This is a genomic window from Cupriavidus sp. CPT47-8839-RL05A, from assembly GCF_058792255.1.
Window position 1 is genome coordinate 55,778 of sequence record NZ_JBYTEG010000025.1, and the last position, 56,698, is coordinate 112,475.

The window sequence follows — 56,698 nt, forward strand, 5'->3', positions numbered from 1 at the left end:
TGCGGTCCATCGCCGCCAGGCTCTGCTCGGCCAGCGCCAGCAGTTCGCGGCCGCGCTCGGTCGGCACCATGCCGTTTTTGCCCCGCACCAAAATGGCATCGCCGGTGATCTCCCGCAGGCGCTTCAGGGTATTGCTGATGGCGGGCTGGGACTGGCCCAGGCGCACGGCCGTGCGGGTCACGCTCTGCTCGGTCAGCAGGGTGTGAAGCACCCGCAGCAAATATGTATCGAGATGGTCGCGTCCGTGCATGGCGATGGCGGCCCTCCGGCGGGGGCCAGATGGGTGGCGTGGGGGATGGGAACGGCGCATAGTGTATGACAGGCGCCCCGCAAACGGTCAAATCACCTCCTCCAGGGGGGGCGCCTTGCGGTGCGGCGGGGCACCAATCGGGCCGCCCGCTGATGGGGCATATCACCTGGGCCGAATATTGCATGAAAGGCCAGGGTGCTATGTTTCCGCCATCACCAAGAGAGAGAAGACCATGGAGACGCAAACCATCCGCTTTTTCCACCGCGGCCAGGTCAAGGAAGTATCCGACGCCCCCATCACCCGCACCGTGCTGCAGTACCTGCGTGAAGACGCGCGCTGCACCGGCACCAAGGAAGGCTGCGCCGAAGGCGACTGCGGCGCCTGCACCGTCGTGGTCGGCGAGCTGCAAGACGGCGGCGATGTCGAATTCAAGGCGGTCAACGCCTGCATCCAGTTCCTGCCCACGCTCGACGGCAAGGCCCTGATCACGGTCGAGGACCTGCGTCAGGCCGACGGCAACCTGCACCCGGTGCAGGAAGCCATGGTCGAGTGCCACGGCTCGCAGTGCGGCTTCTGCACTCCCGGCTTCGTGATGTCGCTGTGGGCGCTGTACCAGCAGCACACCCCGGGCGGCGAAGCGCCCTCGCGCCAGACCATCTGCGACGCGCTGACCGGCAACCTGTGCCGCTGCACCGGCTACCGCCCGATCATCGACGCCGGCGAGCGCATGATGGCCCTGCCCGCCCCGACGGCGGACAAGCTCAACCCGAAGCAGATCGCCGACACCCTGCGCAACCTCAAGCGCGGCGAGACCTTCCGCTACCGCGCCCAGGGCCAGGAGTTCTTTGCCCCGCGCAGCGCGGCCGAGTTCGGCGCGATCAAGGCGGCACAGCCCGATATCCGCATCCTGGCCGGCAGCACCGACGTGGGCCTGTGGGTCACCAAGCAGTTCCGCGAGCTGGGCAACCTGCTCTACGTGGGCCAGGTGGAAGACCTGAGCCACATTGAGGAACGCGACGGCATGGTCGAGATCGGCGCCGCCGTGACGCTGGAAAAGGCCTACGCCGCACTCAACGCCGCACACCCCGAGCTGGAAGAGATGTGGAAGCGCTTTGCCTCGCTGCCGATCCGCAATGCCGGCACGCTGGGCGGCAATATCGCCAACGGTTCGCCGATCGGCGACTCGATGCCGGCGCTGATCGCGCTGGGCACGGAAGTGGTGCTGCAGCATGGCGAGACGCGCCGCACGCTGCCGCTGGAAGACCTGTACCTGGCCTACCAGAAGACCGCGATGCAGCCGGGCGAATTCGTCGCCGCGCTGCGCGTGCCGGTGGCCGGCCCGCAGCACTTCCGCACCTACAAGCTGTCCAAACGCTTTGATGAGGATATTTCCGCCGTGTGTGCCGCATTCGGCATCACCGTGCAGGACGGCATCGTCACGCAGGCCCGCATCGCCTTCGGCGGCATGGCCGCCACGCCCAAGCGCGCCGCCGCCACCGAAGCGGCCCTGACCGGCCAGCCGTGGAATGAAGCCACCGCCCGCGCCGGCATGGCCGCGCTGGCGCAGGACTACACGCCGCTGTCCGACATGCGCGCGACCGCGTCGTACCGCAGCCGCGGTGCCGCCAACCTGCTGTACCGCTTCTGGCTGGAGACCCGCGCCGAAGCGCTGCCCGCGGCAGCCGTCAACGTCCGCGCCATCGGCGCCGGCGCCACTGAAACCGCCACGGCCTGAGCCAGAGAAAAAGGAAAGCATCGGCATGAACAAGCAAACCGAACCCTTCCTGCTCGACGCCACCGCCGAACAGGTCTCGCAGGTCGGCATCTCGCGTCCGCATGAATCCGCCCACCTGCACGTGGCCGGCACCGCCACCTACACGGACGACATCCCCGAGCTGGCCGGCACGCTGCACGCCGCGCTCGGCATGAGCACCCGCGCGCACGCCCGCATCAAGTCGATCTCGCTCGACAAGGTGCGCGCCGCGCCCGGCGTGGTCGACGTGCTGACGGTGGACGACATCCCCGGCACCAACGACTGCGGCCCGATCATCCACGACGACCCGATCCTGGCGCGCGACGTGGTCCAGTTCGTCGGCCAGCCGGTCTTTATCGTGGTGGCGACCTCGCATGACGCCGCGCGCCGCGCCGCCCGCCTGGGCACGATCGACTACGAAGACCTGCCCCCGGTGCTGTCGCCGCAAGCCGCGCACGAGGCCGGCAGCTATGTGCTGCCGCCGATGCACCTGACGCGCGGCGAGCCCGCCGCGCGCATTGCCGGCGCGGCCCACCAGGACAGCGGCAGGATCCACCTGGGCGGCCAGGAGCAGTTCTACCTGGAAGGCCAGATCTCGTACGCCGCGCCGCGCGAGAACGACGGCATGCAAGTGTGGTGCTCGACCCAGCACCCGACCGAGATGCAGCACGCGGTGTGCCATATGCTCGGCTGGCAGGCGCACCAGGTGCTGGTCGAATGCCGCCGCATGGGCGGCGGCTTCGGCGGCAAGGAATCGCAGTCGGCGCTGTTCGCCTGCTGCGCCGCGCTGGCTGCCTGGAAGCTGATGTGCCCGGTCAAGCTGCGCCCGGACCGCGACGACGACATGATGATCACCGGCAAGCGCCATGACTTCGTGTTCGACTACACCGTGGGCCACGACGACGAAGGCCACATCGAGGGCGTCAAGGTCGAGATGGTGTCGCGCGCCGGCTTCTCGGCCGACCTGTCGGGCCCGGTGATGACCCGCGCCATCTGCCACTTCGACAATGCCTACTGGCTGCCGAACGTGCAGATCGACGGCTACTGCGGCAAGACCAACACGCAGAGCAATACCGCCTTCCGCGGCTTCGGCGGCCCGCAGGGCGCGTTCGCGGTCGAATACATCCTGGACAATGTCGCCCGCACGGTCGGCAAGGATTCGCTGGACGTGCGCCGCGCCAACTTCTATGGCAAGACCGAGAACAACGTCACGCCTTACGGCCAGACCGTGGAAGACAACGTCATCCACGAGCTGATCGACGAACTGGTGGCCAGCAGCGAATACCGCGCCCGCCGCGAGGCCACACGCGCGTTCAACGCCACCAGCCCGGTGCTGAAGAAGGGCATCGCCATCACCCCGGTGAAGTTCGGCATCTCGTTCAACGTGGCCCACTTCAACCAGGCCGGCGCGCTGGTGCACGTCTACAACGACGGTTCAGTGCTGGTGAACCACGGCGGCACCGAAATGGGCCAGGGCCTGAACACCAAGGTGGCGATGGTGGTGGCGCATGAACTGGGCATCCGCATGGAACGCGTGCGCGTGACCGCGACCGATACCAGCAAGGTGGCCAATACCTCGGCCACTGCCGCTTCCACCGGCGCCGACCTGAACGGCAAGGCCGCGCAGGATGCCGCCCGCCAGATCCGCGAGCGCCTGGCCGTGTTTGCCGCGCGCAAGGCCGGCGTGGAGCCGTCCGAGGTGCGCTTCAACGATGACCTGGTCAGCGCCGGCGAACTGCGCGTGTCGTTCGGCGAGCTGGCGCGCGAAGCCTACGTGGCGCGCGTGCAGCTGTGGTCCGACGGCTTCTACACCACGCCCAAGCTGCACTGGGACCAGAGCAGGCTGCAGGGCCGCCCGTTCTACTACTTCGCCTACGGTGCCGCGTGCTCCGAGGTGCTGGTCGACACGCTCACCGGCGAATGGAAGCTGCTGCGCGCCGACGCGCTGCACGACGCCGGCCGCTCGCTGAACCCGGCGATCGACATCGGCCAGGTCGAAGGCGCCTTTATCCAGGGCATGGGCTGGCTGACCACCGAGGAACTGTGGTGGAACAAGGACGGCAAGCTGATGACGCACGCCCCGTCCACGTACAAGATCCCCACGGTCAACGACTGCCCGGAGGCATTCAACGTGCGCCTGTTCCAGAACCGCAACGTCGAGGACAGCATCCACCGCTCCAAGGCCGTGGGCGAGCCGCCGCTGCTGCTGCCGTTCTCGGTGTTCTTCGCGATCCGCGACGCCGTGGCTGCCGTTGGCGACTACCGCATCAACCCGCCGCTGAAGGCCCCGGCCACCAGCGAAGCGATTTTGGACGCCGTCGACGCCGTGCGCGCAGCCGCGGAGCAGCCAGCCTGAGCTGGCGGAACGATCGCAGGAAGCGCGCGCCTGCGGGCGCCCCCGGACTTTCCCCCCTTGGCCGCGTTGACGGGCAAGGGGCCGGTGGCAGAAGCAGGCGCGCGCCACTCTTGCGATGACACAGCGCAGGCAGCACCACAGCATCAAGCAGCAACCAGGCAACACCGACAAGGCCCCCGACATGCAGGACGCACCGCTCAAACCCTTCCGCTTCGCCGACGCCGCCCGCATGGTGCACGCCGGCGTGCCGGTGGCGATGGTCACCATCGTCGAAGTCAAGGGCTCGGCCCCGCGCGAGGCCGGCATCCGCATGCTGGTCAGCGCCGACGACCTGGTCGGCACCATCGGTGGCGGCCACCTGGAGTGGCGCGGCATGGATATCGCACGCGAGATGCTGGTGCGCGGTGAACAACGCCGGATCGAGCGCATTCCGCTCGGGCCGGCGCTGGGCCAGTGCTGCGGCGGCGTGGTGCAGCTGGCGTTCGAGGTACTGGGCAAAAGCGACCTGCACTGGCTTGACGCGGTCGAACGCAATTTCACCGCCGGCAAGGCAGTGCAGCGGCAGGTGCCGGCCAGCGGCGCGATCACCCATGGCGACAGCCATGCCGTGATCCCCGGCGTAACGCTGCACGCCGACGGCAGCTGGACCGATACGCTGGTGCCCGACACCATGCACGTGGTGCTGTTTGGCGCGGGCCATGTCGGCCATGCACTGGTCAAGGTGCTGGCCACGCTGCCGTGCCGCGTGCACTGGGTCGACGAGCGCGACACGCTGTTCCCCGGCGGGCTGCCCGACAATGTCGAGGCCGAGGCCAGCGACACGCCCGAAGCGGTAGTGGCCCAGGCGCCCGCGGGCAGCTACTTCCTGGTCATGACGCACAGCCATGCGCTGGACCAGACCCTGTGCGAGGAAATCCTCAAGCGCACCGATTTCGCCTACTTCGGGCTGATCGGCTCCAAGACCAAGCGCGCGCGCTTTGAACACCGCATGGCCGAGCACGGCATCGACCCGGCCCGGTTTGCGGAAATGACATGCCCCATGGGGGTTCCCGGGATTACCGACAAGGCTCCGGCTATGATTGCGGTAGCCATCGTCGCCCAGCTGCTCCAGGTCCGCGAACAGCGCCTTGCCGCGCTGCGTCTGGGCCGCCCGGAGGCGGTGCATCCCTGAACCCGTGCCGCCGGCCCCGCCGGCAGGCACAGAAATGCCCAGAAACGAGGCCCCCATGACCATCGATGCCGCGCTCGCGGAACAGATCCGCCGCACTCCCAAGGCCGAACTGCATGTGCATATCGAAGGCACGCTTGAGCCGGAACTGATCTTCCGGCTGGCGCAGCGCAACCAGGTGGCGCTGCCCTATCCCAGCGTCGAGGCGCTGCGCGCCGCCTACGCCTTCACCGACCTGCAGTCGTTCCTGGACATCTACTACGCCGGCGCCAGCGTGCTGCTGACCGAGGAAGATTTCTTCGACATGACCATGGACTACGTCAAGCGCGCCGTCGCCGACAACGTCCGCCACGCCGAGATCTTTTTCGATCCGCAGACCCATACCGCGCGCGGCGTGCCGATCGGCGTGGTGATCGACGGCATCGCCGATGCCCTGGCCCAGGCGCGCACCGAATATGACTTCTCCAGCAGCCTGATCCTGTGCTTCCTGCGCCATCTGCCGGAGGAAGACGCCTTCGCCACGCTGGAAGCGGCGCTGCCCTACCGCGACCGCTTTGTCGGCGTGGGCCTGGATTCGTCCGAGCAAGGCAACCCGCCCGAGAAGTTCGCGCGCGTGTTCGCCAGGGCGCGCGAGCTGGGCCTGCACCTGGTGGCCCACGCGGGCGAGGAAGGTCCGGCGCAATACGTCACCGACGCCCTCGACATCCTCAAGGCGCAGCGTATCGACCACGGCGTGCGCGCCATCGACGATCCGGCACTGGTGGAACGCCTGGCGCGCGAGCGCGTGGCGCTGACCGTGTGCCCGCTGTCCAACGTCAAGCTCAAGGTCTACCCGGACCTGCGCGACCACCCGCTCAAGCGCATGCTCGATGCCGGCGTGGTGATCACGCTGCATTCGGACGATCCGGCCTACTTCGGCGGCTATATGAACGCCAACTGGGAAGCCACCTTCGAGGCGCTGCCGCTGGACGCGGCCGATGCCCACAAGCTTGCCCGCAACAGCTTTGAAGCGGCCTTCCTGCCTGCCATGCAGAAGGCCGAATTCCTGGCGGAAGTCGACCACTTCTGGTCGAGCCCGCCCAAGTCCCCGCCCGCAACGGCCCCAGCGGCCTGAGCGCGGCGCATGCCAATAGCCCGGCCCGCTGCTTGAACCATGCCGTTCCGCGCGGGCCGGCCACAAGAGACAAACCATGACGACCAACCCCAAGACTGACTCCCTCACCCGTGCCATTCGCGGCCGCGTGCTGCATTTCCTGCGCGATCCGCAATTCCATGAGGATGCGTATCAGTATTGGGACGACGGGGTGCTGATCGTCACCAACGGGCGCATCGCCGCCGCCGGCGACCATACGCAGCTGGCTGCGCGCATTCCGGCTGATGCCGAGATCGTCGACCACCGCGGCAAGCTGATCGTGCCCGGCTTTATCGACACCCACGTGCACTACCCGCAGACCGACATGATCGCGTCGCCGTCGCCGGGCCTGCTGCACTGGCTCGACACCTACACCTTCCCCGAAGAGCGCCGCTTTGCCGACCCCGACTACGCGCGCGGCGTGGCCGGCTTCTTCACCGAGGAACTGCTGCGCAACGGCACCACCAGCGCGGTGGTCTGGAGCACGGTGCACAAGGCCTCGGCCGAGGCTCTCTTTGCCGAAAGCGAGGCGCGCAACCTGCGCATGGTCACGGGCAAGGTGATGATGGACCGCAACTGCCCGGAATTCCTACGCGATACGGCCGAGACCGGCGCCCGGGACTCCGCCGACCTGCTCTCGCGCTGGCATAACAAGGGGCGCCTGGCCTACGCCATCACGCCGCGCTTTGCCCCGACCTCGACCGAGGCGCAGCTGGCCGCCTGCGGCGAGCTGGCGCGCGCCTATCCGGACGCCTTTATCCAGACCCACGTGGCCGAGAACCGCGACGAGGTCAAATGGGTGGCCGAGCTGTTCCCGGACGCGCGCAGCTACCTGGACGTGTACGACCGCTACGGCCTGCTGCGCCCGGGCGCGATGTATGGCCACGCCATCTACCTGGACCAGGACGACCGCCGGCGCCTGGCCGACAGCGGCGCCGCGGTGGCGCATTGCCCCACCTCCAACCTGTTCCTGGGCAGCGGCTTCTATGACTTCCACCAGTCCGACGCCAACCGCCTGAACGTGACGCTGGCCACCGACGTCGGCGGCGGCACCTCGTTCTCGATGTTCCGCACCATGAACGCGGCGCACAAGGTGGCGCGCATGGGCGGCTACTACCTGACCGCGCTGCGCATGTTCTACCTGGCCACCCGCGCCGCGGCCGAGGCGCTGGGCTGGACCGACCGCGTCGGCAGCTTCAGCGTTGGCTGCGAGGCCGACTTCATCGTGCTGGACCCCAAGGCCACGCCGCTGATCGCGCGCCGCAGCAACCGCTCGGAAACGCTGGAAGAAGAGCTGTTCGCCTTTGCCATGCTGGGCGACGACCGCGTCATCGACAGCGTCTATGTGATGGGCGAGGCCGCCCACGTGCCAGCCGCCTGATCCGTCACCTGGCCAGCAGCCGCCCGCCCCCATGCGGCGGGCGCGCTTTTACCGCTTCGCCCCCGCCTCCGGCTTGACGACCGTCAAGGCCGCCTTCGACAAAGCCTTCTAACCTTGCGGTTCCGCCGCGGCCGTCTGCGTGCCGTGCGCCCATACCCATCCGACCGCAATCAGAAGGTTCCGCATGACCGCTTCCCAATCCGCCGCTCACGCCCCTGAGCGCGCCAGTGGCCCGCATGGCGTGCCCCATGCCGCGCGCAAGGGCGCGCCCAACCACGCCCCGCTGCCGGAGCCGATCGCGCCGGACGCCCCGCTGCCCTCGCGCAAGATCATCCGCGGCTGGTTGATCCCGCTGGGCCAGCGCAGCACGCCGCGCGCACTGCTGTTGTTCGCCTTCGACTACTTGCTGTTCGGCGCCGTGTTGGCCGGCGTGGTGCTGGCGCAGCACTGGGCCGCCAAGCTGGCGCTGGGCGTGCTGGCCGGGCTGATCATCGCGCGCCTGTTTATCATCGGCCACGATGCCTGCCACCAGAGCCTGACCCCGCGCCGCGGCCTGAACAAGTGGCTGGGACGGCTCACCTTCCTGCCCTCGCTGACGCCGTACAGCCTGTGGGAAGTCGGCCACAACGTGGTGCACCATGGCTATACCAACCTGAAGGGCTTCGACTTCGTCTGGGCGCCCTACTCACTGGAAGAATTCAACGCGCTGCCGCGCTGGCGCCGCGTGATGGAGCGCATCTACCGCACCGGCTTCGGCCCGGGCCTGTATTACCTGGTGGAAATCTGGTGGTGCAAGATGTTCTTCCCCAGCAAGCGCCAGATGGCTACGCGCCGCCCGATCTTCACCGGCGACTGTGTGCTGGTAGCCGCCTTCGGGCTGGCCTGGATCGGCGCGCTGGCGGGCCTGGCGCTGGCCACGGAGCAGTCGGTGTGGTTGCTGATCGGCGCGGGCTTTGTGCTGCCATTCCTGGTCTGGAATGTCACCGTCGGCTTCGTGCTGTATGTGCACCACACCCACACCAGCGTCGCCTGGTATGACACCAAGGCCATGTGGGCCAAGGCACAGCCCTTTGTCTCGACCACCGTGCACCTGCGCTTCCGCCACGGCATCGGCGCGGCGCTGCACCACATCATGGAACACACCGCGCACCACGTCGACATGAGCGTGCCGCTGTACCGCCTCAAGCGCGCCCAGGCACTGCTGGAGCACGCGCTGCCGGGCCGCATCATCATCGAGAACTTCTCCTGGCGCTGGTATTTCGATACCGCGCGCCGCTGCAAGCTCTATGACTTCAAGGCCCTGTGCTGGACCGATTTCCGCGGCCGCCAGACCAGCGACAACGCGCCTGTACCCGTCTGAGGGGTCAGGCCTTGTGGCGGGGGCAGGTGGACGCCTGCCCCCCCCGCCGCTATAATTGCCGCTTCCATTGGGGAGTAGCCGCCCTGCTCTCACCGCGCCGCGCAATGCGGACTCCGGGGGACAGGGGCGTACGTCAACAGACTTGACCGCTTGCGGTTATGGCGTGCGCAGCTCCGGACCCGCCCGGCCGTACTGATACGGACCCGGCAGCGTCCAGCCTGGCGAGACCGATGACCATACCTTTCTGGCCGGGCCGGGAAAGGTGTGCGTCATTGGCATCTCGCGATGCATTGCGGCCCGGTTACCCCACAACACCAATATGGAAGCCTTCCTCGTCTCCACAGGCATCGTCGCCCTCGCTGAAATGGGCGACAAGACGCAATTGCTGTCACTGGTGCTGGCCGCGCGCTACCGCAAGCCCGTTCCCATCATCGTTGGCATCCTGATCGCCACGCTGTTCAACCACGGCTTTGCCGGTGCGCTCGGCGGCTGGATCACGCATGTGCTGGGCGAAAGCCTGCTGCGCTGGATCCTGGGCCTGGGCTTTATCGCGATGGCGGCATGGATGCTGATCCCCGACAAGCTCGACGACGCCGAACAGGCCAGGCCGGTCAAGGGCGCCCTTGGCATCCTCGGCACCACCATCGTGGCCTTCTTCTTTGCCGAGATGGGCGACAAGACCCAGATCGCCACCGTGGCGCTGGCCGCGCGCTTCAGCGATGCGGTGATTGCCGTGGTGGCCGGCACCACCTTCGGCATGATGGTCGCCAATGCGCCGGCGGTCCTGCTTGGCGACAAGTTTGCCAACAAGATGCCGATCGGACTGGTGCACAAGATCGCGGCGGGGATCTTCCTGGTGCTGGGGGTGCTGGCGTTGCTGAATATCGGCGGATAAGTCGCCGAAAAAAAACGGGGCACAAGGCCCCGTTCAAACCCTCGCCGGTCCGGTACTGATGGTTGCCAACTGCACAACCCTCCGGACCGTCGATCACCGATGCTCGGATTTCGCGGGCCGGCGGCACGCGCCGGCCCTGATGCTTTTCAGATCAAGCCACCCTCAGTTGGTGGTCTTGGCACCGCCTTCGAACCACTGGCCCAGCAGGGCGCGTTCGTCGTCGGTGATCTGCGTCACGTTGCCCAGCGGCATCGCCTTCTGCTGCACGGCCTGCTGGTAGATCAGCTGCGCGTGGGCCTTGATGTCTTCCGCGGTATCGAGCTTGATGCCCTTGGCTGCGGTCGGCATCATCTTCGGCTGCTCGGCGTGGCACTGCACGCAGCGTGCGTTCATCACTTCCTGCACCTTGGCAAAGCTGACGGCGGTGGCGGCTTCACCACCTTCTGCCTTGGCCACGGCCGGGCGCGGTTGCGGCGCGATCAGCACGGCGACCACGGCCAGCACGGCAACGCCGGCTGCGGGCCAGGCCACGTTGATCTTGCCCTTGTGCTTGAGGATGAAGAACTGGCGGATCAGCACACCGGCGAGCATGATCAGGATCAGCGCGGCCCAGTTGTACTTGTAGCTGTAGGTCATGCTGTAGTGGTTCGACAGCATCGCGAACAGCACCGGCAGCGTGAAGTACGTGTTGTGCACGCTGCGCTGCTTGGCGTTCTTGCCATGGACCGGATCGACCGGCTGGCCCGCGCGCAGCGCGGCAACCACCTTGCGCTGGCCCGGGATGATCCACACCAGCACGTTGGCGCTCATGATGGTGGCGATCATCGCACCGGTCAGCAGGAACGCCGCACGGCCCGAGAACAGGTGGCACGCCACGTAGGCAGCCACGGCCACGTAGATCGCCACCAGCACGCCCACGGTCTTGTCGCTCTTGCCGAACACGCGGCAGATCACGTCATAGACCACCCAGCCCGCGGCCAGGTAGGACAGCGCCAGGCCGACCGCCGCGCCGGGCGACATGTCGTAGACGTTCTTGTCGATCAGGAACGTGCTGGCGTTGAACAGGTACAGCACCACCAGCAGGCCGAAGCCGGTCATCCAGGTGGAATACGACTCCCAGTAGAACCAGTGCAGGTTCTCAGGCAGCGTCTTGGGTGCGGTCAGGTATTTCTGCGGGTTGTAGAAACCGCCGCCGTGCACTGCCCACAGCTCGCCGCCGACACCCTTCTCCTGCAGGTCAGGATCGGTGGGACGGGTCAGGCTGTTGTCGAGCCAGACGAAATAGAACGAGGAGCCGATCCACGCGATCGCCGTGATGACGTGCACCCAGCGCAGCAGCAGATTGGCCCAGTCGAGAATGTAGCCTTCCATGTCTTGTCTCCTGTTTCCCTATGCCACCGCTTCAGCTGCCGCGGTAGGTCGAGTACGACCAGGGCGAGACCAGGAGGGGCACGTGGTAGTGCGCGTTGACATCGGCAATGCCGAAGCGCAGGGGCACCACGTCCAGGAAAGCCGGCTCGGGCAGCTGCGTGCCTTGCGCGCGGAAGTAGTCGCCCGCGGCGAATTCCAGCTCGTACACGCCAACGGCGAAGTCCGCGCCTTCCAGCAGCGGCTGGTCGCAACGGCCGTCGTGGTTCGTCACGACTGTCTTCAGGGTTTCGCGACGATTGTCGACAATCTTATGAAGAGTAACCGACATGCCCTTGCCGGGCGTGCCGGCAGCGGTGTCAAGTACGTGTGTGGTCAAGCGTCCCATCGTGTTTTTCCTTAGGCGATTGGGTTGTGAGGGGCGCCGCTGCCTTCACTAGCACCATTTGTGGGAATGGTGCCCGCTCGGTACGTCTGGTAACGCATCCCGGCGCTGGGTGGTGCGTGGCGACAATGCGCCTGCACTACCCGGTTGGCAATTCAGGGATTTCCCTGAGTTGTCGAAAACCTGAGTCGGTTTTGTTGACAATATTGAAGCAGTAACCAAATAATTGTCAACAATTTTTGGATCACCGCTGCCTGATGTCCAGGATTTGCGGTGCCCTGCCTGACTGCTGGTGCCACGATGTCCAAGAGCCTGAAGCTGATTGCCGCCAACGCCGAAACCAAGGCCGACGCCGAGCTGACCGAGATCCAAGCGGGCAAGCCCGCCAAGCCCGCACGCAAGGGCTCGGTCGAAGAGCGCATGTATCACGAGATCTACGACGCGATCATGGAGCACCGGCTGCCGCCGCGCACCAAGCTGACCGAGCATTCCCTTTGCGAGATCTATGCCACCGCGCGGCACACGGTGCGCAAGGTGCTGTCGCACCTGGCAGCCGACGGCATGGTCGATCTCGAACCCAACCGCGGCGCCTTTATCGCCAGCCCCTCCACCGACGAAGCGCACGACATGTTCGAGCTGCGCCAGATGCTGGAACGCGCGGTGCTGGAAAAGCTTGCCGGCATGCCCGACGTCAAGGCCGTGATCGCGCCGCTGCGCCAGATGGTGGCCAGCGAGCGCCAGGCGTTCCTCACGCATGACCGGCCCAAATGGATCCGCCTGTCCGCCGAGTTCCATACGGCGCTGGCGGAACTGTCGGGCAATGCGCTGCTGGTCAACATGATGCGCCGGCTGGTGTCGCGCACCACGCTGATGATCGCCAGCGTGGAAGCCCCGGGCAACAACGCCTGCTCGTTCGATGAACACGAAGAGATTCTCGACGCACTCGAACAGGGCAATGCCGCGCTGGCCCAGTCGCGCATGGCGCACCACCTTGGCGCCTGCGCCGACCGCGTGCAGCCGGACGAGCCGGGCAACTTCGATCTTCGCAGCGTACTAGGCCGCTCCACCTAGCACGGTGTTCCCGCCCCTGCCCCCAACTACAAGGCCAGACCCGGTCGGCAAACAGCACCCGGCTCACCGACGAGAGTGCTGAGACGACAGGCAGATAACGGTCCGGAGACCTTCCGGGATCCAGGACCGGGGCCATGGCAGTGGTGTTCCCATCAAACCAAAGGAGAGGAGACGCACCCATGAATTCCGCAAGCACCACGGTCCCGACGGACCTCACCAACGAGCGTTTGCCTTCCGGGCGCCTGCTCGCGCTCGGGTTGCAGCACGTTCTGGTGATGTACGCCGGCACGGTTGCCGTGCCCCTGATCGTTGGTGGCGCGCTCAAGCTGCCCAAGGACCAGCTGGCGTTCCTGATCAACGCCGACCTGTTCGCCGCGGGCCTGGCCACGCTGATCCAGGCCTTTGGTTTCTGGAAGTTCGGCATCCGCCTCCCCGTGATGATGGGCGTGACCTTCGCCTCGGTGGCGCCGATGATCGCCATCGGCACCGATCCCAATGTCGGCCTGCTCGGCATCTATGGCGCGGTGATCGCATCGGGGGTATTCGGCATCCTGATCGCGCCGATGATGGGGCGCATGCTGGGGCTGTTCCCGCCGGTGGTGACCGGCACGGTGATCACGCTGATCGGCGTGTCGCTGATGCGCGTGGGCATCAACTGGGCGGCCGGCGGCCAGCCCACCACCCGTGCCGTGATCGACGGCGTGGTCAAGGAGGTGCCCAACCTCGCCTACGGCGACCTGGCCAACCTCGGCATTGCCGGCCTGACGCTGCTGATCATCCTGCTGCTGACCAAGTACGGCCGCGGCCTGGTGGCCAACTGCGCAGTGCTGCTGGGCATCATCGCCGGCACGCTGGTGGCGATGGCGATGGGCAAGGTGTCGTTCGAAGGCCTGGATGAAGCCAGCTTCGTCGCCGTCATCACGCCGCTGCACTTCGGCATGCCGACCTTCGAAGTGACCGCCATCCTGTCGATGTGCATCGTCATGCTGATCACGCTGGTGGAGTCCACCGGCATGTTCCTGGCGCTGTCCGACATCACCGGCAAGAAGCTGAGCAACGAGGACCTGACCCGCGGCCTGCGCGCCGACGGCCTCGGCACCGTGATCGGCGGCATCTTCAACACCTTCCCGTACACCTCGTTCTCGCAGAACGTGGGCCTGGTGACGGTGACCGGCGTGCGCTCGCGCTACGTGGCGGCTGCCGGCGGCATCATCCTGATCGCCTTCGGCCTGTTCCCCAAGATGGCCCACGTGGTGGCCTCGGTGCCGCAGTTCGTGCTGGGCGGCGCCGGCATCGTGATGTTCGGCATGGTGGCCGCCACCGGCATCCGCATCCTGGGCTCGTGCGATTTCAACCGCAACCGCCACAACCTGTTCATCGTCGCCATCTCGATCGGCGCCGGCATGATCCCGACGCTGGCACCGACCTTCTTCCAGTACTTGCCGAAGTGGACCGGTCCGTTCACCCACAGCGGCATCGTGCTGGGCACGATCGTGGCCGTGGCGCTGAACCTGTTCTACAACGGCATCCAGTCGCGCGAGGAGGCCATGCGCAACGCCGCCGCCAACTCGCACGGCACCGAGTAACTGAAGCAACGGTATCGAAGTATCCGGCACCGCCGCCGGCACGACTGGCACGTTCATTGCGTGATGGTCGGCGCTTGCGGGCGGCGCGGCGGTGCCGGGCGTTTTCCTGAAGCAAGCAAAGACACATGACAAAAGATAACTATCCACGCGATCTCATCGGATATGGTGCCCGGCCGCCGCACGCCCGCTGGCCGGGCGGCGCGCGCGTTGCGCTGCAGTTCGTGCTCAACTACGAAGAAGGCGGCGAAAACTGCGTGCTGCACGGCGATGCCGCCTCCGAGCAGTTCCTTTCCGAGATCGTCGGCGCCGCGGCCTACCCCGACCGCCACATGAGCATGGAGGGCATCTACGAATACGGCTCGCGCGCCGGCGTCTGGCGCCTGCTGCGCGAGTTCGAGAAGCGCGGCCTGCCGCTGACCATCTTCGGCGTGTCGATGGCGCTGCAACGCCATCCTGAACTGACCCGCGCCTTTGTCGAACTGGGCCACGAGATCGCCTGCCACGGCTGGCGCTGGATCCACTACCAGGGCATCGACGAAGCCACCGAGCGCGAGCACATGCGCATCGGCATGCAGATCATCAAGGACCTGACCGGCGAACTGCCGCTGGGCTGGTACACCGGCCGCGACAGCCCCAACACGCGCCGCCTGGTGGTGGAGCACGGCGGCCTCCTGTACGACTCGGACTACTACGGCGACGACCTGCCCTTCTGGACCGAGGTCGAAGTCACCGGCGGCGAGAAGAAGCCACACCTGGTGGTGCCGTACACGCTCGACTCCAACGACATGCGCTTTGCCACGCCGCAGGGCTTCAATACCGGCGAACAGTTCTTCCAGTACCTGAAGGATGCGTTCGACGTGCTGTACGAGGAAGGCGACCCGAGCGGCCAGGACAGCCCCAAGATGCTGTCGATCGGCATGCACTGCCGCCTGCTCGGCCGCCCGGGCCGCTTCCGCGCGCTGCAGCGCTTCCTCGACTATGTGCAGGGACACGACAAGGTGTGGATCTGCCGCCGTGTCGACATCGCCCGCCACTGGGCCGATACCCACCCCTACCCCCCCCCGGAACCAAGCATGAGCCAGACCTACACCATCGCCCAACTCAACACCATGCCTGTCGCGGAGTTCGTGCAGGTGCTGGGCGGCATCTACGAACACTCGCCGTGGTTTGCCGAGACCGCAGCCGCGCAGCGGCCCTTCGCCGACGGCGCCGCGCTGGCGCAGGCACTGCGCAAGGCGGTCGATGAAGCGGGCGAGGCGGCCCAGCTCAAGCTGGTGCGCGCCCACCCGGAGCTGGCCGGCAAGGCCGCCGTGCGCGGCGAGCTGACCGCCGAATCCACGCGCGAACAAAGCGGCGCCGGCCTGAACCTGTGCACGCCCGAGGAGTTCGACCGCCTGCAGTCGCTCAACGCGGCCTATAACCACAAGTTCGGCTTCCCGTTCATCCTGGCCGTGCGCGGCTACGACCGTCACGGGATCATCGCGGAGTTCGCGCGCCGACTGGAAAACACGCCGCAGCAAGAGTTGCAAACTTGCATCAACCAGATCCATCGCATTGCGCAGTTCCGGCTTGACGACTTAGTATCCGCCTGAGCAAAAAAGCGTCACCTGTATAACAAAAAACGCTGTACCCGATGCCGCCGGCACCCATGCACCACCCCTCACCGAGCCAAGCCAGGCGGCACGAATAAAAGCACCAAGACATTAGAAGAACCCGACAGGGACCCAGTACACAACGTTCCAAGCAGGATCAAAAACCACGGAGGTCTAACAATGCAGAAGCAGTACAAGCCGGCACTAAAGCTGGCGGCAGTAGCGGCTACCCTTTTTTCCGGTGCGGCCATGGCCCAGTCCAGCGTCACGCTGTACGGCCAGGCTGACATGTTCATCGGCGGCGTCAAGAGCCCGGGTTCGGGCGAGCGCGCATGGGTGGCCAACTCGGGCGGTATGCAGACGTCCTACTGGGGCATCAAGGGCACCGAAGACCTGGGCGGCGGCACCAAGGCCATCTTCGACCTGAACGGGTTCTTCCGCACGGACAGCGGCAACAGCGGCCGCTTCACCGGCGACTCGATGTTCAGCCGCAACGCGTACGTCGGCCTGCAGAATGACAAGCTGGGTACGTTGAAGCTGGGCCGCAACACCACCCCGTACTTCATCTCGACCATCCTGTTCAACCCGCTGGTCGACTCGTACGTGTTCTCGCCGACCATCTTCCACACCTACTTCGGTGCGGCCAGCAATGGCGTGGTGGATCCGGGCATCATCGGCGACTCGGGCTGGAGCAACTCGGTGCTGTACTCCACCCCGAACTTCGGCGGCCTGAGTGCGAACCTGATCTACTCGGCAGGCGAGAAGGCAGGTGCCGCGGGCCAGAACAAGTGGGGCGGCAACCTGATGTACTTCAACGGGCCGTTCGCCGCGACCGTCGCGTTCCAGCAGGTCCGCTTCAACGCCGTTCCCGACGACCTGTCGGTAGCAGGCCTGAGCCGCCAGGACGCTGTGCTGGGCGGCATCACGTACGACTTCAAGGTGGTCAAGCTGTTCGCCCAGGGCCAGTACATCAAGACCAAGGCCAGCACGGCCGCCAGCGGCGACATCAAGCACACCAACGGTCAGGTCGGGGCCTCGGTACCGGTCGGTGCCGGCAACGTGCTGGCGTCCTACGCCTATGGCAAGACCGAGAACGCGATCGGTGACTTCAAGCGCAACACGTTTGCCGTCGCCTACGACTACAACCTGTCCAAGCGCACCGACGTCTACGCCGCCTACTACTACGACAAGATCACCGGCATCGAGCACGGCGATACCTTCGGCGTGGGCATGCGTCACAAGTTCTGATGGCGTAAGCGCCTCACCGGCAGCACTGGAGCCCGCCTTCCCGGCGGGCTTTTTCATTGCCGCGCACGCGTCACTTTAGGCAAGACTTTTGCCCCGGAATGCTGCGGCGCGCCATTCCCTGCTAAGCTTCACACCGGATCGGAAGCCCGCGCTCCATAGTCGGATTCAATTGGAACGGCCCCCGCCCGCTACCTAGATTGGTGTTCCAGGCCTCAAAAAACGATCCTAGAGAGGTGATTCATGCGGCGATATCCGAAGACCCGTTCCGAACTGATGGCCATCCTGAACCAGTGCCTCGACAACAACCCCGAGTGCGGCGAATGCGAGTTGCACGCGGTGCGAATGCACCAGCCTGACCATACCGGATGCAACTGGAGCGCCGAGGTCGATTTCCCGCAAGAATCCGTCGACAACCTGGGCACGCAGCTCGCCGCGGCCAAGTCGATCATTGTCGTAATGCGCGAGCAGTACAACGTGCTGCAATAGCCACCGAACCAGCAGCGTGCCCTGCGCGCTTGCCGCGGGGCACCATCAAAGAAAAAGCCGGATCATCAGACCCGGCTTTTTACATTGGCTCACGCCTTTCAGCGCATCAGCGCACCGCGTTGCTCTCCGCCACCGCCACGGCCGTCATGTTGACGATCCGGCGCGTAGTGGCCTGCGGGTTCAGGATATGCACCGGCTTGGCCGCGCCCAGCAGGATCGGGCCCACCGTGACGCCCTGCCCGCCCGTGATCTTGAGCAGGTTGAAGGCGATATTGGCGGCGTCCAGCGTCGGCATCACCAGCAGGTTGGCGCTGCCGGCCAGCTTGGTCGACGGCAGGAAATGGCGGCGCACGTCTTCGTCCAGGGCAGCGTCGCCCTGCATCTCGCCTTCCACTTCCAGGTGCGGAGCCACCTTGGCCAGAATCCCCGCGGCCTCGCGCATCTTGCGCGCCGACGGACGGGTAGAAGAGCCGAACATCGAGTGCGACATCAGCGCGACCTTGGGAACCAGGCCGAAACGCGCGATTTCCTCAGCGGCCAGTTGCGTGATCGCGGCCAGTTCGTCGGCGGTGGGATCGTCGTTGACGAAGGTGTCGGTGATGAACAGCGTATGCTTTTCGAGCATCAGCGCGTTCATCGCGGCGAACACCTTGGCGCCCGGCGCCAGGCCGATCACGTCGCGCACGTGCTCGAGGTGTGCCTCGAAGCGGCCCACCGTGCCGCACAGCAGCGCATCGGCATCGCCCATGTGCATCAGCATGGCGCCGATCAGCGTGTTGGAGCGGCGCAGTGCCACCTTGGCCATGTCCGGCGTCACGCCGTCGCGGCCGCGCAGCGCGTGGTAGGCCTCGTGGTAGGCGCGATAGCGCGGGTCTTCTTCCGGATTGACCAGATCGAAGTCCACCCCGGCCTTGAGGCGCAGGCCGGCCTTCTCGATGCGCATCTGGATCACGTGCGGGCGGCCGATCAGGGTGGGGCGGGCCAGCCCTTCGTCGACCACGGTCTGCACGGCACGCAGCACGCGCTCTTCCTCGCCCTCGGCGTAGGCCACACGCTTGGGCGCGGCCTTGGCGGCCGAGAACACCGGCTTCATGATCAGGCCGGTGTGATAGACATAGGTGGACAGCTGCTGGCGATACGCCTCGAGATCCTTGATCGGGCGCGTGGCCACGCCGGATTCTTCCGCGGCCTTGGCCACCGCCGGCGCGATCTTCTCGATCAGGCGCTGGTCGAACGGCGTCGGGATGATGTAGTCCGGGCCGAACTTCAGCTCACGGCCGCCGTAGGCGGCGGCAACGGCGTCGTTCAGCTCGGCCTCGGCCAGCTCGGCGATGGCCTTGACGCAGGCCAGCTTCATCGCTTCCGTGATCTTGGTCGCGCCGCAATCCAGCGCGCCGCGGAAGATGTACGGGAAGCACAGCACGTTGTTGACCTGGTTCGGGTAGTCCGAACGGCCAGTGGCGATGATGCAGTCCGGTCGCGCGGCCTTGGCCACTTCCGGGCGGATTTCCGGCTCGGGGTTGGCCAGCGCCAGGATGATGGGCTTGTCGGCCATGGTCTTGACCATCTCGGCGGTCAGCACGCCGGCGGTCGAGCAACCCAGGAAGACGTCGGCGTCCTTGACGATGTCAGCCAGCGTGCGCGCCGAGGTGTCCTGCGCATAGCGCGCCTTGTTGGCTTCCATGTTGGCGTCGCGGCCAACATAGATCACGCCCTTGGAGTCCACCACCGAGATGTTCTCGCGCTTCACGCCGAGGCTGACCATGGTGTCCAGGCAGGCAATGGCGGCCGCGCCGGCGCCGGACACGGCCAGCTTCACCTTGGCGACGTCCTTGCCGACCACCTTCAGGCCATTGAGCAGCGCCGCGGTAGAAATGATCGCGGTGCCGTGCTGGTCGTCGTGGAAGACGGGGATGTTCATGCGCTCGCGCAGCTTCTGCTCGATGTAGAAGCATTCCGGCGCCTTGATGTCTTCCAGGTTCACGCCGCCCAGCGTGGGCTCGAGCGCGGCAACGATCTCGACGATCTTGTCCGGGTCGCGCGCGTCGAGCTCGATGTCGAACACATCGATGCCGGCGAACTTCTTGAACAGGCAGCCCTTGCCCTCCATCACCGGCTTGCCGGCCAGCGGGCCGATATCGCCCAGGCCCAGCACGGCGGTGCCGTTGGTGACCACGGCCACCAGGTTGGCGCGCGAGGTGTACTCGGCGGCGGTGGCGGGGTCCTTGGCGATTTCCTCGCAGGCATAGGCCACGCCCGGCGAATATGCCAGCGACAGGTCGCGCTGGTTGGACAGCGCCTTGGTCGCGGTTACCTGGATCTTTCCCTTGGTGGGGCTGCGGTGGTATTCCAGCGCGGCGAGGCGCAATTGCGCTTCAGGACTGTTCGGGGCATGTTGCGGTGCATCACCGCTATTCTTGCTGCTCATTGGCTCGTCCGGAAAATGGCCCGAACCGGAAGCGCCCCTCTCCCGCCAAGATCCGGCTCAGCCCCGATCGAGAAATCTCAGGATACGGGCCGGCAGCGAAGGACAACGCCTGGCAGCGAAACTGGCGATCCCGGCAGACAGGCCGGAAAAATCGAGCAACCATTCTAGCCCACGTGTCCGCGCAAAGTACCACCAGAGCCCGCCTGCAGGCCGCTTTTTGGGTGGATTATTCCAGTTAAACAGCTTTTACCATTGCGTATGCAATGCAGGTGCAGACGCATGCCCGTGCATGCATCCGCACGCATCGCCTGGCAGGGACCGCGCGGCCGGCCCCGGCCGCCCTACTTTGCGTTTTTCTCGACCTCGAGCGTCACCCGGCGCGGACGGCCGCTCTCGGCCGGGAAGTCGGTAAAGGCGCTGCGGATCAGGTAGGGCATGACCGCAGGCAGGCTGCCGTTCTCGGTCTGGTTCTGCGCGGTGACCTGGTAGACCCGCTTGCCGCTGGCCGCATCCCTGAAATACACCCGCAGGCTGGAGAACGTCACCGGAATGTCGCGCACCACGGTCTGCGGCGGCCAGTAGCCCGGCCCCCATGGGCCCCACGGACCCCAGGGCCCGTACGGGCGGTAGTAGCCAGGCCCCCAGTACGGGCCCCACGGGCCGTACCACGGGTCCGGATAGACGGTCTCGGCCACGCGCACGATGCCGGGCGCGGCATCGAAGTCCATGCTGACGCGATAGCGCGCCTGTTTCGCCGGCGCCTGCTCGAAGCCGATCTCCGCCAGCGCCGCGGCCAGCCACTGCTCATAGGTCTGGCGGTCAAGCTGCGCCGCCTGCTCGGCGCTGCGCTCGAAGCTGTAGGTGCGCGGCGCATCGTTCTGCCAGCCGGGCTGGCGGAACGCCGTGACATCGGTCACCACCGTGCTGGCGCACCCTGACAGCAACAGCGCCGCCAGCAACGCCATCGCCCCCCACCACCTGCGCGGCCCCGCCGCTCCTGCCTTGCCGACACCGCCTGCGCGCTGCCACATAGTGCTACCTCGCTTTCCGCTGAATACCCACGTGTCTCTGAGACCACGCCGCCGGCGCGGAATTCCCCGCAGCTTGCCGATGCCGTGCTGCGCCGGGCCGCGCCCCGACCCCTTGGCTACAATGAGGACTTCAGCGCCATGCTTCGCTGCCGCGCGCATGGCCCGCCCCCTTTCCTAACGGTCTTCCGAAGACAGGATCTTTCCATGCTGCGCACCGACACGCCCGTTACCGTCTATCGCAAAGACTATACCCCGCCGCCGTTCGCCATCGACCACGCCGAACTGGTGCTGGACCTCGATCCCCAGCGCACCGTGGTCACCAGCACGCTGCGCTTCGCGCGCCAGGCCGGCGCGCCCGACGCAGCGCTGGTGCTGGCCGGCGAGGAACTCGAACTGATCGGCGTCAGCCTGGACGGCAAGCCGGTCGCCAACGCGACCCAGGATGCCGGCACGCTGACCATCCCCGGCCTGCCGGCGCAGGGCACGCTGGAGATCACCACCGCTTGCCAGCCCGCGGCCAATACCACGCTGTCGGGCCTGTATGTGTCCAACGGCAACTTCTTCAGCCAGTGCGAAGCCGAGGGCTTCCGCCGCATCACCTACTTCCTGGACCGCCCCGACGTGATGGCGACCTACCGCGTCACGCTGCGCGCCGACCGCGCCGCCTATCCGGTGCTGCTGTCCAACGGCAACCTGGTGGGCCAGCGCGAACTGCCCGACGGCCGCCATGAAGCCGTATGGGAAGACCCGTTCCGCAAGCCGGCCTACCTGTTCGCGCTGGTCGCGGGCAAGCTCGAATGCATCGAGGAACGGATCCAGTCCGCCTCCGGCAAGGACAAGCTGCTGCAGGTCTGGGTCGAGGCGCGCGACCTCGACAAGACCCGCCACGCCATGGATTCGCTGATCCATTCGATCCGCTGGGACGAGCGCCGCTTCGGGCTGGAACTGGACCTGGACCGCTTCATGATCGTCGCCGTGGGCGACTTCAACATGGGCGCAATGGAGAACAAGGGCCTGAACATCTTCAACACCAAGTACGTGCTGGCCAACGCGCAGACCGCCACCGACACCGACTTCGCCAATATCGAGGCGGTGGTCGGCCATGAGTACTTCCACAACTGGACCGGCAACCGCGTGACCTGCCGCGACTGGTTCCAGCTTTCGCTCAAGGAAGGCCTGACGGTGTTCCGCGACCAGGAGTTCTCGGCCGACATGATGGGCTCGGAATCCGGCCGTGCGGTCAAGCGCATCGAGGACGTGCGCGTGCTGCGCCAGGTGCAGTTCCCCGAGGACGCCGGCCCGATGGCGCACCCGGTGCGCCCCGACAGCTATGAAGAGATCAATAACTTCTACACGGTCACCGTGTACGAGAAAGGCGCCGAAGTCGTGCGCATGTACCAGACCCTGCTCGGCCGCGACGGCTTCCGCAAGGGCATGGACCTGTACTTCCAGCGCCATGACGGCCAGGCCGTCACCTGCGACGACTTCCGCGCGGCCATGGCCGATGCCAACGGCCGCGACCTGACGCAGTTCGGCCTGTGGTACAGCCAGGCCGGCACCCCGGTGGTGACGGCGCGCACGGACTGGAACGGCGACGACGGCAGCCTGACGCTGACGCTGTCGCAGCGCTGCCCCAAGGTCGGCATCGAGACCCGCGCCGGCACGCCCGAGAAGCAGCCCTTCCATATCCCGTTCGCGCTCGGGCTGCTTGGCGCAGACGGCAAGGACCTGCCGCTGCAGCTCGAAGGCGAAAGCACGCCCGGGACGACCACGCGCGTGCTCGACTTCACGCAGGCCGAGCAGAGCTTCCGCTTCATCAACCTGCCGCGCGGCGCCAGTGCCCCGCTGCCCTCGCTGCTGCGCAACTTCTCGGCGCCGGTGATCGTCGATGCCGAGTACACCGACGCGCAGCTGACCTTCCAGCTGTCGCACGACAGCGATGCCTTCAACCGCTGGGAAGCCGGCCAGCGCCTGGCCACGCGCGCGCTGCTGCAGCTGGTGGCCGAGGTCCAGGCCGGGCGCGAGCTCAAGCTCGATCCCGCGCTGGTGCAGGCCATGCGCGCCGTGCTCACCGACGACACGCTCAACCCCGCCTTCCGCGAACAGGCGCTGGTGCTGCCCGCCGAGGCCTACCTGGCCGAGCGCATGGGCGTGGCCGATCCCGCCGCCATCCACCGCGCCCGCCAGTTCATGCGTGAAGGCCTGGCGCGCGCGCTGCAGGCCGACTGGCTCGCCGCCTACGAGGGCAATGCCACGCCGGGCGCCTACTCGCCCGATGCCACCTCCGCCGCCAGGCGCGCACTGCGCAACCTTGCGCTCGGCTACCTGGCCGACGGCGGCGATGCCGCGATGCAGGCGCTGGCCGAGCAGCAGTACCAGAACGCCGACAACATGACCGACCGCTTCGCCGCGCTGTCGGCGCTGGTCAACAGCTTCGCCCCCGGCCGCGAGCACGCGCTGGCGGACTTCTATGAGCGCTTCGAGGACGACCCGCTGGTGATCGACAAATGGTTCTCGCTGCAAGGCATGCAGCGCGGTGAAGTCGGCCCGCACGCCGGCAAGCGCACCATCGACACCGTGCTCGCGCTGATGGAGCACCCCGCCTTCAACCTGCGCAACCCCAACCGCGCGCGTTCGCTGATCTTCAGCTTCTGCTCCGGCAACCCGGCCCAGTTCCACGCCCAGGACGGCTCGGGCTACCGCTTCTGGGCCGACCAGGTGCTGGCGCTCGACGCCATCAACCCGCAAGTGGCGGCGCGCCTGGCGCGGGTGATGGACCGCTGGCAGAAGTACGAACTGGCGCTGCGCGACCGCATGCGCGCCGAACTGGAACGCGTCGCCGCCAGCAGCACGCTGTCGCGCGACGTGCGCGAGATCGTCGGCAAGGCGCTGGCCGCCTGAGCGGCGGGAACGACACAAGGAGGCCCGCCAACGCCCCCTTTGCCCGGCCAAGCGCGGCCGGGCATGTAGAATTGCGGCCATCCAAGGAGAACCAACCATGACTCGCATCAGCCTCACCCGCTACCTGGTCGAGGAGCAGCGCAAGCACAACACGATCCAGCCCGAACTGCGGCTGCTGATCGAAGTGGTCGCGCGCGCCTGCAAGGCCATTTCCAACGCCGTCAGCAAGGGCGCCCTCGCCGGCGTGCTGGGCTCGGCCGGCACCGGCAACGTCCAGGGCGAAACCCAGCAGAAGCTGGACGTGATCGCCAATGAAGTGCTGCTCGACGCCAATGAATGGGGCGGCCACCTCGCCGCGATGGCGTCGGAAGAAATGGAATCGTTCTACGAGATTCCCAACCGCTACCCGAAGGGCGAATACCTGCTGATGTTCGACCCGCTGGACGGCTCGTCGAACATTGACGTCAACGTCTCGATCGGCACCATCTTCTCGGTGCTGCACATGCCCAAGCCGGGCCAGACCGTGACCGAGGCCGACTTCATGCAGCCCGGCACCCACCAGGTCGCCGCCGGCTACGCCGTCTACGGCCCGCAGACCACCCTGGTGCTGACCGTCGGCAACGGCGTGCACATGTTCACGCTCGACCGCGAGGCAGGCAGCTTCGTGCTGACGCACTCCAATGTGACGATCCCGGACGACACCAAGGAATTCGCCATCAACATGTCGAACATGCGCCACTGGGCCCCGCCCGTGCGCCGCTACATCGACGAATGCCTGGCCGGCGAAGAAGGCCCGCGCGGCAAGAACTTCAACATGCGCTGGGTCGCCTCGATGGTCGCCGACGTGCACCGCATCCTGACCCGCGGCGGGATCTTCATGTACCCGTGGGACCAGCGCGAGCCGGAAAAGCCGGGCAAGCTGCGCCTGATGTACGAAGCCAACCCGATGGCGATGCTGGTCGAGCAGGCCGGCGGCGCCGCCACCAACGGCCACCAGCGCATCATGGACGTGCAGCCCGAAAAGCTGCACCAGCGCGTCTCCGTGATCCTGGGCTCCAAGAACGAAGTGGAACGCGTCACGCGCTACCACCTGGAAGCCGAAGGCAAGGCCTGATTCCGGCCGCGCGGCAATAGCACGGGGCGCCCAGGTGGCGCCCCGTTTTCTTTCGGCCCCGGCCGGATGGCACGGGCGACACAAAAGGGGTTCACAGGGCGGAAAAACGCTGCTATTATTGCGGGCTGTTCCAGTTCACCGGAACATGTTGCCGAAGTAGCTCAGTCGGTAGAGCAGCTCATTCGTAATGAGAAGGTCGGGGGTTCGATTCCTCTCTTCGGCACCACAGAATTCCAGGGCATCGCCCACACAAGCCAACCCGGACAGCGTCACGCTCTCCGGGTTTTTTGTTGCCTGTGATCGGGCAAAGCCGGCGGTGGCAGCGGGCGCCCCAGCCGGTGCGCCCACCAGTAGCGGAAGGGATGATCGAAGTCGGGATAAAGCACCGGCTGGCTGAAGCAGCCGGCACGCTTCATCAGGAGGTAGGCAGCAAGCATGGCCGCCCAAAAAACTAGCAGTTCCACGATAACGGCCACCCTTGGATTTACAGGCGGCTGTTTTCATTATAGGTAGCCGCCTACCCCAGGGGGACGATGGCGCACCCGTGCAAACCCTAGGGTCTGTTCCCTCAATACACATCCGGAACGATCATCTCCTTCGGCACCGGTTGCCGCACATAGTCCTCATGCCGTTCGCGCCCCGGCAGCACCACGCTGGGTGCCTCCACTTCCGCATAGGGCACCTGGCTCAGCAGGTGATGGATGCAGTTCAGCCGTGCGCGCTTCTTGTCGTCGGCCTGCACCACCCACCACGGCGCCTCGGCAATATGCGTGCGCTCGAGCATGATTTCCTTGGCCTTGGTGTAGTCCTCCCAGCGGCGCTGCGATTCCAGGTCCATCGGGCTCAGCTTCCACTGCTTGAGCGGATCGTGGATGCGGCTGAGGAAGCGCAGGCGCTGTTCGTCGTGCGTGATCGAGAACCAGTACTTGATCACCTGGATGCCGGAGCGCACCAGCATCTTTTCGAACTCGGGCACTGAGCGGAAGAACTCTTCGTACTGGTCGTCGGAGCAGAAGCCCATCACGCGCTCGACGCCGGCGCGGTTGTACCAGCTGCGGTCGAACAGCACGATCTCGCCGGCGGCGGGCAAGTGCGCCACGTAGCGCTGGAAGTACCACTGGGTGCGTTCGCGGTCGTTGGGCGCTGGCAGCGCCGCCACGCGGCAGACGCGCGGGTTCAGGCGCTGCGTGATGCGCTTGATCACGCCGCCCTTGCCGGCGGCGTCGCGTCCTTCGAAGATGATGACGATCTTGTGTCCGGTGGCTGCCACCCAGCTCTGCAGCCGCACCAGTTCGCCCTGCAGGCGGAACAGCTCGCGGAAATAGTGGCGGCGGCTGTCCTGCTCGGCCTCGTCGTCCAGGTGCACCGGATCGCCGAAGGCCTCGCTGGCTTCGCGGTCGTCCAGTTCCAGTTCGATCTCTTCGTCGTAGTAGTCGGCCACCTCGTTGTGGATGCGCCGCACCAATTCTGCTTCGCCCGGTCTCATCTGATCTGCTCTCCCTGTGGATACAACGCGGTCGCGCCGATACTCGCATGCCGGTATTGCAGCCGCGTGAAGGCGGGGCAGGCCAACCGCCCTGCCCCGCCTTCCTGCCTGCCCCTGCAGATTACGCCAGTTACGCCGCCGGATTGATGTTGTGGTTGTGGCGGAACAGGTTGCCCGGGTCATAGCGCCGCTTCACCTCGACCAGCCGGTCGTAGTTGGGCCCGTAGGCCGCGCCGATGCGGTCGGTTTCTTCCTGCGTCAGGAAGTTCACATAGACGCTGCCCAGCGCGAAGGGCGCTGCCGCGCGGAACACTTCACGGGCCCAGCTGATGCACTTGTCGTCGTCAGTGGGCGCGTCCCAGCGCCCGTGCAGGTTCATGATGAAGTTGGCGTCGCGGCTGGCGTAGGCGGTGGCATCGGGCGCGACGCGGTTGGTCTGCCCGCCCATGGCGCCGATAAAGACCTCGCATTGCGGCGAGGGCAGTTTGCCGATCTGTTCGATCAGCATCGTGATCAGGCCGTCGTCCAGCCCGGCGAAGTTGTGCGATTTCCAGTAGTTGCGCGCGCCCGGTGTCAGCAATGGATCGAACGCCTGCTGCCATGCCGTGAGCGGCATCGGGCCGAGATGCTCGCCATAGGGTGTGCCGAGCTTGCGCAACGGCTCGACCAGTTCGGGGCCTTTGTCAGGCGGGCCGATATAGCAGATCGCCAGTGCCGCGACCGGCTTGCCGTGCGTCTCGGGCGGCAGGAACGGCAGCGGCGGCGCCTGGCGCAGCACCACCCAGACGGTCAGCTCGTCAGGCATCGACTTGAACAGTTCACGGTAGGCCGGCAACACCGCGGCGGCCTGTTCCAGCGGATAGACGATCAGCCCGCCATAGATCTCGGGGCCGACCGGGTGCAGCCGGAACTCGAACATCGTCACCACGCCGAAGTTGCCGCCGCCGCCGCGCAGCGCCCAGAACAGGTCGGCGTTCTCGCCGGCGCTGGCGCGCACCAGCTTGCCGTCGGCGGTCACGACCTGTGCCGCCACCAGGTTGTCGACGGTGGTGCCGAACTTGCGGCTGAGCCAGCCGAAGCCGCCGCCGAGCGTCAGCCCGGCCACGCCGGTGGTGGAGTTGATGCCCAGTGGCGTGGCGAGGCCAAAGGCCTGCGCCTCGTGGTCGAAATCGCGCAGCGTGGCGCCGGGCTCCACATAGCCGCGTTGCGCGTGGGGATCGATGCGCACGGATTTCATCTGCGACAGGTCCAGCACCATGCCGTCCTCGCAGATCGCCAGCCCGCCGATATTGTGGCCGCCGCCGCGTATCGACAGCAGCACGCCATGGTCGCGCGCGAAGTTGACCGCGGCGATCACGTCGGCAGCGCCCGCGGCCTGCACGATCAGTGGCGGACGGCGGTCGATCATCGCGTTCCAGATGCGGCGCGCTTCGTCGTAGCCGCTGTCGTCCGGCTGCAGCAGGCGCCCGCGCAGCTGCGCCTTGAGTGCCTCAATGTGTTCCTGCGATGGCTGGGCCATAGTGTGCCTCCCGATGCTGGTTGGAAACATCGGACGGCGCGCGGCGTCTGGGTGCAGGGAAATGGCCACGAGGACCGATGACTAGATCATTTAAGGCAGTCACCGCTTGAATGTAAATGGGCCTTTGGCCCCACGCGCACAATCCCCATGGCAAGTGCCGCAACGCGTTCATGCCGCCCCGCCACCCTGCCGGCCTATCATGAATGAACAGCCGGGACGGCGCCCTCGCGCCGTCCGTCTGCACCATGAACACAGCCAGCCACCCTCCCCTGTTCTTGTGCGGCGACGTGATGACCGGGCGCGGCATCGACCAGATCCTCGCGCATCCCAGCCAGCCGCTGCTGCATGAATCGTATGTGCATTCGGCGCTCGACTACGTGCGCCTGGCCGAGCATAAGGCCGGCCCGATCGCACGCCCCGCCGCGCCGGAGTACCCCTGGGGCGATGCCCTGGCGGAACTGGAAAGCCGCGCTGCGCGGCCGCGCATCGTCAACCTGGAAACCGCCGTCACCACCAGCGACGATGTCTGGCCCGGCAAGGCGGTGCACTATCGCATGCATCCGGACAATGTCGCCTGCCTGCAGGCCGCCGGCATCGACTGCGCAGTGCTGGCCAACAACCATGTGATGGACTGGGGACGCGCGGGCCTGACGGATACGCTGGCAGCGCTGGACGGCGCGCATATCGCGCATGCCGGCGCCGGCCCCGACGAGGCAAGCGCGGCGCACGCCGCACTGCTGCAGCGGCCCGGCGGCGGCCGCGTGCTGGTGCTGGCCCTCGCCATGGAAAATGCCGGCACCCCCGCGGCCTGGCGCGCCAGCGCCGGACATTCCGGCGTGAACCTGCTGGAAGACTGGTCGGTGGCATCGCGCGAACGCATTGCCGCGCAGGTGCGCAAGTTCAGGCGTGCCGGCGACATCGTGGTGGTATCGATCCACTGGGGCCCGAACTGGGGCTACCACATCGACCCCGCGCAACGCGCCTTCGCCCGCGCGCTGGTGGAGGGCGGCGAAATCGACATCGTGCACGGGCATTCCTCGCATCATCCGCTCGGGATTGAGCTGCATGCCGGCAAGCCGATCCTGTACGGCTGCGGCGATTTCATCAACGACTACGAAGGCATCGGCGGCTACGACGCTTACCGGCCGGACCTGGCGCTGATGGTCTTTGTCAGCTTCGATGCCGGCGGCAGCGCCGACCTGCGGCTGGTGCCGTTGCGGCGCAGCCATTTCCGGCTGGCCTATGCGCGCGAAGTGGATATGGCGTGGCTGCAGGCCATGTTCGAAGACGAGGGACGGGCACTCGGCACCCGGGTGGAGCGCAGCGGCTTGCACGAACTGCGCTTGTGGGCGGCTTGAGCCTCAGCCCATGAAAAAGCCCGCCGTTGCGGCGGGCTGCCCGAAAGCCAATCGCCACGCGTCAGTGGCGATGGATCATGTGGTCAAACCAGGTGCGCACCGACTGCTCCTGCTGCTGCAGCAGCGTCGGGTTCTTTTCCCGCAACATCCAGATGGTAAATGCGGCGCACGCAACAAGGGCGATCAGGACCAGCGCGGTAATCAAGGTGGCGGCCATCGCAACCTCCTTTGGATAATGGTTGCACCTTCAGTGTAGTTCGCCCGGCAGCCGTCCCGGAAAGCAGAAAGGCCAGCCTTGATGGCTGGCCTTCCGGTTATTCCAGTGCCACGTGAGTTGGTTCCGTGTAACGCTTCCGCAGAGTGCTGATCCGCTTCTTCATTCACTGCCCGACTCTAGCTCACTCGCCCATCCTGCGGCACCCCAGGACATAACTGCAGCATAGTACAAATCCCCGCGGATAACAGCGCGCGTTCAGCTGACAGCGATGCGGTCGTCGACCAGGCGGATCTGGCCGCCAGGCTTGTCTTCCATCACTTTGAGCACGCGGCTGCCTACCTGCAGCGTGACGCCGCCATGGATGCGGCGCGCGGCGTCGATCACGGCCTCGGCGGCCGGCTGCATCTGCTGCCCCAGCTCGGCCAGGCGGGCCTCCAGCTCGAACAGGTCGCGCGACAGCTTGAACAGTGTCGCGCGTGCCTGTTCGCGCAGGTCGCCCACGGCCTTCTCGGGATGCTTGGCAAAGAAATCCACCAGCTGCCTGACCTTGTTCTGCTCTGCCAGCATGCGGCGGCGCTCGGCTTCCAGCGCGGCGCGCTGTGCGTCGGCAAATGGATTCAGGCCGACCTGGATGCTGGTGGCGGTGCCGGCCGGCGCGCCCAGCACCGCGGCGCGCACCGCCAGCAAGGCACGGCTGCGGCCGCCGCTGATGCTGCCCTGCGCGCCGGTGCCGCCCACCACGATGCGCTCGCCGGCAGCAACATCGCTCTGCCGGATGCCGCTTTCGACGTTGACCTCGGTCCCGGCCTCGACCACGGCGTTCTCGATAAAGCGCGCCTTCACCGCGCCCTTGCAGCGCACGCTGGCGCGGCTGATGCCGCCTTCGGCGCGGCCGGTGTCGGCCTTGCCGATAATGCCGCCCTTGACGATGACATTGCCGCCGGCCTCGACATTGGCGGCTTCGATGGTGCCCTCGACCACCACGTCGCCGCTGACGTTGACCGACATGCCGGTGCGGATGTCGCCCGACACGCGCAGCGTGCCGTCGAACGCCACGTTGCCCGAGTGCAGGTCGACCGATTCCACCTGCACCACGGGGCTGACCGAGATGCCGTGCACGCCAACCACCGGAGATCCGGCGATCACCGCGCGCAGCAGCTCCGCATCGTCGGCATCGGCGGCAGCGCCGGTCAGGCCTTCGGCAAAGGGCGGATCATCGACCGGATCGGCGGCGACGGGCTTGCCAAATACGTCGACGCCGTCATTGCCGCGCACCGCCGGAACGCGCCGCATCAGCGGCGTGCCGGGGCTGACCAGCAGCAGATTGCCCAGGTCGCGCAGGTCGACCTTGCCGGCCTCGTCGTCAGGCTGCGCCGGCTTGCGCGGTTCGAGCAGGTTGATGAAGCGCGCCGGCTCACCCTGGCGCGGCGCGACGCCGGCAGCAATGGTGCGCAGCTCGCAACGGCCTTCGGCCAGCGCGGCGTCCAGTGCCAGGGTCTGGATCGGCGCCACCACGCCGCGCGCCGCCGCGGCACGGCGGATGTCCTCGGCGCCGACCGGGCGGCCGCCTTCGGCTGGCAGCAGCGTCAGCCGCACTGCCAGGCCGTCGGCGGCGATGTCGAGCTCGAACGCGCCGTCGATCAGCGCACCGATGGTGGCATCGATCTCATGCTCGGCGCGCTGGCATTGCGCCAGGAACTGCGCCATCGCGCGCGCATCCAGCCGCGCCCCGGCCCAGCCCAGGCTGTCCAGGCATTGGCGCAGGCTGGCCTGGTCCGGCGGCAGCCTGCCTGGCTGCGGCGTGTAGCGCGCATGCACCTGCTCGCCTGGCTCGGCAAGCTCCAGGCGCAAACCCGACTCATGCGTCATGCGTCCCCTGAATCGTCTTGTGCAGCCGCGCGGCGGGTGCCGGCGCTCCGCTTGTTATCGATCCATAAACCAACGGCAGCAGCGCAGAGAACTTTAGCGCACACCTTGCCGCGTCGGCGGGGCTGCCATCGCCTTCGTGGACAAGCGCCTGGGGGGACGATCCGGACGATGTCCGGGCTATTTGACCGAGACCACCTCGATGGTACCGGTCTGGCCGCTCTGCACGACCTCCTGCTTCATGACCAGGCCCATGTCGGGGCAGTACCAGTCCGTAACGCTGGCGCTCGCCGGCGGCACCGACACGGTGTGGCCCGCCACCGTGACCGGCGCCATGGTCGTGCTGCGCTCGTAGCGGACCGGCCAGCAGGATTTCTGGCCGAGGCGGGTGGGGATGGTCGCGCGCTTGCCGACGACCTTGCCGCCGATGGTGACCTTGGCGGACGGGATCCTGGCCTGGCCGGCGCTCTGGCCGGCGGCGGTCATCTGCAGGTCCATGCGCACCGTCTGCGACTCGCCCGGCAGCCGCTGCCCTTCCGCTTCAATGACGCCGCCGTAGGCCAGCGTGCCGACCGCGCTGCTGTCGAGCATGCCTGATGCCGTGCCGGCGGCGCTCTTGCCCTCGACCTTGCCCGGCGCGCCGCCGCGCGAGATGGTCAGGCGGTCTTCGATCACCGCCATGGTGTAGTCCAGCCGCGTCTCGTTGCCCGAGCCGGCCGCGGCCACCTTCGACACGACGCTGATATTGGCATTGCACTGGCCCTTGCCCGACTTGCGCACGCCGGACACGGACATGGTCGCCGTGCCCGGCGCACCGCCCTGCATGGTCATGCGGATCTCGCCGCCGTCGTGCATCCACGGCGCATCGCAGACGCCGGCCGCTGCGGCTGCCGGCAGCAGCAGCGCAGCGAGGGCCACGCTTGCGCCAAGCGCCGTGCGGCGGTCCAGGGATTGACGCGCGCCAGCGCGGTCGGAATTCTTCGGCATCTGTCGCCTCTCCATTGGTCAGTTCAGCAAAGCACCGGCAGTCAGTCCTTGCATTGCGGCATGTCGCGGAAGCTGTCGCGCACCGTCGCACAGGACTGCGCCAGGCCATCCTTGTCGGAGACGCCGGCCCAGCGCGTGCGGATCGATTCCAGCTCGCCGGGCAGCCCGTCGCGCAGGGTCTGGGCGGCCGCGGCCTGCCCCGACTTGTCGAGCTTGGCCGCCATGTTCTCGGTGCAGGCGCGCTGCGCGGCCTCGGCTTCCTGGCAAGCCTTCGGCAAGGCATCGCTGGCCGCGGCGGAACGCCCTTCTTCCTTGCCACAGCCGGCAACAGCCAGCGCCAGCATGACCGGCAGGCAGGCACGCGGAATCCAGTACGACTTCATGACTTCTCCTTTTTCTTCACCGCGGAGGCGGGGGGTTCTGATACGAGACAATGGCAAGGCCGCCGTGCTGCGCCGGCGACGCCGGCTGGCGCAAGGGCGCCGCGGTGCTGCCGTCCTGGCCGCCGCGCAAGCGCGCATAGCGGCCCAGCACCTGCGGCACGTAGGCCTGGGTCTCGGCAAACGGAGGGATGCGCGACCCGTGGCGCAGCACCGCGCCTTCGCCCGCGTTGTAGGCGGCCAGGGCCAGGCTGGTGTCGCCGTTGAAGCGCGACAGCAGGCCGCCCAGGTAGGACGCACCGGCCTGCAGGTTCTGGGCCGGATCATAGGCATCGGTCACGCCCAGCATGCGAGCCGTGGCCGGCATCAGCTGCGTCAGGCCGATGGCGCCCTTGACGGAGGTGGCTTGCGGGTTCCAGCCCGACTCCACCTCCACCATGGCCATCAGCAGATGCGGGTCCACCGCCGCGGCCTGCGCCGCGCGGTGCGCGAGGGCAACCAGCTCAGAGGGTGGGGACTTGGCGCTGACGACCGCGGCCTTTGCCGCCGCCAGCGTTGGCAGCCCGATAAACGCCCGCGCTGGCAATGCCGCGGGCGCCGCGGTGGACGCCAGCCGTGCCGGCGCGGCGCTGCGCGACGTGAGGAAGGTCACGCCGCTGCCGCGGTCGGCATGCATCACGATCTCGGCGCCGGCCGGCACCGCGCCCGCCAGCAGCATTGCCGCCACCACACCGCGCGCCGGCGCGGCCACAAGCGCAGGCATCACTGCTTGGCCAGCTCCACGCGGCGGTTCTGCGCGCGGCCGAACGGCGTGTCGTTGGGCATCAGCGCATGGGTGGCGCCATAGCCCTTGGCATCGAGGCGGTCGGCGGGCACGCCAGCGCTTTCCAGGTAGCGCTTGACGGCGGCGGCGCGGCGCTCGGACAGCGGCTGGTTGCGCGCGTCGCCGCCGGTGCTGTCGGTATGCCCCTCGACGCGCAGGCGCCAGTCGGGGTGCGCCAGCACCGCCTTGGCGGCACGGTCCAGCAGCGGCCGGGCCGCCGCGCTCAGCACATCGGAATCGGTTTCGAAGTTGACGCCGTAGAGCTGCACGCGGCCCGCGCCTTCCAGCGCCTGGCCGATGGGATCGGGGGCGGCCTCGGCCTTCGGGAAGCACGGCGGCGCCGTGTCCGCCAGGCGCCAGCCGCCGGCCTCGCGCACGCTGTCGAAGGTGCGGGCATCGCCCTTCACCAGCGCCGCGTAGGCATGGCTGCCGTCCGGGCTGAAGGCCATGGCGCCCTTCTCAGGCGCGCCCTCGGTGGTGCGCCGGAAAGCCAGCAGGGCGCCATTTTCCAGCCCGCCGGAAATCGTTCCCAGCACCTGCGTGATCTTCATCTGCTTGTTGCTGTAGTCGCCTTCCACGTAGCAGCCTTCCACCGCAGCGCCGTCCTGGTGCAGCAGCACGTAGCCGGACGAACCGAATTCCACCGGGAACTGGTAGATGCCGCCCACCTGGCGCACCTTGTCGGCCACGGCCTCGGGCTTGCCGTAGGCCATGAACTGCTGCAGGCCGATCTGGCCCTCGTCCTGGTCGCCCGACCAGCGGTTGCCGGTAAGCGTCAGGCGCAGGGCCCCGGCCTTGACGGGCTGGGCCAGCGGCACGCGGGTATCGTAGCCGTCCTGCCCCGGCAGGTCCGCATCGTAGATCACGGTCCAGGGGCCTTGCGTGCCGCCGGCCGAGGCTTCGACGCGGGCATGGCGCGCATTGCTGCGCGCCCCGGCATCGGACAGGCCGCGGAAGCGCAGCACGTCGACGGACGAGGCCTGCGCCAGCGCAATCACCAGCTCCTGCCGGCTGCCGTTGCGCATAAAGCCGGCATGGTCCGGAATCTCATTGAGCAGCGGATACCACGAGCGGTCTTCCTTGTCGCGATTGACCACGAACGCGCCCGACCACAGGCCGGCAACGTTGGTTTGCGCGGGCGTTGCCGGCGCCGATGCCACGGGCTGCGCCGATGCCGCAGCAGGCGCGGGCTGCGCATCGCCTTGCACAGCGGCGCTGTCAGCAGGCTTCTTCTTGCAGCCCGCCAAGGCCAGCAGGGCCACGACGCCCAGGCCGATGGCGGCCTTGCGGGTCGTCAGTCCAAACGTCATTCCCTTCAAGGTACTTCCCCTTCTTCTTTTTGTGATGCCGGCCGGTCCGGTGCGCGCCTCAATGCGGGGCGCGCATCAGCATGTCGATCTTCTGCAGCCGCGCGCGGACTTCCCGCTCCAGCGGCGCCAGTGTTTCCGGGCTGGCTCCGGCCTTGCTGGCGCGCGCGTAGTTCGCGATCGCCTCGTTCATGCCGCGCTGCTCTTCGGCCAGCGCACGCTTGACCAGCTCGCGCTCATCGCTGGCCGCCACGCTCGGAATCGCCGCCTGCGCGGCGCCCGCGACGGCGGCCTGCGCCAGGTCGGGCGCGTTGCCGCGTGCGGACGGTGCCGCTGCCTGGGGCGCGGAAGCCGCCGGAGCCCGCGCTGCCGACGCCGGCACGGCGCCGCTCACCGCCGGCGGCGCACGCCGCGTGGTGATGATCTGCACGCCTTCGGAGCGAGAAACCTCCATCGCCGCCAGCGCCGGTCGCGGCACGAACCCGAGGTTACACAACAACAGCAACGCCAAACAACCCCGCTTCGGCAATTTTGTCGACCTTGTCGATTCTGGCATCGGTGTCTTCGGGCCTATCCCGGCAAATTTTCACAAATACTTACAAAAACGGCGGCTGCGGAAGCATCAGTTGCCGCGATACGGCGATTGCATCCGCACGATCGCCTCGGACTCGAGCGGGATGCGCCATTCCGACGCCAGCGTGGCCCGTCCGGTGCAGAAATTGGGCGTGGTCGGGACCTCCATGCCGCCGTACGAACCGGTTGCAACAAAATTCCGGATGCCGTTGACCAGCGAGTAGATGGTGCGGTCGGCAAACGGCACGAACATTTCATAGCAGTACGTGACCCGGATCTTCAGCAGGTTGGCGTCCTGGATATTGACGCCAGAAGACGGCCCCGCGCTGGTGGCGCGGTACATCAGGCTGTCGTTGGGGATCTCCCGCGTGGTCTTGCCGGCGTAGTAGCCGCTTCGCCCGAAATCCTGCAGCGCCGCCGGCGTCGGGTTCAGCACGTCGATCCTGGCCTGGGTGCGGGCTTCGAACTGGGCCTTGGCATAGCCGGTGGCATGCGCGGTACGGTCGGCGGAGCGCACGAACAGCGGCGTCAGCCCCAGCGCCAGCCCCTTGCGCATGCTGGCCAGCCGCCCGTGGTCGACGGCGCCTTCGCGCGCGGCCTGCAAGGCAGCGTGGTCGAGCGTGGCCTTGGCCTGGTACAGCAGCCCGAACTGGATCACGCCCAGGCACAGCAGCAGCAGCGCCGGCGCGATGATCAGGAATTCCACCGCGGACTGTCCCCGTGCCCCGCGCCGCGCCGCGTGCTTTTGCTGGTGCGTCATGGCCCCTCCTCCCGCATTTCCAGGGTCTGGCCCAGCGCAATCCCCAATGCCGCCGCGCGCCCCGCGCCGAGCTCAAGCGTCTGGCACGCGCGCCAGTGAGCACGCACGCGCTGGCGCCCCACGCTCGGGTGCACCGCCAGCACGCGCTGCCGCTTGTCGAGAAACACCACGTCGATCGCCATGCGCATGCCAAAGGTGTGGACGGCGCCGCAGGGAGACAGCAGCAAGGCTTCGTCCGGTGCCATCGAATCGCGGCTGAGCAGCCCCGTCATGCGTTCGCGCGCAGTGGCCGCCACCGACACCCGCACGCCGGTGTCGAGCGTGCCGTGGCTGGCCCGCAGGTAGAGGCGCGCCTGCCTCACAGCAGCCCTTCCTGCATGAATTTCATCACGATCGGGAAGCCAAGCACGATAAAGGTGACCGGGAAGATAAACACCACCAGCGGAAAGATCAGCTTGACCGGCGCTTCCATGGCCTGCTTCTCCGCGCGCTGGAAGCGCTCGGTGCGCCGCTGCTCCGACTGGAAGCGCAGCGTGGCGGCCAGCCCCGAGCCCATGCGCTCCGCCTGGATCACGGCACCGACGAAATTGGTGACCTCCTTCACGCGCAGGCGGTCATCCATGCGGCGCAGCGCATCGGCGCGGCTCAGGCCCGACTTCAGGTCGCGCAGCACGTGCTCGAACTCGCGCCGCAGCGGGCCCTCAGGCCCCTTCTCCACCGCCTGCAGCAGTGCGCCGTTGATGTTCAGGCCGGCCTCCACGCTCAGTGTCAGGAAATCCAGAAACACCGGCAGGTGGCGCGTGATCTGCAGCAGGTTGCGCTTGCGCACGTCGCGTAGCCAGATGCGCGGATAGAAGAAGCCCAGCGCGCCGGCGGCAAGCAACAGCAGCGGCGAGAACACGTCCAGCCCCAGCATGGCTATGCCCGCCAGCAGGCAGAACGCCAGCGCCGAAACGATCGACAGCGACAGGAACTGGCGCGCCGTCATCAGGAACGACATGCCCGTCAGGCGCAACTGCTCGTCCACCGCGGCGCGCAGCGACTTCGGCGTGATCCAGACGAAATGGTGGTCGAAGAAGCGCACCACCGGCCAGACCGCGCGCAGCGACGGCGGCAGCGGGTCGAGGTAGTCGCGCGCCTCGTCGGGCACGGCCACGGTGAGGCGGCGCATGGCCATGGTGGTGGCGGCGAGCACGCCGACCAGGCCGGCGGCGAGGGCGAAGGCAACAACAAGCATCATGGTCGGCCCCGGTCAGACATCGATATGGGTGATCTTGCTGATCGCCTTGTAGCCAAGCAGCTCCATCACCGCGATCACGGACAGCGTGCCCCAGCCGATCGGCGAATTGAACAGCGGCGCCATCGCCACCGGCTCCATGTGGTTCAGCACCACGATCAGGAACAGCGGCAAGCCCGTCATCACCAGGCCCTGCATCTTGCCCTGCGCGGTCAGCGCGCGGATCTTGCCTTCCATCTGGTGCTTCTCGCGCAGCGTGCGCGCCACCGACTCCAGCGTCTCGGCCAGGTTGCCGCCCACCTCGCGCGAGATCGTGATGGCCGCGGTCACCATCAGGAAGTCGGGCACCGGGATGCGTTTCTCCATATTGCGCAGCGCGTCCATCAGGTCCACGCCAAGCCGGACTTCGCGCATCAGCAGGTCGAACTCCTGCGAGATCGGCGGGCGCGACTCGGCCACCACGCTTTCCAGCGCCATCGGGAAGCTGGCGCCGGCGCGCAGCGCGCTCGACATCATCAGCAGCGCATCCGGCATCTGGTCTTCGATGGCCATCAGGCGCTTGCGCTGCATCTTCTTCACCAGCGCGCGCGGCAGCAGCAGGCTCACCGGAATGCTGAGCATCGCGAAGAACACGTTCTGCGACACCAGCCAGGTCAGCAGCGGCAGCGCGAATACCGCCACCACCGAGATGCCGGCCACCTGCCGCATGTTGATGAAGATGAAGAGATCGGCCAGCGAGGCCTCGACCTCGGTCGCCAGCGTCTGCGTGTGCCGCACGAACCAGCGCTTGCCCTGCGACAGCACGGCCCACGCAATCAGCACAGTCATCAGGAAGGCGCCGCACAGCACCAGGGCAAGGTTCATATGGCCTCCTTACTCGTCGCGGGCGGTGAAGATGCCCGTATTGACCTGGATGCCGCGACGGATCAGGTCCTGGTAGAAATCCGGGATATACGAGGTGGCGACATAGCGCCCCTTGACCTTGCCGTCGGCACCGTAGCCTTCCTCGCGGAACATGAACACGTCCTGCAGCTGCACCACGCCCGTTTCCATGCCGCTGACCTCGGTGATATGCGTCACGCGGCGCGAACCGCAGGAGAAGCGCGTCTGCTGCACGATCACGTCGACCGCCGAGCAGACCTGTTCGCGAATGGCCTGCACCGGCAGGTCCAGCCCCGCCATCAGCGTCATCACCTCGAGACGCGACAGGCAGTCCCGCGGCGAGTTGGCGTGGGCCGTGGTCAGCGAGCCGTCATGGCCGGTATTCATGGCCTGCAGCATGTCCAGCGCTTCCCCGCCGCGGCATTCGCCGACGACGATGCGGTCCGGGCGCATGCGCAGGCAGTTCTTGACCAGGTCGCGGATCGTCACCGCGCCCTTGCCTTCCATATTGGGCGGCCGCGCCTCCAGCGACACCAGGTTGGGCTGCGACAGCTGCAGTTCGGCAGCATCCTCGACCGTGACGATGCGTTCGTCATCCGGGATGAAGCTAGACAGCACGTTCAGCAGCGTGGTCTTGCCCGAGCCCGTGCCGCCGGAGATCACGATATTGGCGCGCCGCTCCACGGCGGTGCGCAGGAACTCCAGCATCTCGGGCGACAGCGAGCCGAAGCCGACCAGGTCTTCGCCCCTGAGCTTCTTGCGCGAGAACTTCCGGATGGTGATGTTCGGCCCCTTGAGGGCGAGCGGCGGGATCACCGCGTTCACGCGCGAGCCATCGGGCAGGCGCGCATCGACCATCGGCGAGCTTTCATCGATGCGCCGTCCCAGCGGCGCGACGATGCGCTCGATGGCGCCCAGCACGGCGCGGTCGTCGGTAAAGATCACCGGCGAACGCGTCAGCCTGCCGGCGCGCTCGACAAAGATCTCGTCATGGCAGTTGACCATGATTTCCGAGACCGCGTCATCGTCCAGCAGCTCTTCGAGCGGACCCAGCCCGATCACTTCGTCGAAGACGCTCTGCTTGAGCGCGTCCAGCGGGATCTCCTGACTGCGGAACACGCTCTCCTTGAGGATGTCGTCGAGCAGCGAGCCGACCAGTTCGCATAGCTCGTCCTCGGCCATGCGCGCGACGTTGACGCGGCGCAGGTCGAGCGCAGCGATCAGGCGCTGGTGCGCCTGCTTGCGCAGTTCCACGCCGCGCGGCGAGTTGATGGGCGCGCGCAAGGCCTCGTCGAGCGGCGCCGCCGGCGCAGGTTTGGCGGCCACCGGCGCTGGCTTCGGCGCAGGTGCCGGCGGCCTGGGTGCGGGCACGGCTTCGCGCGGCACCGGCTCGCTTGCCTGGGGCGATGGCGACAGGGTCACCGCCTCCCGCGGCGGCGACGGAGGCGGCACAGGCATGGGCACCGGCACCGCCGGTTGAGGCGCCACGGCATCCTGTGGTGGTTGGGCGTGGTGCTGCAGCGGCGATGGCTGCGCCGCCACGCCCGCTCCCGCACGCCCCGGCTCGGCCACGACCGACAGCACGAAGCCGCCGATCTCGATCTGGTCGGCCGCGGCCAGCGGGCCATAGCGCGTGATCGGGTCGCCGTTGATCAGCGTCGAGGCAATGCCGCCCTGATCCTCGATATACCAGCCGCCGTTGTGTCCTTCGATGCGGGCGTGGACCTTGCCGATCAGCAGGCCCTTGAGGACGACGTCGCAGCCGGGATCCTTGCCGATGGTGCAGCCTGGCCCCTTCACATGGATCACCTCGGCGCTGCCATTGCGCTGCTGCAGGCGGATATTGAGCATGGCCGGATCAGCCTCCGTTCATCGGGTCGACGCCGGGCGGCGGCAGCGGCGGCCGCTTCTGCTCCATCACTTCCTGCTCGCGCACGGCATTCGCAGCGGGCAGCGGGCTCGGCTCGCCGAAGCGGTGGCGGTAGTTGGCATCGACATCCGCACCACGCTGCAGCAGCGCGGCGTTTTCCGGGCTGGCCGGGTCATAGACGACCGGGGTGACAAAGATCACCAGGTCGCTCTTGTTGTTGCGGAATTCGTCGGAACGGAACAATCGCCCGAGGATGGGAATGCTGCCCAGCAGCGGCACCTTGTCGACGGCCTTGGACGCGTCGGCATTGACCAGCCCCGAGATCGCCAGCGTTTCGCCCGCGCGGATCGAGGTCTCGGAGGTGGTGCGGCGCGTCAGGAACGCCGGGAAGCCGCCGAACGATACCGACGGGTCGATCTGGCTGATCTCGGTTTCCAGCGTGGTCGAGATGACGTTGTCGACGTTCACCGCCGGGCGGATGTTGAGCTTGATGCCGTACGGCTTGTAGTCGACGTCGGTGGTGCCGAACGCGCCGGCCTTGGGAATCGGCACTTCGCCGCCGGCCAGGAAGGTGGCCAGCCCGCCGCTCTTGCTGTTGAGCTCCGGCGCGGCGAGCACGTAGGCATCGCCATCGGAGATGGCCAGGTTGATGCGCGAGAAGATGGTCGTGGCAATGCCGAGATAGAAACCGCTGGCGGCGCCGGCAACCTGGCTCGGGGTATCGGTGAAGGTGGCCGCATCGGTGGACGGCAGCGTGCGATAGCGCCCGGTGTGCACCGGATTGCCCGCGAACGCGATCTGCGGCCCGTTGAAGCTCTGCTGCCAGGCAATGCCCAGCTTCTCCATGCCGCGCCGGGTGATCTCCATGATGTGCACCTTGAAGTGCACGGTCTTCTTCAGGGCGTCGCCCTCGTCGGCGCGCACCAGGTTGACCACGCTGTCCAGGCCCGAGGTGGCGGTCTTGATCAGCGGCACCATCTGCGGATCGACGATGCCCGACAGCACCACGCTGGGGCCCACCACCTCGATCTTCAGGCCGCGCACGCTGCCCAGCGACGCCCGCAGGCGCTGGGCCACGTCGGCGGTATCGGCCGGCGCCACGCGCAGCTTGCCCTGCAGCGCCACGCCGCGCTCGTTCCAGACGATCAGGCTGGTGGTGCCGATCTCCTCTGCCAGCAGCAGCAGGCGGCCGTCGACCACGGTGCTGCTGACCAGCGCGCCGTTGCCGATGGCCACGCGCTTGATGGTGCCCGGCACCTCGAGCGCGCGCACCTCGCCCTTGAACAGCTCGATCGCACCAAAGCGCGCCGGCAGCTCGTACGACGGCGGCTGCGCGCCTGTGCGGGCCGCGGTGGTCACGGGCTCGGCGGCCCAGGCTCCCGAGGCCAACGCGGCTGCCGCCAGTGCTGCCATACCCCCGCGCACCGCATGGCGCGCCCCCTTACCCGTTTTCCCGTCCGGTGCTCTGTGTACCGTGACCGCCTGCAGGCGCCCGGCGATGCCGCCGCGCTGCGCGAAAGACCCATCCATTGCGTGTTCCGTCAGTTGGTGTTCTGGATAATCCGATGTCGTGCGGCCGCCGCGCTCAACGCGAGGCCGGCCGGCCCGCCATGGCGTTGGCGGCGTTGGCAACGGCGCCCTGCTGGGCCTGGGCGATGCCGCCCGCGGAACCGCCCATGGATCCGCCATTGGCCAGCGCCGAAGAAATGGCGTTGCCGATGTCCTGCGCGGTAGGCAGCTTGGAGATCATGTTGGCGCCCGCGGAACGGCCACCGACGATGTATTCGATGGCCGCTTCGTCGCCACCGGCGAAGAGCGCGTGCTCGCTGACCGCGATCTGCGGGGTCGCGGTCTTGTCGGCCGCATTGCGCAGCACCGCGCGCAGGCTGCCGACCTTCTGCGCCAGCGCCAGCCGCGCCGCCTGTTCGGGCGACACCATCAGCGTGAGGCTGTCGTAATCCGGGTTGGTGTCCACGCCCTCCGCGCCTTCCGCGGCCTGCGCCGCCATGGCTTCGCCATAGTCGCGCGGGCGCACGTCCTGGCCGGTGGCCAGCACCAGCATGTCCGACATCAGCAGCCGCGCGGTCTGCTTGTCGGTGCCTGCCGCGGTGGGCGAGGTGGAGCTGATCAGGAACAGGTCGACATGGTTGCCAGGCTTGAGCATCTTGGCCGTCGAGTTGACCATGTCGACCTCGATGGTGAAGGCGCGCTTGCCGGGCTTGAGCAGGTCGGAGAAATCGCGCGACTGCAGCGCTTCCACGTCGGCACGCCGCACCGGCTGGCCCTGCCGCACCTGGCGCACCAGGCGCAGGTTCGCCACCTTGTCGAAGCTGCTCGCCAGGATCATGTCTTCGTAGACCAGGTCGGCCGGAATCTCCCGCGCCGCGAAGCCATTGCCGTCGATCACCGTGCCCGGCGCGGCATTGCGCACCGGCACCATGACGGCCACGCGGCGGCCCTCGTTCAGCTGTGCGGCCAGCTGCTCTTTCAGTGCCGCTTCGCGCCCGCTCAGGAAGCGGTAGATCCACAGTGTCAGCAGGCCGGCGACCAGCACGGCGATGACAAGGACGACCCAGGGATTCCCGATAATTGAATGAATCTTGATTTTCTTCAGCATGAATGTGCTTGCAATGGCCAGACGCCGCCTGGTGGCGGTGCGTCAGGGAAGTGACAGGGAAAAGCTGTACGCCTGAAAGAAGGACCTGAACGCCGCGGCCAGCATGCTGATGACCGAGTTGTCGCCGCCGGCGACCAGCACGGCAACGACCAGCAGCGTGATGACGATGTATTCGAACGCGGCCTGCCCGCGCTGGCGCCTGCTACGGATTGCCATCGCGCTACTCCGGCCGTGCCACGGTGATCACCGCGTCGGTCTGGCCGGCGCGGTCGACAAAGGTGGCATCCATGCGTTCCTGCTGCCGCTGCATGGCCAGCGTGAGGCCCTCGATGCGGCCCGAACCGTCGGCCACGGGCGCGGGCATCTGCACCACCGAACTCCAGCCCTGCGCCGCCAGCCGCTCGGCGGCGCGCTGCCGCGCCGCCTGCGCGTTGCCGGGCAGCCGGACCACCAGGGTGCGCCCGCGCTGGCCGCGGTCCGTGCTCTGGACATCGGACAGGACCTTGGCGCCGGGCGGCAGGCCCAGGTCGCCCAGCCCGGTGCCGGACGCCACCGGCGCCAGCTTGCTGACCGAGAAGATGCCCGCCACATGCCCGCCCGGCGCGGGCCTGGGCTCCAGCGACAGCACATAGTGGCAAAGCCCGTCGATCGCGCTCAGCACGTACTGGCCGCCGGCGCGCTGCCCGCGCGCCGGCACGCCTTCGCGCGTCCAGTACTGGCGCCACGCGTCCGAGACCGCTTCGGCGGTGCCGGCGAACTCCATCGTCAGCACCCGCGTGGGCAGGCCGTTGACCACCATGTCGGTGCCGACCGCATGCGCCCTGGCAGGCGCAACCGGCTGCCGCGTGCAGTCCGTCGCGGTCGCTGCCGCCGCGGACCAGGCGAGCGCGGCCGGCGGCAGCGCGGCCAGGCAGCGCATCAGCACGCCATGCATGCAGGCTCTCATCTCAGCGGCTCCCCAGGCGGTCGGCGGGGACCACGTCGGGCTGGATGCGGCCCAGGTCCAGTTTCAGGATTTCCGGCCCGAAGGCGGCCAGCCCGACGGTCAGCGCGGTGTCGATCACGCCGCCCTTGCTGGTGGGCACCGCTTCCTTGATCACGGCGAGCGTGCCGTTGCGCCCCTCGGGCGTCCAGGCGTTGGTCAGCAGCACGGTGTGATCCTGCATGCCGAAGCCGGTCCAGCCCGGCCACAGCGCGCGCAGGGCCGCGTTGTCGCCGGCGACGGACAACCCCACCTCGGCCCGGTAGAGGTTGCGCGTGGCCAGGTCGAAGCCGGCGTTGACCGCGTTGGCAGCACCCATGGCAGCCGTGATCGGCTTGAGCGTGGCTGCCGGGGTTTCGTCGACGCCGCTGCCCAGGGTCGCGTCGGCATAGTTGCGCAGCATGTCGACGCCGGCATGGTCTTTCCACATCGGCGCCATGCCGCCGGGCAGGCGGCGCGCCGTGCGGTCGCTCGACGCCAGCGCGGCCTGGTCGTGCCCCAGTACGCGCTGCACGAATTCGCTGCGGATCTCTTCGTCGCCCTTGCTGGCGAAGCTGCCGTGCGACGCGCGCCAGCCCGGGTCGACGGTCCAGACCGTGCGCTCCCAGCCGGCATAGCGCGAGGCCATCAGCGCCTTGTTGCGCACGTCGCTGAACTTGCCCAGCATCGCCATGCCGAGAAACAGCACGCCAAGCACCGTCATCGCGGCGATCACGAATTCGATCATTGCCTGTCCGGCTGCCCGGTTCGGCCTGGCTGGCCTGCGCATGCGCATGTCCGTTCCCTCAGTTGCCCTGTGCCGCGATCGCGGTAACGCGTTCGAGATCGCTGGTCTGCGTCAGCGATGCCTGCCAGTACGGATTGAAGAGGCTCGGGTATTCGATGCGCGAATCGGCGCGCCGCCACCCCGCCGCGCTGCGCAGCGCGCCCGCCATGCCGCCGCTGTCGGTCGGGCGGATAAAGTACGCGCTGCCGCTGGCAAGCGCGCGCATCATGCCGCCGGCCATGCGCCCGTCCAGCGTCAGGCGATCGCCGCCCGGCAGCACGCGCGAACTGGTGACGACTGAAGTGTCCTGGCGCTGCGCCTCGATCGTGATCGAGGGCGCGCGGTTGAAATCGTCCACGGGCCCGGTGCCGGGCTTGGGCTGGTTGCTCAGGTCGGCGTACTCCTGCAGCCCCGCGGGCTTGTTGTGCAGGGTCTTGCCCGGGCCCGACGAGTACTGCATCTGCGCGGCGATCAGCGTCAGCGGGTTCAGCAGCGAACCGCCGAAATTGCTGTAGCCACCGTAGCCGGAGCGGCCCGAATAGCGCCCGCCCGGGCCATTGGCCGCGCCGCCGCGCCCGACACTGGACACCGTGGGAATCGCAAACCCGACCGGGCCGGCCGGCGTGGCCCAGACACAGGCAAGCGTGCCGTTGGCCTGCGAGGCATCGAGTGCTTCCCAGCCCTTCTTGTCGCGGCGCAGATGCGTGCCGCCGTCATGCGTGACGACGGTCACCATGATGGCCACCACCGCGCCCTTGCAGCCCTTGTAGGCAGTCGGGACCGCCGTCGGCGAGCGCGGCGAGCCGCGGTCCTTCAGAAAGCCGTCGAGCGTGGTGCCGTCGGTGGTGACGTCGGCAAAGCGGTCCTTGCCGGTGGCCGAACCCTGCTTGGGATACTGCGGATCGGTCACGGTGGTGAACTTGGTCCAGCGGGCCAGCTGCACGCCATAGCGCGGGCCAAAGAAGTAGCCGGAACTGACCGTCGAATCAGGCTGGTTGCGCTTGGCGACTTCGTCGGTCACCAGCGGCACCGCGGCAATGGTGCCCGCGTGGTAGGCGCGCTGCGCCATGCTGAGCGCGGCGATGATGTCATCGAGCCCGGTCACCAGCGGCGGCAGCAGCGTGTTCAGGGCGGATCGCACCGGCGTGATCGCGGCCTTGCCCAGTTGCTTGGGCGTGGTCCACAGCAACTGCCCGTCGGAGAAGATCTTGACCAGCGTGTCGATCCAGGTGTTTTCCGTGTAGGTGCCCTTCAGCTCGTCGATCCACGACTTGAGGCTCACGGCCTGCGCCACGGCCACCTGGTTGGCCACCATCGCGCGGTTCGCGTAGGCGGCAAAGTTGTAGTCGCGCGCCTGCAGCACCGCGGCGCTATAGGCCGCTGCGTCCGCCGTGTTCTGCAGCTTGGTCTTGGCGCTGGTCAGCTGGCTCGCATTGAAGGCGAGATACAGGGCCAGCCCGCCGATGGCGAGGAACACCAGCGCGAAGGCGAGTGCCTGACCGCGCTGGCCGGGACGGCTGCGTCGATGCGCAAGACCTGTTTTGCCCATGTTCCGGGATCGCGAGTGCTGGAGCGCAGCAAGCAACTGGCGGCGATGCCGCTTAGTTGTTCTTGCCCGTGTCGTTGCCGACGTTGTAGTTGTTCAGCCCCTTGCCCTGGTTGGCCTTGGAACTGGCATCGTCCGCGGCGCTGCCGGCTTGCTTGATGGCCTGCTTGGACGCCGAGTTCTTGCCGGCCATTTCCTGGGCGAGGCCCGCGGTCTGGTTGCGGATGGTCTGGCCGAACATGGCATAGACGCCGATCGCGGACACGGCGATCAGTGCCACGATGATGATGTATTCGGTCATGCCCTGACCTTGCTGACGCGCCTTGCGGCGCAGATTTGCGAATGTCATAACGACTCCTTCCATGGGAATGCACAGAAACGGTTGCGCCATATGAAAGGCGCCTCATATGGAAGCCATATGTAAAGAAAACGCTGATGCGAACGGTTATCCGGCAGCAGCGGCGTGCATGCTATCAAAAGGTTCCTTAGGGCCGAAGAGGAATAATTTCAATATTTTTAATAGCGTTGAAATAACCCTACCAGGGACTCCCCCGAATGTAACAAAAAGTAATCCTTCACAATGGACGGAGGTTATACGAACTATTCTCGGAACCGGCACATTGCCAGCAATGGGGTGCTGTTGAGCGTTGATTTACGGATGACAAGCCGCGCCACGGGCGGCAGGCCGCATGCGGCCTGCCTGCTGGACTTCAAGGCGAACCGGGGCAGTCATACCGCCCCTGCCAGCTGCCCGCGGCATAAAATAAAGAAGCAAAAAAATGGCAGAACTGGATATAAAGAATGCAGTGGAAATACTGGGGGCGTTAGCACAGGAAAATCGGCTCAGGATATTTTTACTGCTCGCCGATTCGGGACCGGAAGGAATACCGGCAGGTATTATCTCCGCATCTTCCGATTTAACTCCCTCTTCCGTAACATTCCATTTGAAGGAATTGGTCAGGACGGGGTTGGTTAAAAGCCGCCAGCAAGGGCGGTTCATGATTTACTCCGCCACCACCGACGGCATTTCCTCAGTCCTCGCATTTCTTGGCGGGAAATGCGCTTCCCTGCAGTAGAGGGCACTGTTCCGGCGGCGCGCCGCGCCGCCGGACGACCCGCCGCGCGGGCCTGCGCCGCCAGCCCGGCACCTCATCCCGACAATCCCGTCTGCCAAATTTGCGTATTTCGAATTCATGACACAAATCGTGTCAATTATGTTGTTTCAGGATCATTGCCGATTTCGGAATTCAGCCTTGGTCGAGATGCAACACGCCGCCCGCTGGTGGCCAAAGGCAGTCGGTTTCTGACCATTTGCCGCGCTTTTGCCGGAGCCGAGCGCCAGGAGCCCGGAGAAACGCAGGCATCCCGTGGCGGTAACAATGCAGCAGTTTTAATACTTTTACCATTTATCCGACAGCAGCTCGCAAGCTCGATCGAGCCCGCCGAGAGCCCGTGCCGGCGATGCGGAAGCGCCAATCACGCCACGCCCCGCACCGGTGAGGCCAGCGTCACTCGGGGACCCTGCGGGACTTTTCGGTAAACTGTCGGCATTCCGGGACGCGCCGCGTCCCGCAGCCTGCGCAGTCCCCCTCATGTCAAATACCCACGAAATCCGCCCCGGCCAGTCCATCGAACTGCTCAAGGAACTCCATATCCTGACGCGCGACGGCAAGATGAATCAGGACAGCCGGCGCAAGCTCAAGCAGGTCTACCACCTGTTCCAGTTCATCGAACCGCTGCTGCAGGAAGTCAAGGCCGAGCGCGGCCGCGTCACGCTGGTGGACCACGGCGCCGGCAAGTCGTATCTGGGCTTTATCCTCTACGACCTGTTCTTCAAGGCGCTGCAGGACGACTCACATATCTTCGGCATCGAAACCCGTGAAGAACTGGTGAAGACCTCGCAGGCGCTGGCTGCGCGGCTGGGCTTTGCTGGGATGTCGTTCCTGAACCTGTCGGTGGCGGATTCGATCACCTCGCCGCAGTTGCCGCCCACCGTCGACGTCGTCACCGCGCTGCATGCGTGCAATACCGCGACCGACGACGCGATCCGCTTTGCGCTGGCCAAGCAGGCCCGCCATATCGTGCTGGTGCCGTGCTGCCAGGCCGAGGTGGCCAGCGTGCTGCGCAAGCACAAGGGCAAGCTGCTGGCGGGCAATCCGCTGACGGAAATCTGGCGCCACCCGCTGCACACGCGCGAGTTCGGCAGCCAGGTGACCAATGTGCTGCGCTGCCTGCAGCTGGAGGCGCATGGCTACCAGGTCAGCGTGACCGAGCTGGTGGGCTGGGAACACTCGATGAAGAACGAGCTGATCATCGCGCAGTACAAGGACCTGCCGCGCCGCCGCCCGGCCGAGCGGCTGGAAGAGGTGCTGGAAAGACTGGGGCTGGAAGAGATGCGCGAGCGCTTCTTCACCGCGCCGGTGTCGGCTGCGTAGTCAGACTTTACCGGGCTCGTCCTCGCCCGCCATCCAGCGCTGCCAGCCCTCGTGGCCCAGGCGGCGCATGGTGGCCTGGTTGCGCTCGTAGATGTCCGCCGCATCCGGGAACGCCGCCGCCGCGCGGGCGATGGAGTCCTCGCGCAGCAGGTGCAGGATCGGATACGGGGCGCGGTTGGTGTAGTTCTCGATATCGTCCGGCTCGGTCCCGGCAAACTGGTACTGCGGATGGAAGCTGGCGATCTGCAGCGTGCCTTCCAGCCCGAGGCTGCCGAGCAGGCGCTCGGCAAAATACAGCAGGTCGTTGAAGTCGAGGAAGTCCGCCACCGCATCCGGCAGGATCAGCAGCGTGGTGTCGATCTGGTCGGGGTCGGCGTCTGCCAGCAGGCGCAGTTCGCGCTCCAGGTCGTCCATCACGTCCGGCGCTTCGGTGACGGTGCTGACCACGTAGCGCACCTGCTCCTTCACATACACGCTCTTGGCGAACGGGCACAGGTTGAGCCCGATCACGGCGCGCTCCAGCCAGTGGCGGGTGGCGGCGATGACGGTGTCTGCGGAGTGAGTGGCGGAGGTCATGATGGCGATGCGCGGCAAACCGTCATTCTAGCGCTGCCGCAGGCTCTATAATCCGCGGCGGAAACACCCCGCCCCCTGCCGAGCCTCCTGATGCCCTCTTCCGCCACTTCCTCCCCTTCCCAAGCCAGCGTCGACGTTGCCGTCATCGGCGGCGGTCCGGCCGGCCTGATGGCGGCCGAAGTGCTGGCGGCGCAAGGTGCCAGCGTGGCCGTCTACGACGCCATGCCGTCGGTCGGGCGCAAGTTTTTGATGGCCGGCAAGGGCGGCATGAACCTGACCCACGCGGAGCCGGAGCCGGCCTTCCTCGGCCGCTATGGCGCCCGCACCGCGCAGATCGCGCCGATGCTGGCGGGCTTCGGCCCGCAGGCCCTGCGCGACTGGGTGCACGGGCTTGGCATCGAGACCTTCATCGGCAGTTCCGGCCGCGTCTTCCCGACCGACATGAAGGCCGCGCCGATGCTGCGCGCGTGGCTGCACCGCCTGCGCGAGTCCGGCGTGCAGTTCCATATGCGTCACCGCTGGCTGGGCTGGGACGACGGCGCGCCGCATGCGCTGCGCTTTGCCACGCCGCACGGTGAAACGGTCATGCGGGCACGCGCGGTGGTGCTGGCGCTGGGCGGTGCCAGCTGGGCAAGGCTGGGATCGGATGGTGCGTGGGTGCCGCGGCTGGCCGAGCGCGGCATCGAGATTGCGCCGCTGCGGCCCGCCAACTGCGGTTTCGATGTGGCGTGGAGCGAAGCGTTTGCGGCGCGCTTTGCCGGCGAGCCGGTCAAGCCGGTAGCCATCGCCCTGACCGACCGCGATGGGCAAGCGCACTACCGCCAGGGCGAGTTCGTCATCAGTGCGACCGGCATCGAAGGCAGCCTGGTCTACGCGCTGTCCGCGCCGATCCGCGACCGCATCGAGGCCGATGGCGGCGCCACCATCCACCTGGACCTGCTGCCGGCGCATAGCGCCGAACATGTCAGCGCGCAGGTAACGCATCCGCGCGGCGCGCGCTCGCTGTCGAGCCACCTGCAAAGCCGGCTCGGCCTCACCGGCGTCAAGGCCGGACTGCTGCGCGAATGCCTGTCGAAGGAAGCGATGCACGATGCCGGCACGCTGGCCGCATCGATCAAGGCGCTGCCGCTGCGGCTGCTGCGCCCGCGGCCCATCGACGAAGTGATCAGCAGCGCCGGTGGCGTGCGCTTCGAGGCGATGGATGAAGGGTTGATGCTGCGCGCGCTGCCGGGCGTGTTCTGCGCCGGCGAGATGCTGGACTGGGAGGCACCCACCGGCGGCTACCTGCTGACGGCGTGCTTTGCCAGCGGGCGCACCGCGGCGCTCGGCGCCGCGGCTTACCTGCAGCAGGCTTAGGCGGCCTTGCCGCCGACGATGCTGAGCGCCACCGCCTCGGCCACTTCGATGCCGTCGATCGCCGCGGAGTAGATGCCGCCGGCATAACCCGCGCCTTCGCCCGCCGGGTACAGGCCCTTCACATTGATGCTCTGGTAGTCATCGTTGTTGCGGCGGATGCGCAGCGGCGACGAGGTGCGCGTCTCCACCCCGGTCAGCACGGCATCATGCAGGGCAAAGCCAGGCAGCTTCTTGTCGATCTCGGGAATGCCCTCGCGGATCGCCGCGATCACGTAGTCAGGCAGCGACGTGCTCAGGTCGGTCGGCGTCACGCCGGGCTTGTACGAGGGCTCGACCGAACCCAGCGACGTGGATGGCCGTCCCGCGATGAAATCGCCCACCAGCTGGCCCGGCGCGCAGTAGTTGCTGCCGCCCAGCTCGAACGCGCGCTCTTCCCACTTGCGCTGGAATTCGATGCCGGCGAGCGGGCCGCCGGGATAGTCCTCGGGTGTGATGCCGACCACGATGCCGGCATTGGCGTTGCGCTCGGCGCGCTTGTACTGGCTCATGCCATTGGTCACCACCCGGCCCGGCTCGGAAGCTGCCGCCACCACCGTGCCGCCCGGGCACATGCAGAAGCTGTACACCGACCGCCCGTTGCTGCAGTGATGCACGACCTTGTAGTCGGCCGCGCCCAGCAGCTTGTTGCCGGCGAACTTGCCGAAGCGGCTGCGGTTGATCAGCCCCTGCGGATGCTCGATGCGAAAGCCCAGCGAGAACGGCTTGGCCTCCATGAACACGCCGCGCCTGTGCAGCATCTCGAAGGTGTCGCGCGCGCTGTGGCCGACCGCCATGATGACGTGGTCGGCTTCCAGGTATTCGCCGTTGGACAGCTTCAGGCCGCGCACCTGGCCGTTGTCGATGTCGATATCGTCGACGCGCGTCTCGAAGCGGATCTCGCCGCCCAGTTCGATGATCTCGGCGCGCATCTTCTCGACCATGCTGACCAGCCGGAAGGTACCGATGTGCGGGCGCGCCTTGTACAGGATGTCCTCCGGCGCGCCGGCGCGCACGAACTCGTTGAGCACCTTGCGGCCATAGTGCTTGGGGTCCTTGATCTGGCTGTACAGCTTGCCGTCCGAGAACGTGCCCGCGCCGCCTTCCCCGAACTGCACGTTCGATTCCGGATTGAGCACGCTCTTGCGCCACAGGCCGAAGGTGTCCCTGGTGCGCTCGCGCACTTCCTTGCCGCGCTCCAGGATGATCGGGCGGAAGCCCGACTGCGCCAGGATCAGGCCGGCCAGCAGGCCGCACGGGCCCATGCCGATCACCACCGGGCGCGGATGCGAGCTGCCCGCCTGCGCGCGCGCGACGAAGTGGTACGCCATGTCGGGCGTCACGCTCCAGTTCGGCTTGCCGGCCATGCGTTTGATTGCCGCGGCCTCGTCGCCGACCTCGATATCGATGATGTAGGTCAGCTTGATATCCGAGCGCTTGCGCGCATCGTGGGCACGGCGGAACACGGTATAGCCGATCAGGCCGTCTCCCTTGACACCGATCTGCGCGGCGCTGGTGCGCACGGCGGCGTCCAGGTCGCTTTCGGTATGGTCGAGCGGGAGTTTGACTTCACTTAGACGTAGCATGGGGAACCCGAGAACTGCGGCCGGGGGGTTGGGCACACCAATGTGCCAGGCCGGCCGGAGCGCAATTTTATAGGCTTTCGGGCGCGGAGTCGGGAATCTGGCGGGATTCGGGCTGTCGGGCCGGCCCGGTGCGGCGCCACGACAACGCCAGCCAGGCTTGCAGCCGGGGCAGCCAGCCCGGCGGGTCAGTGATCGACAATGCGCCGGCGCGGCTTGCCGACAGCGTCAGCCAGCCGCGCGCGGGCACGATCCACGTGTCGCCCGCGCGCAGGCGCCGCCGCGGTACGTAGCAGGTCTCGGCCAGCCATTGCGGCGGCCCGGCCAGCTCCAGCTCACCCGCGCCGGCATGCAGCATGGTGCCCGCCGCCACGCGCAGGCGCAGGCACTGGCCGGCCAGAAGCGGCACTACGGTTGATGTGTCGTTGAGATCGCTTTGCATGGCAGGACTCCGGTAACAGGCACAGGACTCCAGCCTATCGACCTGATCTCATCCGCGGCAGGCACACCCCGGAACCGCCTGGACCGGAACAGCCAAGCAAATTCAGCCCTGTTACGATACAGCCGCCACGCGTCTGTATCTGTACTGATGCGGCCAACCGCGCCACGATGCCCCCAATGGAATCCGCCCCGCTCTACCGCCAGGTTGCCGGCCACTACCGCCGCGCCATCGAATCCGGAACGCTCGCCGCCGGTGACCGCATGCCGTCGGTGCGCGCGCTGATGGCGCTGCACAGTGTGAGCCTGTCCACCGCACTGCAGGCATGCAGGCAGCTCGAGAGCGACGGCTTGCTGGAAGCGCGGCCGCGCTCGGGTTATTTCGTCGCGGCACCGCTGCGTTCGCCGCTGGCGGCGCTGGCCGAGCCGGCCGCGGCCTTGCCTGATCCGGCGCAGTATGTCGGCATCCACCAGCGCATTTCCGGCTTGCTGGCGCGTGGCCAGCACCAGCATGTGCATACCAACCTGGGCGGCGCCTATTGCGCGCCGTCACTGTATCCGACCGAGGCGCTGCGCAGCGCCGCGACCCGTGCGCTGCGCCGGCATCCGCTGCTGTTCGGCGAAGCGGTCGAGCCCGAGGGCTACCAGCCGCTGCGCGCCGCGCTGGCGCGCCAGGCGTTGCGGGCGCGCGTGCAGCTCGCGCCGGAGGAAATCGTCATCACCAACGGCTGCACCGAGGCGCTCAACCTGGCCCTGCGCGCGGTGGCCGGGCCGGGCGACGTGATCGCGGTGGAATCACCGACCTACTACGGCCTGCTGCAGATCCTGGAAAGTCTCGGCATGCGCGCGCTGGAGATCCCGTGCAGCCCCCAGACCGGCATCTCGCTGGAGGCGCTGGAGCTGGCCGCGCAGCACTACGACAATATCCGCGCGGTGGCGGTGGTGCCCAACCTGCAGAACCCGCTCGGCTGCATCATGCCGGACGCGCACAAGGCGCGGCTGGTGCAGTGGTGCGAGGCGCGCGGCATCGCGCTGATCGAGGACGACTGCTTCTCGGCCACCGCCGACAGCGATGCGCCGCCGGCCGCGGCCAAGGCCTGGGATGGCAGCGGCAACGTGATCCACTGCGCCTCGCTGCACAAGGTGCTGGCGCCCGGCATGCGCCTGGGCTGGATCGCCGCCGGCAAATGGCAGGCGCGCGTGGAGATGCTCAAGTTCGGCCTGTCGCGGCCCAACGAGATGCTGTCGCAGATGGCGGCCGCCGACTTCCTGGCTTCCGGCGCGCACGACCGCCACCTGCGCCGGCTGCGCACCCGGCTGTGCGCGCAGCGCGAATGGTTCACGCAGGCCATCGCCGCAAGCTTTCCCGCCGGGACGCGGCTGGGGTCCCCGCGCGGCGGCATGCACCTGTGGGTGGAACTGCCCGCCCTGGTATCGTCCGAAGCGGTGTTCGACCAGGCGCTGCAGGCCGGCATCCGCGTGATGCCGGGCGTGATGTTCTCCAACGCCGGCCGCTTCGACCACTGCCTGCGCGTCAACTGCGGCACGCCGCGCTCGGCGCAGATCGAGCGGGCACTGGGCACGCTGGCCGCCATCGTGCAGCGGCTGGCGGGCTAGCCCTGGCGCTTGCCTGCCAATATCCCTCCCCTTTTGCTGGCGCCTCGCCTATCCTAAGAACCCATTTCATAATGAAGAAGGGGACGCGTTCAAGCCAGGCGCGGCGCAGGCTAGGCGCGGGCCGCCGGCCTTGGTCATTCCAAGGTCAAGGCCCGTAACAACGCATGCGCCGCGCCTGGCTTGAACCCGAAGGGAAGGCTGCTGCCGGGCCGCATGGCGTTGTTGCGGCCTCCTTGCGTGGAATAACCACGCCGCGTCGGCCACGCCTAGCCCTGCGGCCCGGCAGCAGCCTTCGCGCCCCTTCTTCATTATGAAATGGGTTCTAAGCGCTGGTGCGCAGGGCGGCCCGGCTGGTCTCCGGGGGCGAAGACCGACCACGGGGCGCCGTGCACCACGGGAAAAAGAAAAAGGAGAAAAGCCTTGAGCAGTGCATCCGCGGCAACGTCCGTCGGCAAGGGTGCCGGCAACCCTGCCGGCAACAACCTGGACGACTATCAAACCCTGTTCCAACTGGCACCTGTCTCGCTGTGGCTGGAAGACTTCAGCGCCGTGCGCGAGTATTTTGCGCAACTGCGCAAGGAAGGTGTCACCGACCTGCGCGCCCACCTGCGCGCGGACCCGCGGCAAGCGGCGCAGTGCTCGGCGCTGATCCGCGTGATCGACGTGAACCGGCGCACGCTGGAGCTGTTCCGTGCAGCCGATCTCGACGACCTGGTGGCCAACCTCGACACAGTCTTCCGCGACGACATGCTCGACCAGCATGTCGAGGAGCTCGGCCAGTTGTGGGACGGCGGCAATCGCTTCGCCAGCCAGACCGTCAACTACGCGCTGGATGGCGAGCGGCTCGACATCCAGCTCGAGGCCACGGTGTTGCCGGGCCACGAAGACACCTGGGAGCGCGTGCTGCTGTCGATCAAGGACATCACCCCGCGCATGCGCACCGAGCGTGAACTGCGCCGCAGCGAGCAGTATGCGCTGGGACTGTTCGAGCATTCGCCGGTGTCGCTGTGGGTAGAAGACTTCAGCGCGGTCAAGGTGCTGCTCGATGAAGTGCGCGGCGCCGGCATCACCGACTTCCGCACCTTCCTCAACGTGCATCCGGACTTTGTCTCGCGCTGCATGCAGGAGATCCGCGTGCTCGACGTCAACCAGCAGACGCTGCAGATGTTCGGCGCGGGCAGCAAGCAGGCCCTGCTGTCGCGGCTGGGCGATGTGTTCCGCGACGACATGCGCATCCATTTTGCCGAGCAACTGATCGACCTCTGGCACGAGAAGCTGTGGCAGCAGCGCGAAGTCATCAACTACGCGCTCGATGGCCGCGCCGTGGACGTCTTCATGCAGTGGTCGGTATTCCCCGGGCGGGAAGCGGACTGGGACCAGGTGCTGGTGTCGCTGACCGATATCACGGCGCGCAAGAAGGCAGAAGCCTATGTCGAGTTCCTGGGCAAGCACGACGTGCTGACCAAGCTCTACAACCGCGCCTACTATGAGGACGAGATGGCGCGGCTGGGCCGCAAGGGCCCGTGGCCGGTCAGCGTGGTGGCGGTGGACCTGAACGGCCTCAAGGTGGTCAACGACCAGTTCGGCCATGCCGACGGCGACGGGCTGCTGCGCCGCACCGGCGAGGTGTTGAAGAAGGCGGTGGGCGAGCAGGCCTGCGTGGCGCGCATCGGCGGCGACGAGTTCATGATCCTGCTGCCCGGGCGCGACGAGCGCGGCGCCGCGACGGTGGTCGAGCAGATCGGCAAGGTGGTGGAGCTGAACAACCAGTTCTACCCGGGCGCACGCCTGAGCCTTTCCATCGGCCACGCCACCTGCCTGCAGGGCGACCGGCTGAACGAGGTCGTCAAGCTGGCCGACAGCCGCATGTATCAAGCCAAGCGCGACTACTACACCACGCTGGCCAACGAACGCCGCCGCGATTGAAGCCTAGCGGCTCAGCCCGGCGTGCATTCGCCGCGCAGCAGCGCCCACTC

Annotated in this window: 50 protein-coding genes, 1 tRNA gene, 1 pseudogene and 1 riboswitch (2 of these 53 cut by a window edge); of the genes and pseudogenes, 22 read left to right on the plus strand and 30 right to left on the minus strand. The window is 67.2% G+C overall.

Annotated elements, in window-relative coordinates; genetic code table 11:
- A protein-coding gene (locus AC3WVS_RS26230; RefSeq protein ID WP_010809162.1) for a LysR substrate-binding domain-containing protein crosses the window boundary here: on the minus strand, positions 1-250 show its 5' portion. The gene continues 698 nt to the left of window position 1, outside the view; 250 of the gene's 948 nt are visible here — the first part of the coding sequence; its start codon is at positions 248-250; its stop codon lies off the left edge, out of view.
- Between the two features lie 232 nt (positions 251-482).
- Here AC3WVS_RS26230 and xdhA point away from each other — a divergent pair, with 232 nt between their 5' ends.
- From xdhA to AC3WVS_RS26265, 7 genes are all read left to right on the plus strand, one after another.
- Positions 483-1,985, plus strand: a complete 1,503-nt coding sequence (gene xdhA / locus AC3WVS_RS26235) for a xanthine dehydrogenase small subunit (RefSeq protein ID WP_492320942.1) — start codon at positions 483-485, stop codon at positions 1,983-1,985.
- Between the two features lie 25 nt (positions 1,986-2,010).
- Positions 2,011-4,359: a xanthine dehydrogenase molybdopterin binding subunit gene (gene xdhB / locus AC3WVS_RS26240; RefSeq protein WP_492320943.1), complete on the plus strand. Its 2,349-nt coding sequence runs from the start codon at positions 2,011-2,013 to the stop codon at positions 4,357-4,359.
- Between the two features lie 181 nt (positions 4,360-4,540).
- Positions 4,541-5,530, plus strand: a complete 990-nt coding sequence (gene xdhC / locus AC3WVS_RS26245; RefSeq protein ID WP_492320972.1) for a xanthine dehydrogenase accessory protein XdhC — start codon at positions 4,541-4,543, stop codon at positions 5,528-5,530.
- Positions 5,531-5,585: 55 nt separating this feature from the next.
- Positions 5,586-6,641, plus strand: coding sequence for an adenosine deaminase (locus AC3WVS_RS26250; RefSeq protein ID WP_035819904.1), 1,056 nt, complete (start codon positions 5,586-5,588; stop codon positions 6,639-6,641).
- A 76-nt stretch (positions 6,642-6,717) separates the two neighbouring features.
- Complete coding sequence (gene guaD / locus AC3WVS_RS26255) at positions 6,718-8,040, plus strand: guanine deaminase (protein ID WP_492320944.1); 1,323 nt, start codon at positions 6,718-6,720, stop codon at positions 8,038-8,040.
- 184 nt (positions 8,041-8,224) lie between these two features.
- Positions 8,225-9,400, plus strand: coding sequence for a fatty acid desaturase (locus AC3WVS_RS26260; RefSeq protein ID WP_492320945.1), 1,176 nt, complete (start codon positions 8,225-8,227; stop codon positions 9,398-9,400).
- 57 nt (positions 9,401-9,457) lie between these two features.
- Positions 9,458-9,605: riboswitch (yybP-ykoY riboswitch) on the plus strand.
- A 114-nt stretch (positions 9,606-9,719) separates the two neighbouring features.
- Positions 9,720-10,295: a TMEM165/GDT1 family protein gene (locus tag AC3WVS_RS26265; RefSeq protein ID WP_492320946.1), complete on the plus strand. Its 576-nt coding sequence runs from the start codon at positions 9,720-9,722 to the stop codon at positions 10,293-10,295.
- Positions 10,296-10,457: 162 nt separating this feature from the next.
- Here the strand turns inward: AC3WVS_RS26265 and AC3WVS_RS26270 are convergent, their stop codons facing one another.
- Both AC3WVS_RS26270 and uraH read right to left on the minus strand, forming a co-directional pair.
- Positions 10,458-11,666: a urate hydroxylase PuuD gene (locus AC3WVS_RS26270; RefSeq protein ID WP_010809170.1), complete on the minus strand. Its 1,209-nt coding sequence runs from the start codon at positions 11,664-11,666 to the stop codon at positions 10,458-10,460.
- 31 nt (positions 11,667-11,697) lie between these two features.
- Positions 11,698-12,051 carry a hydroxyisourate hydrolase gene (gene uraH / locus AC3WVS_RS26275; protein WP_010809171.1) on the minus strand — a complete coding sequence of 118 codons (354 nt, stop codon included), beginning with the start codon at positions 12,049-12,051 and terminating at the stop codon, positions 11,698-11,700.
- Between the two features lie 297 nt (positions 12,052-12,348).
- On the opposite strand from uraH, the gene AC3WVS_RS26280 reads away from it, so the two are divergent.
- From AC3WVS_RS26280 to AC3WVS_RS26305, 6 genes and pseudogenes are all read left to right on the plus strand, one after another.
- The gene (locus AC3WVS_RS26280; RefSeq protein WP_492320947.1) at positions 12,349-13,119 is read left to right on the plus strand and encodes a GntR family transcriptional regulator; all 771 of its coding nucleotides are present in this window, start codon (positions 12,349-12,351) and stop codon (positions 13,117-13,119) included.
- Between the two features lie 179 nt (positions 13,120-13,298).
- Positions 13,299-14,705 carry a nucleobase:cation symporter-2 family protein gene (locus tag AC3WVS_RS26285; protein ID WP_492320948.1) on the plus strand — a complete coding sequence of 469 codons (1,407 nt, stop codon included), beginning with the start codon at positions 13,299-13,301 and terminating at the stop codon, positions 14,703-14,705.
- A 125-nt stretch (positions 14,706-14,830) separates the two neighbouring features.
- Positions 14,831-15,766, plus strand: a pseudogene (gene puuE, locus AC3WVS_RS26290) (allantoinase PuuE); the annotation flags it as partial.
- 48 nt (positions 15,767-15,814) lie between these two features.
- Positions 15,815-16,297 carry a 2-oxo-4-hydroxy-4-carboxy-5-ureidoimidazoline decarboxylase gene (uraD, locus tag AC3WVS_RS26295; protein ID WP_492320973.1) on the plus strand — a complete coding sequence of 161 codons (483 nt, stop codon included), beginning with the start codon at positions 15,815-15,817 and terminating at the stop codon, positions 16,295-16,297.
- A 180-nt stretch (positions 16,298-16,477) separates the two neighbouring features.
- Positions 16,478-17,545, plus strand: a complete 1,068-nt coding sequence (locus AC3WVS_RS26300; RefSeq protein ID WP_492320949.1) for a porin — start codon at positions 16,478-16,480, stop codon at positions 17,543-17,545.
- A gap of 240 nt (positions 17,546-17,785) precedes the next feature.
- A complete protein-coding gene (locus tag AC3WVS_RS26305) occupies positions 17,786-18,031 on the plus strand; it encodes a hypothetical protein (RefSeq protein WP_010809178.1) in 246 nt (81 codons plus the stop codon).
- A 106-nt stretch (positions 18,032-18,137) separates the two neighbouring features.
- On the opposite strand, the gene AC3WVS_RS26310 is transcribed toward AC3WVS_RS26305, so the two are convergent.
- Both AC3WVS_RS26310 and AC3WVS_RS26315 read right to left on the minus strand, forming a co-directional pair.
- Positions 18,138-20,459: an NADP-dependent malic enzyme gene (locus AC3WVS_RS26310; protein ID WP_010809179.1), complete on the minus strand. Its 2,322-nt coding sequence runs from the start codon at positions 20,457-20,459 to the stop codon at positions 18,138-18,140.
- Between the two features lie 341 nt (positions 20,460-20,800).
- On the minus strand, positions 20,801-21,424 hold the full coding sequence (locus AC3WVS_RS26315; RefSeq protein ID WP_492320974.1) for a DUF4136 domain-containing protein: 624 nt from the start codon (positions 21,422-21,424) through the stop codon (positions 20,801-20,803).
- A gap of 270 nt (positions 21,425-21,694) precedes the next feature.
- Between AC3WVS_RS26315 and pepN the strand changes: the two genes are divergently transcribed.
- From pepN to AC3WVS_RS26330, 3 genes are all read left to right on the plus strand, one after another.
- Positions 21,695-24,391, plus strand: a complete 2,697-nt coding sequence (gene pepN, locus AC3WVS_RS26320) for an aminopeptidase N (protein WP_492320950.1) — start codon at positions 21,695-21,697, stop codon at positions 24,389-24,391.
- Between the two features lie 97 nt (positions 24,392-24,488).
- Positions 24,489-25,505 (plus strand): class 1 fructose-bisphosphatase, encoded by a 1,017-nt coding sequence (locus AC3WVS_RS26325; protein WP_492320951.1) that lies wholly within the window; start codon positions 24,489-24,491, stop codon positions 25,503-25,505.
- A 150-nt stretch (positions 25,506-25,655) separates the two neighbouring features.
- Positions 25,656-25,731: transfer RNA gene (locus tag AC3WVS_RS26330), tRNA-Thr, on the plus strand.
- A 342-nt stretch (positions 25,732-26,073) separates the two neighbouring features.
- On the opposite strand, the gene ppk2 is transcribed toward AC3WVS_RS26330, so the two are convergent.
- Positions 26,074-26,991: a polyphosphate kinase 2 gene (gene ppk2 / locus AC3WVS_RS26335; protein WP_436221104.1), complete on the minus strand. Its 918-nt coding sequence runs from the start codon at positions 26,989-26,991 to the stop codon at positions 26,074-26,076.
- A gap of 130 nt (positions 26,992-27,121) precedes the next feature.
- Positions 27,122-28,510, minus strand: a complete 1,389-nt coding sequence (locus AC3WVS_RS26340; RefSeq protein ID WP_492320952.1) for an FAD-binding oxidoreductase — start codon at positions 28,508-28,510, stop codon at positions 27,122-27,124.
- 245 nt (positions 28,511-28,755) lie between these two features.
- Here AC3WVS_RS26340 and AC3WVS_RS26345 point away from each other — a divergent pair, with 245 nt between their 5' ends.
- Positions 28,756-29,868 carry a CapA family protein gene (locus AC3WVS_RS26345; protein ID WP_492320953.1) on the plus strand — a complete coding sequence of 371 codons (1,113 nt, stop codon included), beginning with the start codon at positions 28,756-28,758 and terminating at the stop codon, positions 29,866-29,868.
- 61 nt (positions 29,869-29,929) lie between these two features.
- Here AC3WVS_RS26345 and AC3WVS_RS26350 read toward each other — a convergent pair whose 3' ends face one another.
- The 19 genes from AC3WVS_RS26350 to AC3WVS_RS26440 form a co-directional block, all read right to left on the minus strand.
- Positions 29,930-30,085: a hypothetical protein gene (locus AC3WVS_RS26350; protein ID WP_013955963.1), complete on the minus strand. Its 156-nt coding sequence runs from the start codon at positions 30,083-30,085 to the stop codon at positions 29,930-29,932.
- A 255-nt stretch (positions 30,086-30,340) separates the two neighbouring features.
- On the minus strand, positions 30,341-31,954 hold the full coding sequence (locus tag AC3WVS_RS26355) for a flagellar assembly protein A (RefSeq protein WP_492320954.1): 1,614 nt from the start codon (positions 31,952-31,954) through the stop codon (positions 30,341-30,343).
- A gap of 177 nt (positions 31,955-32,131) precedes the next feature.
- Entirely contained in the window at positions 32,132-32,938 is an 807-nt protein-coding gene (locus AC3WVS_RS26360; RefSeq protein WP_492320955.1) for a hypothetical protein, read from the minus strand.
- Between the two features lie 41 nt (positions 32,939-32,979).
- Positions 32,980-33,321: a hypothetical protein gene (locus AC3WVS_RS26365; RefSeq protein WP_153956191.1), complete on the minus strand. Its 342-nt coding sequence runs from the start codon at positions 33,319-33,321 to the stop codon at positions 32,980-32,982.
- A gap of 16 nt (positions 33,322-33,337) precedes the next feature.
- Positions 33,338-34,081 (minus strand): lytic transglycosylase domain-containing protein, encoded by a 744-nt coding sequence (locus tag AC3WVS_RS26370; RefSeq protein ID WP_492320975.1) that lies wholly within the window; start codon positions 34,079-34,081, stop codon positions 33,338-33,340.
- Positions 34,081-35,451 carry an OmpA family protein gene (locus AC3WVS_RS26375; RefSeq protein ID WP_492320956.1) on the minus strand — a complete coding sequence of 457 codons (1,371 nt, stop codon included), beginning with the start codon at positions 35,449-35,451 and terminating at the stop codon, positions 34,081-34,083. The genes AC3WVS_RS26370 and AC3WVS_RS26375 overlap by 1 nt, the downstream gene beginning before the upstream one ends.
- A 58-nt stretch (positions 35,452-35,509) precedes the next feature.
- Entirely contained in the window at positions 35,510-35,902 is a 393-nt protein-coding gene (locus AC3WVS_RS26380; protein WP_492320957.1) for a hypothetical protein, read from the minus strand.
- Between the two features lie 168 nt (positions 35,903-36,070).
- A complete protein-coding gene (locus tag AC3WVS_RS26385; protein ID WP_492320958.1) occupies positions 36,071-36,781 on the minus strand; it encodes a TadE family protein in 711 nt (236 codons plus the stop codon).
- Positions 36,778-37,143: a DUF192 domain-containing protein gene (locus tag AC3WVS_RS26390; RefSeq protein ID WP_492320959.1), complete on the minus strand. Its 366-nt coding sequence runs from the start codon at positions 37,141-37,143 to the stop codon at positions 36,778-36,780. Before AC3WVS_RS26390 ends, AC3WVS_RS26385 begins: the two co-directional genes overlap by 4 nt.
- Positions 37,140-38,021 (minus strand): type II secretion system F family protein, encoded by an 882-nt coding sequence (locus AC3WVS_RS26395; protein WP_492320960.1) that lies wholly within the window; start codon positions 38,019-38,021, stop codon positions 37,140-37,142. The genes AC3WVS_RS26390 and AC3WVS_RS26395 overlap by 4 nt, the downstream gene beginning before the upstream one ends.
- A gap of 12 nt (positions 38,022-38,033) precedes the next feature.
- On the minus strand, positions 38,034-38,882 hold the full coding sequence (locus AC3WVS_RS26400) for a type II secretion system F family protein (protein ID WP_492311138.1): 849 nt from the start codon (positions 38,880-38,882) through the stop codon (positions 38,034-38,036).
- A gap of 9 nt (positions 38,883-38,891) precedes the next feature.
- Positions 38,892-40,751: a TadA family conjugal transfer-associated ATPase gene (locus AC3WVS_RS26405; protein WP_492320961.1), complete on the minus strand. Its 1,860-nt coding sequence runs from the start codon at positions 40,749-40,751 to the stop codon at positions 38,892-38,894.
- 7 nt (positions 40,752-40,758) lie between these two features.
- Entirely contained in the window at positions 40,759-42,183 is a 1,425-nt protein-coding gene (locus AC3WVS_RS26410) for a type II and III secretion system protein family protein (RefSeq protein WP_037024375.1), read from the minus strand.
- Between the two features lie 172 nt (positions 42,184-42,355).
- A complete protein-coding gene (gene cpaB, locus AC3WVS_RS26415; RefSeq protein WP_058696948.1) occupies positions 42,356-43,387 on the minus strand; it encodes a Flp pilus assembly protein CpaB in 1,032 nt (343 codons plus the stop codon).
- A gap of 42 nt (positions 43,388-43,429) precedes the next feature.
- Positions 43,430-43,603 carry a hypothetical protein gene (locus tag AC3WVS_RS26420; RefSeq protein ID WP_010809200.1) on the minus strand — a complete coding sequence of 58 codons (174 nt, stop codon included), beginning with the start codon at positions 43,601-43,603 and terminating at the stop codon, positions 43,430-43,432.
- A 4-nt stretch (positions 43,604-43,607) separates the two neighbouring features.
- Positions 43,608-44,333: a hypothetical protein gene (locus tag AC3WVS_RS26425; protein WP_492320962.1), complete on the minus strand. Its 726-nt coding sequence runs from the start codon at positions 44,331-44,333 to the stop codon at positions 43,608-43,610.
- Between the two features lies 1 nt (position 44,334).
- Positions 44,335-45,096 carry a hypothetical protein gene (locus tag AC3WVS_RS26430; protein ID WP_492320963.1) on the minus strand — a complete coding sequence of 254 codons (762 nt, stop codon included), beginning with the start codon at positions 45,094-45,096 and terminating at the stop codon, positions 44,335-44,337.
- A 58-nt stretch (positions 45,097-45,154) separates the two neighbouring features.
- Positions 45,155-46,684: a pilus assembly protein TadG-related protein gene (locus tag AC3WVS_RS26435; RefSeq protein ID WP_492320964.1), complete on the minus strand. Its 1,530-nt coding sequence runs from the start codon at positions 46,682-46,684 to the stop codon at positions 45,155-45,157.
- 52 nt (positions 46,685-46,736) lie between these two features.
- Positions 46,737-47,030 (minus strand): Flp family type IVb pilin, encoded by a 294-nt coding sequence (locus tag AC3WVS_RS26440; RefSeq protein ID WP_010809204.1) that lies wholly within the window; start codon positions 47,028-47,030, stop codon positions 46,737-46,739.
- Positions 47,031-47,460: 430 nt separating this feature from the next.
- Between AC3WVS_RS26440 and AC3WVS_RS26445 the strand changes: the two genes are divergently transcribed.
- Positions 47,461-47,757, plus strand: a complete 297-nt coding sequence (locus AC3WVS_RS26445; RefSeq protein WP_010809205.1) for an ArsR/SmtB family transcription factor — start codon at positions 47,461-47,463, stop codon at positions 47,755-47,757.
- Between the two features lie 516 nt (positions 47,758-48,273).
- Positions 48,274-49,116 carry a class I SAM-dependent methyltransferase gene (locus AC3WVS_RS26450; protein ID WP_011614818.1) on the plus strand — a complete coding sequence of 281 codons (843 nt, stop codon included), beginning with the start codon at positions 48,274-48,276 and terminating at the stop codon, positions 49,114-49,116.
- Here the strand turns inward: AC3WVS_RS26450 and AC3WVS_RS26455 are convergent, their stop codons facing one another.
- Positions 49,117-49,692: a DUF1415 domain-containing protein gene (locus AC3WVS_RS26455; RefSeq protein ID WP_492320965.1), complete on the minus strand. Its 576-nt coding sequence runs from the start codon at positions 49,690-49,692 to the stop codon at positions 49,117-49,119.
- Positions 49,693-49,782: 90 nt separating this feature from the next.
- Between AC3WVS_RS26455 and AC3WVS_RS26460 the strand changes: the two genes are divergently transcribed.
- Entirely contained in the window at positions 49,783-51,048 is a 1,266-nt protein-coding gene (locus tag AC3WVS_RS26460; RefSeq protein WP_492320966.1) for a TIGR03862 family flavoprotein, read from the plus strand.
- Here AC3WVS_RS26460 and AC3WVS_RS26465 read toward each other — a convergent pair.
- Positions 51,045-52,670: an NAD(P)/FAD-dependent oxidoreductase gene (locus tag AC3WVS_RS26465; protein WP_492320967.1), complete on the minus strand. Its 1,626-nt coding sequence runs from the start codon at positions 52,668-52,670 to the stop codon at positions 51,045-51,047. The genes AC3WVS_RS26460 and AC3WVS_RS26465 overlap by 4 nt on opposite strands.
- Before the next feature lie 67 nt (positions 52,671-52,737).
- Positions 52,738-53,109: a hypothetical protein gene (locus AC3WVS_RS26470; RefSeq protein WP_492320968.1), complete on the minus strand. Its 372-nt coding sequence runs from the start codon at positions 53,107-53,109 to the stop codon at positions 52,738-52,740.
- 176 nt (positions 53,110-53,285) lie between these two features.
- On the opposite strand from AC3WVS_RS26470, the gene AC3WVS_RS26475 reads away from it, so the two are divergent.
- Positions 53,286-54,722: an aminotransferase-like domain-containing protein gene (locus AC3WVS_RS26475; RefSeq protein ID WP_492320969.1), complete on the plus strand. Its 1,437-nt coding sequence runs from the start codon at positions 53,286-53,288 to the stop codon at positions 54,720-54,722.
- Between the two features lie 420 nt (positions 54,723-55,142).
- Positions 55,143-56,648 carry a sensor domain-containing diguanylate cyclase gene (locus tag AC3WVS_RS26480; protein WP_492320970.1) on the plus strand — a complete coding sequence of 502 codons (1,506 nt, stop codon included), beginning with the start codon at positions 55,143-55,145 and terminating at the stop codon, positions 56,646-56,648.
- 11 nt (positions 56,649-56,659) lie between these two features.
- On the opposite strand, the gene AC3WVS_RS26485 is transcribed toward AC3WVS_RS26480, so the two are convergent.
- Positions 56,660-56,698 carry the final stretch of a putative hemolysin gene (locus tag AC3WVS_RS26485; protein WP_492320971.1) on the minus strand. 216 nt of this gene lie beyond the right edge of the window, so only the last 39 of its 255 coding nucleotides appear in the window; its start codon lies beyond the right edge, outside the window — the gene reads right to left on this strand; its stop codon occupies positions 56,660-56,662.

Excerpts from the sequence above, each read along its gene's own strand:
- AC3WVS_RS26355 (WP_492320954.1), bottom strand. The coding sequence starts at position 31,954 with ATGACGCATGAGTCGGGTTTGCGCCTGGAGCTTGCCGAGCCAGGCGAG.
- uraH (WP_010809171.1), bottom strand. The coding sequence starts at position 12,051 with ATGGGACGCTTGACCACACACGTACTTGACACCGCTGCCGGCACGCCC.
- AC3WVS_RS26260 (WP_492320945.1), top strand. The coding sequence starts at position 8,225 with ATGACCGCTTCCCAATCCGCCGCTCACGCCCCTGAGCGCGCCAGTGGC.
- AC3WVS_RS26395 (WP_492320960.1), bottom strand. The coding sequence starts at position 38,021 with ATGATGCTTGTTGTTGCCTTCGCCCTCGCCGCCGGCCTGGTCGGCGTG.
- uraD (WP_492320973.1), top strand. The coding sequence starts at position 15,815 with ATGCCTGTCGCGGAGTTCGTGCAGGTGCTGGGCGGCATCTACGAACAC.
- AC3WVS_RS26265 (WP_492320946.1), top strand. The coding sequence starts at position 9,720 with ATGGAAGCCTTCCTCGTCTCCACAGGCATCGTCGCCCTCGCTGAAATG.
- AC3WVS_RS26380 (WP_492320957.1), bottom strand. The coding sequence starts at position 35,902 with ATGGAGGTTTCTCGCTCCGAAGGCGTGCAGATCATCACCACGCGGCGT.
- AC3WVS_RS26410 (WP_037024375.1), bottom strand. The coding sequence starts at position 42,183 with ATGGCAGCACTGGCGGCAGCCGCGTTGGCCTCGGGAGCCTGGGCCGCC.
- xdhC (WP_492320972.1), top strand. The coding sequence starts at position 4,541 with ATGCAGGACGCACCGCTCAAACCCTTCCGCTTCGCCGACGCCGCCCGC.
- AC3WVS_RS26250 (WP_035819904.1), top strand. The coding sequence starts at position 5,586 with ATGACCATCGATGCCGCGCTCGCGGAACAGATCCGCCGCACTCCCAAG.
- AC3WVS_RS26420 (WP_010809200.1), bottom strand. The coding sequence starts at position 43,603 with ATGGCAATCCGTAGCAGGCGCCAGCGCGGGCAGGCCGCGTTCGAATAC.
- AC3WVS_RS26280 (WP_492320947.1), top strand. The coding sequence starts at position 12,349 with ATGTCCAAGAGCCTGAAGCTGATTGCCGCCAACGCCGAAACCAAGGCC.
- AC3WVS_RS26400 (WP_492311138.1), bottom strand. The coding sequence starts at position 38,882 with ATGAACCTTGCCCTGGTGCTGTGCGGCGCCTTCCTGATGACTGTGCTG.
- AC3WVS_RS26430 (WP_492320963.1), bottom strand. The coding sequence starts at position 45,096 with ATGATCGAATTCGTGATCGCCGCGATGACGGTGCTTGGCGTGCTGTTT.
- AC3WVS_RS26340 (WP_492320952.1), bottom strand. The coding sequence starts at position 28,510 with ATGGCCCAGCCATCGCAGGAACACATTGAGGCACTCAAGGCGCAGCTG.
- pepN (WP_492320950.1), top strand. The coding sequence starts at position 21,695 with ATGCTGCGCACCGACACGCCCGTTACCGTCTATCGCAAAGACTATACC.
- AC3WVS_RS26435 (WP_492320964.1), bottom strand. The coding sequence starts at position 46,684 with ATGGGCAAAACAGGTCTTGCGCATCGACGCAGCCGTCCCGGCCAGCGC.
- xdhA (WP_492320942.1), top strand. The coding sequence starts at position 483 with ATGGAGACGCAAACCATCCGCTTTTTCCACCGCGGCCAGGTCAAGGAA.
- AC3WVS_RS26365 (WP_153956191.1), bottom strand. The coding sequence starts at position 33,321 with ATGAAGTCGTACTGGATTCCGCGTGCCTGCCTGCCGGTCATGCTGGCG.
- AC3WVS_RS26405 (WP_492320961.1), bottom strand. The coding sequence starts at position 40,751 with ATGCTCAATATCCGCCTGCAGCAGCGCAATGGCAGCGCCGAGGTGATC.
- AC3WVS_RS26375 (WP_492320956.1), bottom strand. The coding sequence starts at position 35,451 with ATGACGTTTGGACTGACGACCCGCAAGGCCGCCATCGGCCTGGGCGTC.
- AC3WVS_RS26325 (WP_492320951.1), top strand. The coding sequence starts at position 24,489 with ATGACTCGCATCAGCCTCACCCGCTACCTGGTCGAGGAGCAGCGCAAG.
- xdhB (WP_492320943.1), top strand. The coding sequence starts at position 2,011 with ATGAACAAGCAAACCGAACCCTTCCTGCTCGACGCCACCGCCGAACAG.
- AC3WVS_RS26455 (WP_492320965.1), bottom strand. The coding sequence starts at position 49,692 with ATGACCTCCGCCACTCACTCCGCAGACACCGTCATCGCCGCCACCCGC.
- AC3WVS_RS26445 (WP_010809205.1), top strand. The coding sequence starts at position 47,461 with ATGGCAGAACTGGATATAAAGAATGCAGTGGAAATACTGGGGGCGTTA.
- AC3WVS_RS26475 (WP_492320969.1), top strand. The coding sequence starts at position 53,286 with ATGGAATCCGCCCCGCTCTACCGCCAGGTTGCCGGCCACTACCGCCGC.
- AC3WVS_RS26460 (WP_492320966.1), top strand. The coding sequence starts at position 49,783 with ATGCCCTCTTCCGCCACTTCCTCCCCTTCCCAAGCCAGCGTCGACGTT.
- AC3WVS_RS26270 (WP_010809170.1), bottom strand. The coding sequence starts at position 11,666 with ATGGAAGGCTACATTCTCGACTGGGCCAATCTGCTGCTGCGCTGGGTG.
- ppk2 (WP_436221104.1), bottom strand. The coding sequence starts at position 26,991 with ATGAGACCGGGCGAAGCAGAATTGGTGCGGCGCATCCACAACGAGGTG.
- AC3WVS_RS26370 (WP_492320975.1), bottom strand. The coding sequence starts at position 34,081 with ATGCCTGCGCTTGTGGCCGCGCCGGCGCGCGGTGTGGTGGCGGCAATG.
- guaD (WP_492320944.1), top strand. The coding sequence starts at position 6,718 with ATGACGACCAACCCCAAGACTGACTCCCTCACCCGTGCCATTCGCGGC.
- AC3WVS_RS26310 (WP_010809179.1), bottom strand. The coding sequence starts at position 20,459 with ATGAGCAGCAAGAATAGCGGTGATGCACCGCAACATGCCCCGAACAGT.
- AC3WVS_RS26440 (WP_010809204.1), bottom strand. The coding sequence starts at position 47,030 with ATGACATTCGCAAATCTGCGCCGCAAGGCGCGTCAGCAAGGTCAGGGC.
- AC3WVS_RS26385 (WP_492320958.1), bottom strand. The coding sequence starts at position 36,781 with ATGACGCACCAGCAAAAGCACGCGGCGCGGCGCGGGGCACGGGGACAG.
- AC3WVS_RS26465 (WP_492320967.1), bottom strand. The coding sequence starts at position 52,670 with ATGCTACGTCTAAGTGAAGTCAAACTCCCGCTCGACCATACCGAAAGC.
- cpaB (WP_058696948.1), bottom strand. The coding sequence starts at position 43,387 with ATGCTGAAGAAAATCAAGATTCATTCAATTATCGGGAATCCCTGGGTC.
- AC3WVS_RS26360 (WP_492320955.1), bottom strand. The coding sequence starts at position 32,938 with ATGCCGAAGAATTCCGACCGCGCTGGCGCGCGTCAATCCCTGGACCGC.
- AC3WVS_RS26345 (WP_492320953.1), top strand. The coding sequence starts at position 28,756 with ATGAACACAGCCAGCCACCCTCCCCTGTTCTTGTGCGGCGACGTGATG.
- AC3WVS_RS26300 (WP_492320949.1), top strand. The coding sequence starts at position 16,478 with ATGCAGAAGCAGTACAAGCCGGCACTAAAGCTGGCGGCAGTAGCGGCT.
- AC3WVS_RS26425 (WP_492320962.1), bottom strand. The coding sequence starts at position 44,333 with ATGAGAGCCTGCATGCATGGCGTGCTGATGCGCTGCCTGGCCGCGCTG.
- AC3WVS_RS26315 (WP_492320974.1), bottom strand. The coding sequence starts at position 21,424 with ATGGCGTTGCTGGCGGCGCTGTTGCTGTCAGGGTGCGCCAGCACGGTG.
- AC3WVS_RS26305 (WP_010809178.1), top strand. The coding sequence starts at position 17,786 with ATGCGGCGATATCCGAAGACCCGTTCCGAACTGATGGCCATCCTGAAC.
- AC3WVS_RS26350 (WP_013955963.1), bottom strand. The coding sequence starts at position 30,085 with ATGGCCGCCACCTTGATTACCGCGCTGGTCCTGATCGCCCTTGTTGCG.
- AC3WVS_RS26450 (WP_011614818.1), top strand. The coding sequence starts at position 48,274 with ATGTCAAATACCCACGAAATCCGCCCCGGCCAGTCCATCGAACTGCTC.
- AC3WVS_RS26470 (WP_492320968.1), bottom strand. The coding sequence starts at position 53,109 with ATGCAAAGCGATCTCAACGACACATCAACCGTAGTGCCGCTTCTGGCC.
- AC3WVS_RS26285 (WP_492320948.1), top strand. The coding sequence starts at position 13,299 with ATGAATTCCGCAAGCACCACGGTCCCGACGGACCTCACCAACGAGCGT.